The sequence below is a fragment of the Acidobacteriota bacterium genome, from assembly GCA_030697165.1.
Classification (GTDB): Bacteria; Acidobacteriota; Vicinamibacteria; order Vicinamibacterales; family UBA2999; genus 12-FULL-67-14b.
In genome coordinates this window covers 57672-115342 of the sequence record JAUYQQ010000021.1, presented here as the reverse complement: position 1 = coordinate 115342, position 57671 = coordinate 57672, and the positions used below count along the sequence as shown (strand labels likewise).

Annotated in this window: 45 protein-coding genes (2 of these 45 cut by a window edge); 22 read left to right on the top strand and 23 right to left on the bottom strand. The window is 65.8% G+C overall.

Annotated elements, in window-relative coordinates:
- Positions 1–263 carry the start of a response regulator gene (locus Q8T13_19310; GenBank protein ID MDP3719915.1) on the bottom strand. Its footprint begins 4861 nt before the window's first position, so 263 of the gene's 5124 nt are visible here — the first part of the coding sequence; its start codon is at positions 261–263; its stop codon lies beyond the left edge, outside the window.
- 317 nt (positions 264–580) lie between these two features.
- On the opposite strand from Q8T13_19310, the gene Q8T13_19305 reads away from it, so the two are divergent.
- Positions 581–1018 (top strand): BON domain-containing protein, encoded by a 438-nt coding sequence (locus tag Q8T13_19305; protein ID MDP3719914.1) that lies wholly within the window; start codon positions 581–583, stop codon positions 1016–1018.
- Positions 1019–1040: 22 nt separating this feature from the next.
- The gene (locus Q8T13_19300) at positions 1041–1247 is read left to right on the top strand and encodes a CsbD family protein (protein MDP3719913.1); all 207 of its coding nucleotides are present in this window, start codon (positions 1041–1043) and stop codon (positions 1245–1247) included.
- Positions 1248–1397: 150 nt separating this feature from the next.
- Here the strand turns inward: Q8T13_19300 and Q8T13_19295 are convergent, their stop codons facing one another.
- From Q8T13_19295 to Q8T13_19255, 9 genes are all read right to left on the bottom strand, one after another.
- Positions 1398–2978 carry a TldD/PmbA family protein gene (locus tag Q8T13_19295; GenBank protein ID MDP3719912.1) on the bottom strand — a complete coding sequence of 527 codons (1581 nt, stop codon included), beginning with the start codon at positions 2976–2978 and terminating at the stop codon, positions 1398–1400.
- Between the two features lie 76 nt (positions 2979–3054).
- Positions 3055–4410 carry a TldD/PmbA family protein gene (locus Q8T13_19290; protein MDP3719911.1) on the bottom strand — a complete coding sequence of 452 codons (1356 nt, stop codon included), beginning with the start codon at positions 4408–4410 and terminating at the stop codon, positions 3055–3057.
- A 59-nt stretch (positions 4411–4469) separates the two neighbouring features.
- Positions 4470–6107 carry a TldD/PmbA family protein gene (locus Q8T13_19285; protein ID MDP3719910.1) on the bottom strand — a complete coding sequence of 546 codons (1638 nt, stop codon included), beginning with the start codon at positions 6105–6107 and terminating at the stop codon, positions 4470–4472.
- A 10-nt stretch (positions 6108–6117) separates the two neighbouring features.
- Positions 6118–7845: a hypothetical protein gene (locus Q8T13_19280; GenBank protein ID MDP3719909.1), complete on the bottom strand. Its 1728-nt coding sequence runs from the start codon at positions 7843–7845 to the stop codon at positions 6118–6120.
- Positions 7842–9875: a hypothetical protein gene (locus tag Q8T13_19275; GenBank protein MDP3719908.1), complete on the bottom strand. Its 2034-nt coding sequence runs from the start codon at positions 9873–9875 to the stop codon at positions 7842–7844. Before Q8T13_19275 ends, Q8T13_19280 begins: the two co-directional genes overlap by 4 nt.
- The gene (locus Q8T13_19270) at positions 9868–11022 is read right to left on the bottom strand and encodes a BatA domain-containing protein (GenBank protein ID MDP3719907.1); all 1155 of its coding nucleotides are present in this window, start codon (positions 11020–11022) and stop codon (positions 9868–9870) included. The genes Q8T13_19275 and Q8T13_19270 overlap by 8 nt, the downstream gene beginning before the upstream one ends.
- A gap of 4 nt (positions 11023–11026) precedes the next feature.
- Positions 11027–11899, bottom strand: a complete 873-nt coding sequence (locus Q8T13_19265) for a DUF58 domain-containing protein (GenBank protein MDP3719906.1) — start codon at positions 11897–11899, stop codon at positions 11027–11029.
- Positions 11900–11951: 52 nt separating this feature from the next.
- Positions 11952–12935: a MoxR family ATPase gene (locus tag Q8T13_19260; protein MDP3719905.1), complete on the bottom strand. Its 984-nt coding sequence runs from the start codon at positions 12933–12935 to the stop codon at positions 11952–11954.
- Between the two features lie 51 nt (positions 12936–12986).
- Entirely contained in the window at positions 12987–15464 is a 2478-nt protein-coding gene (locus tag Q8T13_19255; GenBank protein MDP3719904.1) for an ABC transporter permease, read from the bottom strand.
- A gap of 74 nt (positions 15465–15538) precedes the next feature.
- On the opposite strand from Q8T13_19255, the gene Q8T13_19250 reads away from it, so the two are divergent.
- Positions 15539–16861, top strand: coding sequence for an MFS transporter (locus tag Q8T13_19250; protein MDP3719903.1), 1323 nt, complete (start codon positions 15539–15541; stop codon positions 16859–16861).
- On the opposite strand, the gene Q8T13_19245 is transcribed toward Q8T13_19250, so the two are convergent.
- Positions 16858–17058, bottom strand: a complete 201-nt coding sequence (locus tag Q8T13_19245; GenBank protein MDP3719902.1) for a hypothetical protein — start codon at positions 17056–17058, stop codon at positions 16858–16860. The genes Q8T13_19250 and Q8T13_19245 overlap by 4 nt on opposite strands.
- A gap of 168 nt (positions 17059–17226) precedes the next feature.
- Here Q8T13_19245 and Q8T13_19240 point away from each other — a divergent pair, with 168 nt between their 5' ends.
- The 4 genes from Q8T13_19240 (at position 17227) to Q8T13_19225 (ending at position 20781) form a co-directional block, all read left to right on the top strand.
- Complete coding sequence (locus Q8T13_19240) at positions 17227–17520, top strand: energy transducer TonB (GenBank protein ID MDP3719901.1); 294 nt, start codon at positions 17227–17229, stop codon at positions 17518–17520.
- A gap of 167 nt (positions 17521–17687) precedes the next feature.
- Positions 17688–18488, top strand: coding sequence for a hypothetical protein (locus Q8T13_19235; protein ID MDP3719900.1), 801 nt, complete (start codon positions 17688–17690; stop codon positions 18486–18488).
- A 13-nt stretch (positions 18489–18501) separates the two neighbouring features.
- Positions 18502–19809, top strand: a complete 1308-nt coding sequence (locus Q8T13_19230; GenBank protein ID MDP3719899.1) for a hypothetical protein — start codon at positions 18502–18504, stop codon at positions 19807–19809.
- Positions 19810–20115: 306 nt separating this feature from the next.
- Positions 20116–20781 (top strand): peroxiredoxin, encoded by a 666-nt coding sequence (locus tag Q8T13_19225; GenBank protein MDP3719898.1) that lies wholly within the window; start codon positions 20116–20118, stop codon positions 20779–20781.
- A 118-nt stretch (positions 20782–20899) separates the two neighbouring features.
- Here Q8T13_19225 and Q8T13_19220 read toward each other — a convergent pair whose 3' ends face one another.
- On the bottom strand, positions 20900–22408 hold the full coding sequence (locus Q8T13_19220; protein ID MDP3719897.1) for a fibronectin type III domain-containing protein: 1509 nt from the start codon (positions 22406–22408) through the stop codon (positions 20900–20902).
- A gap of 110 nt (positions 22409–22518) precedes the next feature.
- On the opposite strand from Q8T13_19220, the gene Q8T13_19215 reads away from it, so the two are divergent.
- Both Q8T13_19215 and Q8T13_19210 read left to right on the top strand, forming a co-directional pair.
- Positions 22519–23412 (top strand): dienelactone hydrolase family protein, encoded by an 894-nt coding sequence (locus Q8T13_19215; protein MDP3719896.1) that lies wholly within the window; start codon positions 22519–22521, stop codon positions 23410–23412.
- A gap of 99 nt (positions 23413–23511) precedes the next feature.
- A complete protein-coding gene (locus tag Q8T13_19210) occupies positions 23512–23982 on the top strand; it encodes a ferritin-like domain-containing protein (GenBank protein ID MDP3719895.1) in 471 nt (156 codons plus the stop codon).
- On the opposite strand, the gene Q8T13_19205 is transcribed toward Q8T13_19210, so the two are convergent.
- Positions 23983–24279 (bottom strand): hypothetical protein, encoded by a 297-nt coding sequence (locus tag Q8T13_19205; protein MDP3719894.1) that lies wholly within the window; start codon positions 24277–24279, stop codon positions 23983–23985.
- A gap of 176 nt (positions 24280–24455) precedes the next feature.
- Positions 24456–25166, bottom strand: coding sequence for a hypothetical protein (locus tag Q8T13_19200; protein MDP3719893.1), 711 nt, complete (start codon positions 25164–25166; stop codon positions 24456–24458).
- 141 nt (positions 25167–25307) lie between these two features.
- On the opposite strand from Q8T13_19200, the gene Q8T13_19195 reads away from it, so the two are divergent.
- Entirely contained in the window at positions 25308–27296 is a 1989-nt protein-coding gene (locus Q8T13_19195; protein ID MDP3719892.1) for a peptidase M49, read from the top strand.
- Between the two features lie 40 nt (positions 27297–27336).
- Here Q8T13_19195 and Q8T13_19190 read toward each other — a convergent pair whose 3' ends face one another.
- Positions 27337–27489, bottom strand: a complete 153-nt coding sequence (locus Q8T13_19190) for a hypothetical protein (GenBank protein MDP3719891.1) — start codon at positions 27487–27489, stop codon at positions 27337–27339.
- 123 nt (positions 27490–27612) lie between these two features.
- On the opposite strand from Q8T13_19190, the gene Q8T13_19185 reads away from it, so the two are divergent.
- Positions 27613–28521 carry a creatininase family protein gene (locus Q8T13_19185; protein MDP3719890.1) on the top strand — a complete coding sequence of 303 codons (909 nt, stop codon included), beginning with the start codon at positions 27613–27615 and terminating at the stop codon, positions 28519–28521.
- On the opposite strand, the gene Q8T13_19180 is transcribed toward Q8T13_19185, so the two are convergent.
- Entirely contained in the window at positions 28518–29618 is a 1101-nt protein-coding gene (locus Q8T13_19180) for a hypothetical protein (GenBank protein MDP3719889.1), read from the bottom strand. The genes Q8T13_19185 and Q8T13_19180 overlap by 4 nt on opposite strands.
- Positions 29619–29626: 8 nt before the next feature.
- Positions 29627–30433 (bottom strand): hypothetical protein, encoded by an 807-nt coding sequence (locus Q8T13_19175; GenBank protein ID MDP3719888.1) that lies wholly within the window; start codon positions 30431–30433, stop codon positions 29627–29629.
- 266 nt (positions 30434–30699) lie between these two features.
- Between Q8T13_19175 and Q8T13_19170 the strand changes: the two genes are divergently transcribed.
- A complete protein-coding gene (locus tag Q8T13_19170) occupies positions 30700–33195 on the top strand; it encodes a helicase-related protein (protein MDP3719887.1) in 2496 nt (831 codons plus the stop codon).
- Here Q8T13_19170 and Q8T13_19165 read toward each other — a convergent pair.
- Positions 33156–34760 (bottom strand): amidase family protein, encoded by a 1605-nt coding sequence (locus Q8T13_19165; protein ID MDP3719886.1) that lies wholly within the window; start codon positions 34758–34760, stop codon positions 33156–33158. The two genes, Q8T13_19170 and Q8T13_19165, sit on opposite strands and share 40 nt — an antisense overlap.
- 101 nt (positions 34761–34861) lie before the next feature.
- Between Q8T13_19165 and Q8T13_19160 the strand changes: the two genes are divergently transcribed.
- Entirely contained in the window at positions 34862–37012 is a 2151-nt protein-coding gene (locus tag Q8T13_19160; protein MDP3719885.1) for a M20/M25/M40 family metallo-hydrolase, read from the top strand.
- A gap of 1 nt (position 37013) precedes the next feature.
- Here Q8T13_19160 and Q8T13_19155 read toward each other — a convergent pair whose 3' ends face one another.
- Entirely contained in the window at positions 37014–37160 is a 147-nt protein-coding gene (locus tag Q8T13_19155; protein ID MDP3719884.1) for a DUF3309 domain-containing protein, read from the bottom strand.
- 121 nt (positions 37161–37281) lie between these two features.
- On the opposite strand from Q8T13_19155, the gene Q8T13_19150 reads away from it, so the two are divergent.
- The 4 genes from Q8T13_19150 to Q8T13_19135 all read left to right on the top strand — a co-directional run bounded on the left by Q8T13_19150 (position 37282) and on the right by Q8T13_19135 (position 42101).
- A complete protein-coding gene (locus Q8T13_19150) occupies positions 37282–39438 on the top strand; it encodes a sulfatase-like hydrolase/transferase (protein MDP3719883.1) in 2157 nt (718 codons plus the stop codon).
- Between the two features lie 71 nt (positions 39439–39509).
- Complete coding sequence (locus Q8T13_19145; GenBank protein MDP3719882.1) at positions 39510–39866, top strand: helix-turn-helix transcriptional regulator; 357 nt, start codon at positions 39510–39512, stop codon at positions 39864–39866.
- Positions 39863–41161 (top strand): HipA domain-containing protein, encoded by a 1299-nt coding sequence (locus Q8T13_19140; GenBank protein ID MDP3719881.1) that lies wholly within the window; start codon positions 39863–39865, stop codon positions 41159–41161. Before Q8T13_19145 ends, Q8T13_19140 begins: the two co-directional genes overlap by 4 nt.
- A gap of 55 nt (positions 41162–41216) precedes the next feature.
- Positions 41217–42101 (top strand): TIGR03000 domain-containing protein, encoded by an 885-nt coding sequence (locus Q8T13_19135; protein ID MDP3719880.1) that lies wholly within the window; start codon positions 41217–41219, stop codon positions 42099–42101.
- Positions 42102–42274: 173 nt separating this feature from the next.
- Here Q8T13_19135 and Q8T13_19130 read toward each other — a convergent pair whose 3' ends face one another.
- Complete coding sequence (locus tag Q8T13_19130) at positions 42275–43993, bottom strand: NAD-binding protein (GenBank protein MDP3719879.1); 1719 nt, start codon at positions 43991–43993, stop codon at positions 42275–42277.
- A 915-nt stretch (positions 43994–44908) separates the two neighbouring features.
- Between Q8T13_19130 and Q8T13_19125 the strand changes: the two genes are divergently transcribed.
- Complete coding sequence (locus Q8T13_19125) at positions 44909–45601, top strand: NAD(P)-binding domain-containing protein (GenBank protein ID MDP3719878.1); 693 nt, start codon at positions 44909–44911, stop codon at positions 45599–45601.
- Positions 45602–45683: 82 nt separating this feature from the next.
- Here Q8T13_19125 and Q8T13_19120 read toward each other — a convergent pair whose 3' ends face one another.
- The gene (locus tag Q8T13_19120) at positions 45684–46547 is read right to left on the bottom strand and encodes a hypothetical protein (protein ID MDP3719877.1); all 864 of its coding nucleotides are present in this window, start codon (positions 46545–46547) and stop codon (positions 45684–45686) included.
- A gap of 257 nt (positions 46548–46804) precedes the next feature.
- A complete protein-coding gene (locus tag Q8T13_19115) occupies positions 46805–47080 on the bottom strand; it encodes a GIY-YIG nuclease family protein (protein MDP3719876.1) in 276 nt (91 codons plus the stop codon).
- Between the two features lie 1073 nt (positions 47081–48153).
- Here Q8T13_19115 and Q8T13_19110 point away from each other — a divergent pair.
- Genes Q8T13_19110 through Q8T13_19100 form a run of 3 tightly spaced genes read left to right on the top strand, consistent with a single transcriptional unit; the run spans position 48154 to position 56224 of the window.
- Positions 48154–50808 carry a protein kinase gene (locus tag Q8T13_19110; GenBank protein MDP3719875.1) on the top strand — a complete coding sequence of 885 codons (2655 nt, stop codon included), beginning with the start codon at positions 48154–48156 and terminating at the stop codon, positions 50806–50808.
- The gene (locus tag Q8T13_19105) at positions 50805–53576 is read left to right on the top strand and encodes a protein kinase (protein ID MDP3719874.1); all 2772 of its coding nucleotides are present in this window, start codon (positions 50805–50807) and stop codon (positions 53574–53576) included. Before Q8T13_19110 ends, Q8T13_19105 begins: the two co-directional genes overlap by 4 nt.
- Positions 53573–56224, top strand: coding sequence for a protein kinase (locus Q8T13_19100; GenBank protein MDP3719873.1), 2652 nt, complete (start codon positions 53573–53575; stop codon positions 56222–56224). Before Q8T13_19105 ends, Q8T13_19100 begins: the two co-directional genes overlap by 4 nt.
- Before the next feature lie 666 nt (positions 56225–56890).
- On the opposite strand, the gene Q8T13_19095 is transcribed toward Q8T13_19100, so the two are convergent.
- A complete protein-coding gene (locus Q8T13_19095; protein ID MDP3719872.1) occupies positions 56891–57277 on the bottom strand; it encodes a ribonuclease HI family protein in 387 nt (128 codons plus the stop codon).
- Positions 57278–57596: 319 nt separating this feature from the next.
- On the opposite strand from Q8T13_19095, the gene istA reads away from it, so the two are divergent.
- Positions 57597–57671, top strand: partial view of an IS21 family transposase gene (gene istA / locus Q8T13_19090; protein MDP3719871.1) — the 5' portion only. Its footprint extends 1515 nt past the window's final position; the window shows 75 of its 1590 coding nt (coding positions 1–75); the start codon lies at positions 57597–57599; the stop codon falls past the right edge of the window.

The window sequence follows — 57671 nt, the reverse complement described above, 5'->3', positions numbered from 1 at the left end:
CTCCAGCTGCCTTCGGCATACGGCATCTGGGCGCGCTGCTTGACGTTGCCGGCCTTGCCGACGACGGTGCTGAGGCGCTCCAGTTCCTTGACCAGGCGCTCGTTGCGCTCAATCGTGCAGTTGAGCGCATCGCAGATCTTGCCGGCCAGGCCGGTGCGGTCTTCGGGCATCCGCACCGCGAAATCGCCGCGCTCGTAGTTCGACAGGACACTCAACAACCGCTTCTGGTCGAGGATGTCGGTGCCTGCGGCCGCTGCGCGCATCTTGCTTCCGGTCGTCTTCCGAGCCACGTGCATGAAATTGGTCCTTTGCTGGAAACTCAGCCGGTCGATGCAAAGAACACGCCTGCTCAGTTGGCGCCTTCGCTCGCCAGTGCTGCCGACTGTTGGCAGCGGATTACCCAAACAGTGCCCGAGCTGGGTCAGCTCACGGCCCCAATCCCCACTTGGATGCCCGATGACCAGGGTTGCTCCCGCTGGTTCCAATAGTTGGCCGAAATCGCGGGGTTTTGCCCCAGGACGGCTGGCACTGAACTTGATAGGTCAAACCGTGTCGGGCACGGAAGCCCACAGGAGGACCGATGAGCTTGAAGAACGGATATCTCGCAGTCGCACTTATAAGCGGCTTCGCTCTCGCAGGGTGCTCGAATACCGCCGCTGGCGTCGAGAAGGACGCTGAACGCAATGCTGACGCGGCTGCCGCCGCGACGGCCGACACCAGGGCAGGCGCCGCCGACGCTGCGCGCGATGCCTCGGCCGCAACGCGCGACGCGGCCGCAAACGCCGGCGGCGCCATCGCTGCTGCCATCGAAACCATCGACGTGAAGTCAGCGCTGATGGCCGACCGCACGGTCGACGCCAGCCACATCAACGTGGACACGTTCCATGAAACCAAGTCAGTTGTGCTGAAGGGGTCCGTCAAGACCGCGACGCAGCGCGACGAGGCAGCCCGCATCGCGGCCGCTGAAGCACCGGGCTATCGCGTCGACAACCAGCTCACGGTAGTGCCGAATCCCTAGCGGATCTTCAAGGAGACAAACGATGAACCAGGACATTCTCCAAGGCAAGTGGACCCAGCTCAAGGGCAAGGTCAAGGAGCAGTGGGGCGAGCTGACCGACGACGAAATCGACCAGCTCGACGGCAAGAAGGACCAGTTGGTCGGCCGCGTGCAGGAGCGTTACGGCATCGCCCGTGACCAGGCCGAGCGCGACGTCGACACCTGGCTGAACAACTCGTCCGCGGTCTAACTAGCTCCGGCTAAAGCCGGAGGCTACAGATGTGGTGTCCGCCTTCTTGACCCGCCGTAGCCTCGGCGTAGGCGGTTAGGCGGACCTCAACTTTGGGGGTAGAGCCGAAAGGGCGTGTCTTGAACACTGCCCTTCCGGCTCTTTTTTCGTCTACGAGAACGCGGCGCCAACCATGATGCGGCGAATGCGGCACCAGGGTGAGCCGTGCGACGGGTGATTGATCTGCACCGGCTGTCCCTTGGCGTCGCCGGTGGTCCCGAACATCTCCCACGATTCCTTCCCTGACGTCGCGTCGAGGTTCTGCCAGAAATCGGTGGTGATGGCGTTGTAGGTGACGTCGCTCAACATCCGCGTCTTCTTGCCGTTCTTGATCTCCCAGTACGCGTCGCCGCCGAACTGGCCGTTGTAGCGCTGCTGATCGATCGAGTAGCTGCCGCGGCCGTCGATCAGGATGCCGTCCTTGGTGTCGGCGATGATCTCTTCCGGCGTCGGCGATCCCGGCGGACCCGCATCGACATGCACGTTGGGCATGCGCAGGAACGGGTAGTTGCGCCACGAGGTCGCGAAGGTGCAGCCCTTCGAGGTGTTCTGGCCAATGTAGTGCGCCGTCTCGCGGTTGGTCTGCAGGTCCACCAGCTTGCCTTCGCGAATCAGCGGCCACGACTGCGACTTCACGCCGTCATCGTCATAGCCCACCGTGCACATGCCACCTTCGAGCGTGCGGTCGCAGGTCACGTTGAACAGCTTCGAGCCCATCATCAGCTTGCCGACATCCGACGCCTTCACAAAGCTCGTGCCGGCGTAGTTGGCCTCGTAGCCGACGACGCGGTCCAGTTCGGTGGGGTGCGCGACGATCTCGTGGATGGTGAGCATGGCGTGCGCCGGCGTCATGATCAGGTCCTTGAGGCCCACGCCCGCGGGCGGCGCGGTGCAGTGCTCCACCGCCTCGGCGGCAATGCGCTCGACGTTCTCGAGCATCTTCGCGTTCAGCACCACTTCGTAGCCGGCCGACTTCGGCGCCACCGAGAAGGTGCGCGACTTGGCCTTGCCGTCCTTGAGGGCGGTGACCGTGAAGCCCGGCGAGGTGCGGTAGATCTCCTGCTCGATGTAGGAACCCTCCGAGGTCGCGAGATACTTCCACTCGAAGTCGAACGCCATGTTCGACTGCACGCGGATCACGCCGGGCACCTTGAGCGCCGCCTCGTTGATCTTCATGAGGAACGCGATCTTGTCGTCGAGCGATACGTCCTCTGGCTTCTGCTCGACCTTGGCCGCCCAGTAATCCTGGTAGGCCTGGACCGGCGCCAGCTTGACCTCGAAACGCTTGCTGATCGCGCTCGCCTTGGCCACTTCCGTGGCCAGCGCGGTGATCTTCTTGATGTCGCCCTCGGTCACGAACGGGCTGCTGGCAAAGCCCCACACGCCGCTGTGGATGACACGCACGCCGAAGCCGGCGCTGGTCTCCATGCCGCCGGCGCCGAAGCCGAACGAGTCGGTGACAATACGGTCGCGAACGGCGACGCTGTCGTTGACGTTACGGGTGAAGCGGATGTCAGCGTAGCTGCAGCCGAGGCGCCTGGCCTCTGACAGCGCGATGTCCGACAGGCCCTTGAAGCGCGATTCCATGACGCGGCCCCGGGGCGACTGGGCGATCAGGTCGCCGACCAGGTCGCTGGCGTAGAGGGCGACGCCGGTGGCGCCGAGGGTTTTGACGAAATCTCTTCTCTTCATTTGCTGTCTCCAGGCAACCCTAAAGGGTTGCCTCCACAATCGTCGGTGGGGGCAACCCTTTAGGGTTGCCCGCGCTCTAGACCGCCGGGGAAATGGACGTCATGGTGAAATCTTCGAGCTTCATGGCCGGCACCAGCGCCGTGCCCGGGTTGTCGTAGGCCTCGCCGGTGTGCATGGGAATGGCCGGGCCGAGCGCCGAGATGTTGTTGAAGCTCACCGCCGGCGATTCGTTCCAGCGGAAGTTCTGCACCGGGGCGACGATTTCGCCGTTCTCGATCAGGAACAGGCCATCGCGCGTCATGCCGGTGTTGAGCAGCGTCATGTTGTCCACGCCGCGGATATACCAGAAGAACGACACCAGCAGGCCGCGCTTGGTGCTCTTGATCATCTCCTCGACACTGGTCGTGCCGCCTTCCATCACCAGGCTCATGCCCGGGGTGGTGGCGGTCGGCTCCTTCTTCTGGCGGTTGGCCCAGAAGCGGTCGTAGAACAGGTTCTTGACGACGCCCTTCTCGATCCAGGTCACGCTCTTGGCGGCGAGGCCGTCCTGACCGATCGGGCTCTGGCGCAGGACCGGGTTGCCGATCTCGCTGCGCAGCGTGAAGTTGTCGCCAAACACCTTCTCGCCCAGGCGCGTCTCGCCGCGCTGCTTGCCGCTCATGAAGCTGCGGCCCTCCTCAGCATTGCGCGCGTTGAGCGCTCCCAGGATCAGCGACAGGTAGCGAGCGGCCGGCCGCGATTCGAGAATCACGGTGTAGTTGCCGGGCTCAATCGCCCGCGGCTTGCGCGACCGCAGCGCCTTGTCGGCCGCCACGTTGGTCAGCATCTCGGCGTCGATGTTCTTGATGTCCTTGACCCCGGTCGTCCCGGCCCAGCCCGAGCCGGTTTGGTCCGGCGTGCGGCAGGTCAGGATGAAGCTGGCATCCGCATAGTGGAAGTACGTGAACAGGCCGGCGGAGTTGGCCGACGCGTCCACCCAGTCGAACTTGGGAATGTAGCCGGCGCCGAGCACGCCCTTCTTCTCGCAGATGTCGGTGCTGGCCTTGACCATCTTCGCGCGCTCGGCCGGACCAAACGCGATCGCCGACGGCGACGCCGCGTCCACCTCGATGTAGGTCTGGGGCGGCTTCACCAGCGGCATCAACTCGGGGTTGTCGGGCTTGCGCCGCGCCAGCGCCTGCACCGCGTCGATGGTCCGCGTCAGCGACTCGTCATCGAACTGGTGCGTCGTCGCGCTCGCCGACTTCTGCCCGTAGCGCACCGTGATCTGCACTTCCTGGTCGTGCTCGATCAGGTTGGCGGTGATGCTGGAGTTGGCAAACCGTGTCGCCGACCGCTCGCCGCCCGAAAACCGGACCTCGACGGCGTCGGCCTTGCACATGTTGAGCACCTTGTCGGTGATCTGCTTGATCTCGTCTCGTGAATAAGCCATTTCAATGATCCTTGCCGGGAGTCGGGAGTCGGGAGTCGGGAGTCGGGAGTCGGGAACCGTTACTTGAACGCCGTGCCGACCATGATCTTGCGCAACAGGATCGGCGAGGCGCCGTGGGACGGACGGTTCGACTGCACCGGCTGCCCTTTCGCGTCGCCGCCCATGCCGATGTGCTGCCACTCTTCGGGCGGGCCGACCGCATCGAGGTTGGCCCAGAAGTCCGTCGAGATCGCGTTGTAGGTAAAGTCGGTCACCATCCGCGTCTTCTTGCCGTTCTTGATCTCCCAGAAGCAGTTACCGCCGAACTGGCCGTTGTAGCGCTGCTGGTCGATGCTGAAGCTGCCCTGCCCGTCCACGAGCACGCCGTCCTGGATGCTGCCAATCATCTGGTCGAGCGTCGGCGACCCCTTGGGGCCCGGCTCCATCTGGATGTTCGGCATGCGCAGGAACGGGTAGTTGCGCCAGTGGTTGGCAAAGGTGCAGCCGCGCGAACTGGTTTCGCCGATGTAGTGCGCGGTCTCGCGGTTGGTCTGCAGGCCGACCAGAATGCCGTCGCGGATGATCGGCCAGTTCTGTGCCTCCACCCCGTCATCGTCGTAGCCCACCGTCGACGCGCCGCCCGGATGGGTGCGGTCGGCGGTGATGTTGAGGTGCTTCGACCCGTACTTCAGCTTGCCCAGGTCGCTGATCTTCACGAAGCTCGTGCCCGCGTAGTTGGCTTCGTAGCCGACAATGCGGTCGAGTTCGGTCGGGTGGGCAATGATCTCGTGGATGGTGAGCGCCGAGTGGTTCGGCATGAGGATCAGGTCTTTGAGGCCCGACCCCACCGGCTTGGCCATCGCGAATTCAACCGCCTCGGCGGCGACGCGCTCGGCATTGCCCTTCAGGTCGTTGTCGGTGACGAACTCCCACCCGCGCGTTTCGGTGCCGGGGTCGAAGGTGCGCGTCTTCACCACGCCGTCCTTGCGGGCGGTGGCGCTGATCGACGCGGCCGTGTAGTAGAACACCTGCTCGATGAACGAACCTTCGGAAGTGGCCAGGTACTTCCACTCGTAGTTGAAGTTCACCGCCGCGTCCGCCGAGATCACCTCGGGAGTCTTCTGCATCGTCCGGGTGACATCGACCAGCAACGCGACCTTGTCCTCCAGCGGAATGCTCCACGGATCGACCTTGATCGGCGTCTCCCAGAACGTGTCGTAGGCTTTCACCGGCGCCAGGCGCACGTCGAACTTTTTCGCCGTGGCGCTGGCCTTGGCGACTTCGGTCGCCAAGGCGACGATGCGCTTGATCTCTTCCGGGGTGACGTTGGGACTGCTCGAGAATCCCCACACACCCGAGTGAATCACGCGAACGCCGAACCCGTAGGTATCGACATCACCGAACTGGCCGAAGCCGACGCTGCCACCACTCTGGATGTCGCCGTTGCGCACGGCGACGCCGTTCGACCGGTTCAAGGTGAAGCGAATGTCGGCGTAGGTGCACCCGAGGCGCTTCGCCTCGCGCAGCGCATCTTCAGACCAGGTCCGATACTTCGGATTCTTGATGGCCGGAAAGGGTGTGGTGGTTTGCCGGGCGAACACCGACGGCCCGAGACTGAGGCCAATGGTGCCGAGCCCGAGTATCTTTGCGAAGTCTCGCCTCGAGGTAGCGTCCGGCAATGTGGTGTCCGGCTTTAGCCGAACCTTTTCTGACGGCATGACAAGAACTCTACCTCAGTCCGGAACGGCGCCGCAGCCACCACTCGAGACCGAGGCAGGCGACAAATGGAGACATCCACCAGGGTGAACGCATTGGATGAGATGGCGTTGGCGCCGCACCTGGTTGCAGCATTCCGGCCAGCGTCTCGGTCGCCGTCCCTGCGTCGCCGATTCCGCCGCCGCTGTGCGCCGCGATTCGCTCGAGTTCTCGCATCACTGCTGTCACGCTGCCCGTGGCGCCGGTCGTCACCGCGATACCGCGAGCGGCGACCGGTCCCTCTTCAACCTCGACCCGCAGTTCGCACGGCTCGCCGCCCTCCATGGGAACCGCTCCGTTGAACACCCCTGTCGCCCCGTGCGGCCATAACCGGATCGGCCCAGCCACGCCAGCGCCGCAAGCGGCCGACGCCGTCACGGTGCGGGGCCGCGCGCCCTCCATGAGACGGTGACGCACGGTGAACGGAACGTGGGCACCGGGCGCCGCGATCGGCTGCCGGACATCGATCTGCAGAGCCTCGCCGGCGGAGGCTGACTCGAGAACCAGCGATCGCCAGAAGCGATCGAACGCGCCGCCATCGGCATCCCGGTGCCGCCACGCATCCATCGCCCCCGACACCACCACCCGGCCGCGGCCGACGGGCGACACGACCATGACGGGCCGGTCCGCGATGGCGCCCAGCACCGTGTCGAACGGTGTGGCGCGAACGAGGCGCAGCGTTTCACTTGCCCGCAACCGGCCGACTGCCGATGGCGACGCCTCCAGGTGTTCCGTCCATTGGCCGCTCACCAGTCGCGCAGCGGCCCCCGCGATCTCGCGGTCTGGCACGAGGATCAGCGTGCCTCCCCGTTCGCGGACAAATCGCTCGAGCAGCGACACCTCGCCCGCGCCCAGGCCGTCGAGGCCGCCGGCCACCACGATTGGCACGGCGTCCAGCGTCGGCACCGTCAGCCGGGTGCCGGACGTGCCGGCCACCAGAAAGGGCGCCAGCCCGACTCGATGCTCCACCTCGAAACGGGGATCGTCCTCGAGGGCCCGCCGCACAAAGGCGCTGGCCCACGATGGCCGCGCCTCGAACACCAGCACCCGCGTCCGGTGCGAGTTGACGGTCACCCCGACGTTGATCGCGTTGTCGATCGCAGACGCCTCGCCATCAAACGGCAGCGCGGCCACCCGCAACGCGCGCGGGCCGTCGCCAAGCGGCCACCACGCGACCTCGATGGCGGCCTCGCCATCGGCGGTCCACTCGTGGACGGCCGAGCCCACCGTGGCGGCGCCATCAGTGATTCGGATCTCGGTTCGGCGCCCGGCCATGCCGGTGCCTGTGAGCGTTGCCAGGACAACCCCGGATGCCGCCGCACTCTGCGCGGGCGCGACCAGCGCCGACTGAATCGCCACGTTCGGGCCGGCGGGCGTGCCCACGCGAATCAGCGAGACCGGCCCCTCGAGGTCGTCGGGCCAGTCCGCGGCAACCGAACCATCGGCCAGGATCACGCACGACTCGCCCGGCGCGCAGGGCACGCGGCCATGGCTCGCGGCCCTCACGCTGATGTCGGCGCCCGGCAGCGCCGACCGGATGGCGGCCTCCTCGGCCTCGACATTGGCTGAGGCAAGGCGAGCCACCACGACCCGATGGGGCACGGGCCGTGAGACCGTCAGGACCGGGTCGGCAATCGCCGCGACCGCGATCGCCGCGGCCACCGTGCGCAACCCGAGACGAACGAGAGCGTCGCGACTCATCGGCTGCCCTTCCGGGAACGCGCCCTCTCTTCGGCCATCTCGTCGGCCAGCCGGCCGGCCAAGGGATCAATCTGCAGGTGAAGCTCACCCGCCGAACCCAACCCCTTGATGGCATGCGCCGTCACCGCCTGCATGGCGGCCCACAGGGCCTCGCGGCGCGTGCGTTCATCGGCGGCGGTGGCCAGCGCCACCGCCGCCTTCTGCAACGAGGCGTCCGCCGGATCGATGGCCGCGACCTTCGCCGCCAGCGCGGCGTCGGCACCCATCGCGACGTTGGAGGCGGCCGCCAGTGCGTGCATCAGCTCACGAGTACGCGCCAGGCCGGGTGGCGCCTCGACCCGGCCGCGGTCGCGCACCCACGGGCGGGCTTCAGTGCGGTTGCCGGTCAACCGGCGCGTCGTGTCAATGCGCGAGCGCTCGGGCAGGGTGCGCAGGAAATACCGGCGGCGATCGAAGGCCCGCTCCAGCGCCTTGAGGGCCTCGCGCTCGAGGGCCAACGCTGCCACCGCGCGCCCGGCATTCAGTTCCGTTTCGGCCCGCGACATGAAGTTGAGGGCGCGCACCATTTCGGCACGGCCCGAGTTCTCGAGCCGGCCCTCGGCAATCTCGTGCGAGTGCGCCGCCTCTTCCACTTCGTCCTGTACCTCGCCGCCGCTCAGAAACACCACCTCAGATCGCACCATCCGCTGCTCGATTGCCAGCATCTGGTTCTGCTCCAGCCAGTCTGGACCACGGTCGCCGGTGGGCTTGCCCTTCACTGACGCGATCAGCTGCTCGGTCTTGTAGATCACCATCTGCTGACTGATGGCGAACTTCTTCTCTTCGGCCGGCAACGCAAATCCAGAACCCACCGCACCGGCCAGGCGGCCCACCTCGATCAGGTACTGGTCCGACTGCACGGGAGTACCGTTGGGGTTGCGGTCGCGGGCGATCGCGCGATACACCAGCACGTCGCCATCGGTCAGGCTCAGGCCGTCAAGCACCCACTCGGCCCGGCCGCGCCAATGACGGCCATCGCTGCGGGTGATCGCCAGCGGCACCTCGCCCTCGGTAAAGGTCACCGACTCGCCGCCGCCCGACGCCTTCGTGAACCGCACCGACAACGAGGCCAGCCCCAGGTCGTCCTGCGCATCGACGCCGATGGTGATGCGGCCCTTGGTCCCGGACATCGCGAGGTCCATTCCGGGTTGCGGCATGCGCACGACTGGCGGCGCATCGGCGACAACAATCACCGACAAGAACTTCACGTCGCGGCCTTCCCCACCGGCCGGACGAATGGCGACAGCGGTCGACTGCTCCGCGACCCATTCGCCGCTGAACCCTTCGGCGGCGCGCGTCATCGTCAACGGCGGTTGGCCGGCGATCTCCGCAACCATCCCATCGGCGGCCGATGCCGCGACCAACTGAATGCGGCTGCCCGCCACCACGGTGATCTGCACCGGATCGGCCAGCGACTCCGCCGGGCGGCCGGAGTACGCCGGCGGTGTGATGTGGACGGCCATGCTGTCGATCCCCCGCGTGCTCGCCTGCACCGCGCCACCGATCGCGCCCGGCAAGCGCGGAACGGACTCGGGGCCGATGGTCAGCACGGCGAACGCGCCGGCGAGCACCGCCGACATGACGGCCATGGGCTGGCGGAGCGGGACCAGGTGCGTCGCGTCCACGAGCAAGAGCCGGGCCTCGGCCTGCCTCACGATCTCGGCGCGAATATCCGCGCGCACGGGTCGCGGACGGGCCTGCAACTCCGCCGCGGTCACAATCAGGTTGTCGAGCGAGGCTTCACGCTCGATCAGATCCGCCGCCCTTGCCGGCGTCGCGCCCCCGGCCCTGCGGGTCAACAGGAACGCCATGACGCTGCCGGCCACGACGGCCAACAGCCACCGTGGAGCCGTTGACAGGCCCACGAGCGTTACGATCATGCCGACCGCCCCCGCCGTGGCTGCGCCCGCCGTCACGCTCCAGACGACGTTGCGCACGCGCATGCGCAGGCGCACGCGTTCGACGCCGGCGAGGACGCGGGTGTCAGGCAACGCGGGCCTCCACATCACCCTCCACGGTGGCCTCGGCGGCCGCGGGCCGCGTGGCGGCGCGGCGAAGGACGTGCTCGAGCGCCAGTAACGCCAGTGCGAGCGCCCAGAACCATCGGCGGTCACCTTCGTCGGCCGGCCGCGCCTCTGCCGGTACTCCGCCGGGCGCGCGCGTCCACGCCTGCAGTTGCGCATCGTCAATTCGAACCGGCTCCAAGCGGTCGGACGGCGGCGCAGTGACCTGCTCAACGGCGGCGATCACCGCCGAAGCCGCGCTCGACGCCGGTTCGGGACGGCTCATGCGGATCAGCGTGGCGCCGTTTGCGACTCGCTGCACGGCGGCCTCGTCCGCACCTTCCCACGCCACGAGCACCCGCCGCTCCGGCTGCGACCAGCGCACACCGTCTTCCAGTGCAGCGCGGACGGCCGCGTCCGCCAGCGCGCGATCGGCCGGCGCGGCTTCGATCCGCAGCAGGTCGTCCGGTGCAGGGGTCGAGGGGCCGGCGGCCACGCGCGTCTCGTCGTCCGCAAGGTGCACCCGCCGCTGCTCGAGCACGAGCGCGCCGTCCTGTCGGCGCAAAATCGGCAGCACCACGTCGCGTTCGGTCACCGCGCTGGTGGTCGTCGCGAAGCGAATCCCCATGGACAGTGGGATGGCCTGCAAGCCGGCAGCGGTGAGTTGGCCGCGGCGGGCGGAACCGGTGAACAGCACTTCGTGGCTGGCAGGCGGCTGCTCGCCGAGCCACCGGACGGCATCGGCGATCGCATCATCGAGATTGGCCCGCGTGAAGGCTCGCGATACGAAGGCCTCGCCCGCTGCATCCTCCGCCGCCTCTGGGGGCGTCCCGGGCAGGACAATCACCGCCCGGGCAACCCGGTTGCGGTGGGCCGCCGAGCGTGCCTCGGTCTGCAGCACGGGCCCTGCGAGCGCAAGCACGGCAGCCACGATGATGGCCATGCGGCAGGCCAGGAGTGCGGCATCCTGCACCGTTCGCCGGCGAAACGCCGCCAGGGCCGAGGGCGACACGAAACGCAGCGACGGATAGGCCACCCGCCGGCCCTGTTGACGGACGAGCAAGTGGATCGCGATCGGCACGGCGACGAGCGCCGTGCCCAGCATGACCGCCGGCGCGAGCCAGGAAATGGACATGCGGCTACCCGCAGCCCCGCCGCCGCGTCAGGAAACGCCGCAGCGCCGGCTCGAGCGGCTCGCCGGTGACCAGCCGCAGGTACTCGATGCCGTCGCCAGTCACCGCATCGTGCACCGACGTCAGCCATTGCCGCACCGCCGCCACGTAGCCGTCGCGCACGGCCGACGGCTGCACCATCAGCGAACGACCGCTTTCGAGATCGACCAGCTCCGCCGCACCGCCGACATCAAGGGTCAACTCTTCGCGAGCCAGTGTGTGGATCACGACGACGTCGTGCCCCATGCGGGCCAGCCGGCGCACCTGCGGCAGCGCCTCCGCTTCTTCGTACAGATCCGACACGACGATCACGAGGCCGCGCCGCTTCATCACGGTGGCGGCCCTCCGCAGCGCATCCCCAAGGCTCGCCTCGCCGGTCGGCGCCAGCTGGCCGACCTGCGCCAGGAACACCCGGAGGTGATGGTGACCGCTACGTGGCGGCACCAGCCGCGCGCGATCGTCAACGGCGATTACGCCGGCGGCGTCGCCCTGGTCCAGGACCAGGGTGCCGAGGATGGCCGTGACCTGCCGGGCCAGATCGAACTTGCCGCCGAAGTTCATGGAACGGCTGACGTCGAGCACGAACAGCGCCGACAGGTTGGTGGTTTCGCGAAACTGGCGGGTGTAGAGCCGATCGGTCCGCGCGAACGCCTTCCAGTCCACGTACTTCAGATCATCACCGTGCCGGTAATGCCGGTACTGGCTGAACTCGGCGCTGAAGCCGTGGAACGGGCTGCGATGCAGTCCCTGCCGCAGTCCCTCGACCGTCGTGCGCGTGACCAGCTCCAGGTCGCGCAGCGACTGCAGTTCGGATGACGACACCACATGGTGACGCGACATATTTTTAGGTGCCTAAGGTGCCTAGGGTGCCGAGGGTGCCAGTGCCAAGGTGCTACCGGGCCGGCACGGCGTCCAGCAGGCGCGTGACGACGGTTTCAGCATCGATGCCGTCCGCCTCGGCCTGGAAGTTCACGAGCAGCCGATGGCGCAGCACCGGCGGCGCCACCGCGCGGATGTCCTCCAGCGACACGGCCGGGCGGCCCTGCAGCACCGCGCGGGCCTTGCCCGCGAGCAGCAGCGCCTGGCCGGCGCGTGGCCCGGCGCCCCAGCGCAGCCACTGTTTCACGAAATCGGGCACGTGGTCGTCGGCCGTGCCCGACGGCCGCGAGGCGCGCACGATCCGCGCGGCGTAATCGATCACGTTGTCGGCCGCCACGACCTCGCGCACCAGCAGGCGCGCGCGCTCGATCTGTTCGCCGGTCGCCACCGGCCGCGCCGACGGCTCATCGCCGCTCGTCGTCTGCGCCAGGATCTGTCGCTCGTCCACTGCCGTCGGGTAGTTGATCACGACGTTCAGCATGAAGCGATCGAGCTGCGCCTCTGGCAACGGGTAGGTGCCTTCTTGCTCGATGGGATTCTGCGTCGCCAGCACGAACAACGGGCGTTCGAGCGTATGACGCACACCACCAACGGTGACCTGGTATTCCTGCATGGCCTCGAGCAGGGCGGCCTGCGTCTTGGGCGGCGTGCGGTTGATCTCGTCGGCCAGAATGATATTGGCGAAGATCGGCCCGGGGATGAAACGGACGTTGCGCGCGCCGGTGGCGCGATCTTCTTCGATCACCTCGGTGCCGATGATGTCGGACGGCATCAGGTCGGGCGTGAACTGGATGCGGCTGAACTTCAGGTGCACGGCCTCGGCCAGCGTCTTGATCAGCAGCGTCTTCGCCAGCCCGGGCACACCACGAAGCAGTACATGTCCACCGGCGAGAAAGGCCGTGAGGATCTCGGCCACCACCTCGTCTTGCCCGACGATGACGCGGCGAAGCTCTTGTTGAAGCGAACTGACCAGGGCAGAGGTGTCCGAGAGGCTCATTGAGCCTAAATTCTATCCTTAGTCCCCAATTGGTCCGGCTAAAGCCGGACGCTACTCAGATAGCGCGATCATGGGGTCGGTCTTCGCGGCACGCCGCGCGGGGAGCAGGCAGGCAACAAGCGCCACCACGATCAGCACTCCCGCGACCATGGCCACGACGCGCGCGTCCATCGCGCCGATCTCGTAGAGCTGCGCTTGGATCGTTTGTCGCAGCAGGAATGCGCCTGCCAGTCCGAAGGCCGTCCCGAACGCGACGATCATCGCCCCCTCGCGCAGCACCAGCGTGAAGATGCTGCTGTTGGCCGCGCCGAGCGCCATGCGAATGCCGATCTCGCGGCGCCGCTGCGACACCTGGTAGGCCAGCACGCCGTAGATGCCAATGCCGGCGAGAAACAAGGCCACCACCGCGAAGCCCGTCGCCAGCACCGTCGGTGTGCGTCGATCGACCACCGCGGCCGACAACCGTTCCGCCATCGTCCGCACGGCGTAGAACGGCAACTCCGGATCAATCTGCGCGACCTCGCGGCGCACCGCGCCAATCACCAACTCGGGCGCCTGGTTGGTGCGAATGGCCAGCGTTATGGCACGCGACGGCTGTTGCCGCAACGGGTAGAAGTAATTGCCGGTGCGGCGAGTGCCGGCGGAATCAACCAGCCCGCGCACGCGCATAGGTGCGATCACGCCGACCACCGTCATCATGTCGGCCTCGGCTGGCTTGGCGAGGAGGTTCTCGGCGCTCGCCGGCTGGTACATCCGCCGGCCAACCGCATCGCCGTTCGGCCAGAAGCGGTTCGCCAGTTCCTCGTCGATCACCAGCACGCGCGGCCGCCCCTCGATGTCGTTGGCGTCGATCAGCCGTCCGCCAATCAGCTTCACGCCCATCGTCTCGAAGTAGCCGGCAGACACCGAGATCTGGCCCGGCGAGATCAGCGACTCGCCCGGCTGCATTTGATATCCCTCGGCCAGGATCACGCTGTCGCTATAGGAGCCGCCGAACGGAATGGTGTTGGTCGCACCGGTCGCCACCACGCCAGGCACCGCGCGAATACGCTCGAGCAGACGATCGGTCGTGGCCCGCACGCTGTCGTTAGTCGCATAACGCGCGGTGGGTAAGCTGATGGTGCCGGTCAGGACATGCTCGGCGCGGAAGCCCGGATCGATCCGCAACACGCGGTCGAAGCTGGCCAGCAGCACCCCCGCGCCAATCAACAGCATCAGCGCGAAGGCCACCTGGCTCGTCACCAGGACCCGCCGCATCAGGCGCGGACCGCGGCCCTGCGTGCCGCTGCGGCCTTCTTCCCGCACCACCTGGGCGATGTTGGCGCGGCGCATGGCGAGGATCGGGATCAGGCCGACCGCGACGCCAACTAGCGTGACGAGCAGCATGGTGAAACCGACGACGCGTGCGTCGATGTGGACGGCGGTGCCCGCCGGTAGCCGATCGAAGCCGAAGAACGGCGCGGCTTGCAGCGCCCACCAGCCCAGGCCCAGGCCAGCTGCGCCACCGGTCGCCGCCAGCAACAGGGATTCGGTCAGCGACTGCCGCGACAGGCGCGCGAAGCTGGCGCCAAGCGCGTGACGCGTCGCGAGTTCGCGGACGCGCGAGGTCGACCGCACCAGGGCGAGGTTGGCGACGTTGACGCAGCCGATCAGCAGCACGAAGATCGCGCCGCCCCACAACATCGACAGCGTCGCGCGCGTCTCGCCCACCAGGTTCGACTGGAAGTCCACGACCTCGGTGCTGAAGCGCGCGTTGGTCAGGATTTCCTTGAGCGCGGGAAAGCGCTCGAAGTTGGCCGCATTGATCGCATCGAGTTGGCTCTGGGCCTGCTCGATGGTGGCGCCGGCCTTCAGCCGGGCGAACTGCTGAAAGTTGTTGCTGTGCCGGGACTCGTCTGACTTCTCGGCCGCCGTGAACGCCGCCGGGCGATACAACTGGATGTCAGGATTCAGAAATCGGAACGCCGGATCCATCACGCCGACCACGCGGTGGAGTTCGCCGCCGAGCCGCAGGTCCTGTCCGATCGCATCATCCCGCCCGCCGAACACCCGCTGCCAGAAGCCGTGGCTCAGGATGACCACCTTCTCCTGGCCCAACTCGCCCTGTGCGTCGGTGAAGGCCTGACCACGCGCGGGCTGCACCTTGAGCACGCGGAAGAACGACGGCGTGACGGTCATGGCCTGGATGCGCTCGGCCTCGCCCAATCCGCTGCCGCTCACGGTCACGCCGGCCTGGCGGAACATGGCGATCTCTTCCGCCGCGGTCAGACCCGCCTTGCGGTCGAAGTAGTCGGGGACCCCGTTGTCGCCAATCTCGACACCCGCACCCGGATACTTGTTGAAGATGCGGACCAGGCGGTCGGGCTGATCAAACGGCAGGGGCTTCAGCAGCACCCCGTCGACAATGGCGAAGATGGCCACGTTGGCGGCCAGGCACAGTGCGAGCGTGGCCACGGTCGTCACCGCGAAGCTGCGATCCTTCCAGAGCACGCGGACGGCGACGCGAAGGTCCTGCAGCAGTCGTTCCATGGCTAGGTGAATTGACGGTGGCAGGAACTGCCAGGTTCCCGGGGGTTCCGGTGCCTGGCACCGAAACCCCGAAAATGATGCAGAATCTGCCACACGTGCCGGATCTCGAGTCAACCACGCTCGCCAAAGTCCGTTGGCGGCTCATCCCCTTTCTGTTCCTGCTCTACGTCATTGCGTATCTCGACCGCGTGAACGTCGGGTACGCCGCGCTCGACATGAACCGGGACCTCGGCTTCAGCGCCGCCGTATACGGCTTCGGGTCTGGCATCTTCTTCCTCAGTTACACGCTGCTCGAGGTGCCGAGCAACCTGATCCTGGCGCGGGTCGGCGCGCGCCGCTGGATCGCCCGCATCATGATCACGTGGGGCCTGGTGTCGATGGCGATGATGTTCGTCACCACGCCACTGTCTTTTTACGTGCTGCGCTTCGTTCTTGGCGCCGCCGAAGCCGGCTTCTTCCCTGGCCTGATCCTGTACCTCACGCACTGGTTCCCGGCGCGCGAACGCGCCCGCGCCGTGGCGTTGTTCATGACGGCCACCGCCATGGCCGGCGTGATCGGGGCGCCCATCTCCAGCGCCCTCCTGCAGCTCGACGGCCTCGGCGGCCTGCACGGGTGGCAGTGGCTGTTCATCATCGAGGGCCTGCCGGCGGTGTTGCTGGCACCGGTGGTCCTGCGCCGTCTCACCGAGCGGCCCGCGGACGCGACGTGGCTCAATGCCGACGAGCGCGAATGGCTCTCGAACGAGATGGCGAAGGAGCATGCGCAGACCGACCACGTGCACCTGACGCTGCGGGCCGCGGCGTCGAGCGGCCGGCTGTGGGCGCTCTCAGCCCTCTATTGCTGCATCGTGATGGCCTTCTACGGAATCAGCTTCTGGCTGCCGCAGATCGTGCAGGCGACGGGCGGGCTGAGCTCGGCTCGCGTGATCCTGCTGACGGCGATTCCCTATGTGGCCGCAACCATCGGCCTTGTCGTGATCGGATCGCGCTCGGACCGCAAGGTCGAGCGCCGGTGGCATGTGGCGGTACCGTGCCTGATCGGCGCCGGCGGATTCGTGCTCACCGTGCTGGCACCGCCAAGCGCCGCCATGTCGCTGGCCATGCTGTCGATTGCCGCGTTCGGCATTTGGGGCACGCTCGGCCCCTTCTGGGCCATGCCCACGGCCTTCCTGCGCGGCACGGCCGCCGCCGGAGGGATTGCGATCGTCAACTCGATCGGCAACATCGGCGGTTTTGCGGGACCGTTCGCCATCGGCTGGGTGCGCGACGCGACCGGCAGCTTCGAAGGGGGCCTGCTGGCGCTCGCCGGCGTGCTCGTCGTCGGCGCCGCGATTGCGATCAGCTTGCCTGCCACCGATTCACACCGATTAGCCACCGATGCCAATGCGGGCCGTTAATCCAGCGAGAACGGCAGCCAGCGGTCGTTCGCCACGGGACGCTCGCGCAGCCCTTCAGCCGGAATCAATGCCTGGAGTTCGCGCCAGTCGAGCAGCAACCACGACGGCACTTCCGCCCTCAGCCGTCGCAGGGCGACGACATCTTCCGCAGTGACCGGCAGGTCGCGATCGAGATTCAGTTCCTGTTCAGAGACCACGTGCCAGTTCCTCCCACCGCTCCAGCAGCCCGGCTTTCACGAAGGACTCCCTGACTTCATCCCGTTGGCGCCATCATAGCCCTCCTTAGGAATACAGGAGTTCATGAGAACAGGAGAGGGCCCTCCCCAACTCTTGATCTCCTGTTTTGTCCGGTATTCGGAATCTTCTTGACAGACGAATTCCCCGGCAGCGGCGTCTCCTTGCCGGTCGTGGTGAAGGAAGTGAAGCCTGTTTACCCGCGCGACGTTTTGCCCGAGAAGGTCCAGGGTTCTGTCTGGATGCGCTGCGTAGTGTTACCGGACGGCAAGGTTGGGGATATCGAAGTCACCCGTTCCCTCCATCCACGGCTGGATCGCGAGGCGGGCCGGGCGGCCACTCAATGGGAGTTCAAGCCCGGCGCGAAGGACGGCAAGCCGGTGGCGGTCGAGATCACCCTCGAGATGACGTTTACACTCAAGTAACTGGGTCCAGGCACGGGCACGGTCCGGCTAAAGCCGGACGCCACAGTTGCACCCTGATCCCTGATCCCTGATCCCTGATCCCTGATCCCCGATCCCTGACTTTCTGTTACTCTTGGGGCCATAGCAGGCCCTACGCCAGCAGGCGCCGGCTTCCCGAGGTAGTTTCCATGGCTCACCACGGCCAGCGTTTCCGCGGTCTTCTCGTGAGTGCGGGGGCCGCTCTTCTCCTGTTTTCGCCGCCGGCTCCGGCAGCGGCGCAGAACCCGCCTCCACCACCCTCCGGTAGTTTCCAGGCACCGTCGAGCCCCGATTTCCTGCTGGGCCGGCCGCGCGCCAGTGTCGGCGTGCGCGGCGGGTGGCTGTTTGCCAGTGCGGGGTCTGACATCTTCGATTTCGTCACCGAGCAGTTGACGCTCGAGAAATCGTCGTTCAACGCGCCGGGCTTCGGCGCGGAAATGGCGGTCAGTCTCACGGAGCGCCTGGATATCGTCGGCGGCTTCGACGTCGCCAGGTCGTCCACGCCGTCCGAGTACCGCGCCTTCATCGACAACCAGGGCCTGCCGATCCAGCAAACCACGTCGCTGCGCCAGTCGAACTTCTCCGGCTCGATCAAGTTCGCGGTCATCCCCCGCGGGCGCACCATCAGCCGCTACGCGTGGATCCCATCGACATTGGTTCCCTACATTGGCGCCGGTGGCGGCATGGCCAAGTACGAATTCACGCAGAACGGCGACTTTGTCGACTTCGTCGACTTCCGCGTCTTCGACGAGAGCTTCAAGTCGTCCGGCTGGACGCCGACCGCGCATGTCTTCGGCGGCACCGACATCCAGGTTTACAAGCGGATGTTCCTGTCGCTCGAAGGCCGCTACACGTGGGCGAACGCCACGCTCGACAACGACTTCATTGATTTCGATCCCATCGACTTGGGCGGATTCCGGTTCGGTGCCGGCTTCCACATCATGTTTTAGCGGAGACCCGACCATGAAAACGACATTGCTACTCGCGTTCTCACTGGCCGCCGGCGCGGCCTCTGCTCAAACACCGGCACCGACCACACCCGCCGCCACCGCGCAAGTGGACGCCCGCTTTGCGAACTGGCTGGGATGCTGGCGCCTCGAAGACGACCTGACCGGCACGGGCGCGCGGCTGTGCATCACGCCCGACAACCTGGGTGTGCGCCTGCAGACCATCGTCGGCAAAATCGGCGGCAGTGACGAAGCGATTCGAGCCGACGGCGTCACCCGCCCCATCACCGACCAGGAGTGCAAGGGCACCGAACACGCCGAGTGGTCGAGCGACGGCCAGCGGGTGTTTCGCCACACCGAGGTCACGTGTGGCAACGAGCCGCCACGCAAGGTGTCGAGCATTGCCTTCGTCATGGCCGGGCCCGCGTTCATCAACGTTCAGCTGGTCGACGGCGGTCCCAACCAGACCGTACGGGTTCAGCGCTATCGGCGCTCGTTCGATCAGACGCTGGCCGACGGCTCAGGCGTCCCCCAGTATCCGACCGGCACCGCGGCCCGCGCCACGACGGCTGACGACGGGATGTGGACGGTCGAGGACGTGATCGAGGCAGCCGGCAAGGTTCCGGGGCCGGCCGTGCAGGCGGCGGTGGCCGAGGCCAAGGGGCGCTTCATCATCAACAAGAAGTCGCTGGTGGCGCTCGCCGACGCGGGGGTGACGTCTACCACGATCGACCTGATGATTGGCCTCGCCTACCCGGATCGCTTCGTCGTTGAACGTCGCGGCGGGAGCGGCGGCAGCGCAGTGGGCATTTCCATGGGCGGCGGCTACTACGATCCCTTCATGGGGCCGTTGATGTTGGGCAACACGTATTCCGATTGTTACGGCTCCGGTTACGGCTACGGCTATCGCAGCTACTACTCCGCCTGCGGTTCCATGTATTCGTCGTTCTACGACCCCTACTTCCTGCGGTACTCCGGCTACAACAACTACGGCACCTACTACCCAGGCGGCTACTACCCCGGCGGCTTTGTCGGCGTCGATTCCGGAACGGGCGGCGTCGCCGAACGCGGTGACGGACGGGTGGTCAACGGTCGCGGCTACACGCAGGTGCGCCCGCGCGAAAGCGAACCCGCCCCTCGAACCAGCGGTGGTGGCAACGGCACGAGCGCCGGCTGGAGCGGCGCCAGTTCCGGCGGCGTCTCGTCGCAGGGCTACTCGGGCGGCTCCTCGAGCGGTTCATCGGGTTCGAGCGGTTCCTCGGGGTCGAGCGGCAGTTCGGGCGAACGCACCGCAGTGCCAAGGCCGCCCGGCGGCGAGCGCTGATGTGGTGATCTCGTGAGTTGGGGATTTGGGGATTTGGGATCCGGATTTGGGGATTTAGGGAGTTAGGGATTTAGGGACATTCGGTGCTCGGATCGATTTAAACGAGGTCGCCAGGCTGTTGATTCGAGCGGCCGGTCTGAGATTTAATTCTCTCGGGCCGGCCGTTGTCCGTTCCGTGCCCCAAACCGCCAAGTCCGCAAATCACCTAATCACCAGATCATTAGATCGCCAAATCGTTAAATCACTAAATTCGAATTCCAAATCCCCAAATCCCCAAATCGCAAGATCACCAGATCCGGAGCATTTATGACTGGCCCTCTGCCCATCGGCACCGATGCGCCCGACTTCGAAGCCCAAACCACCGACGGCCCGATCCGCTTTCACGAGTGGCTGGGCAATTCCTGGGGCGTGATCTTCTCGCACCCCAAGGACTTCACGCCGGTGTGTACGACCGAACTGGGATACATGGCGCGGATCAAGCCGGAGTTCGACAAACGCAACGTGAAGATCATCGGGCTAAGCATCGACCCGGTGGACCGCCATGCGGGCTGGGCCAAGGACATTGAGGAAACCCAGGGCACGGCCCCGAACTACCCCATGATCGGCGACACCGACCTGAAGGTGGCCAAGTTGTACGGCATGCTCCCGGCCGATGCCGGCGAATCGTGCGAAGGCCGCACCGCGGCCGACAACGCGACCGTCCGCAACGTCTACGTAATCGGCCCCGACAAGAAGGTCAAGCTGCTCATCTCCTACCCAATGAGCACCGGCCGCAACTTCGATGAAGTGCTGCGGGTGATCGATTCCATGCAGCTCTCCGCCAAGCACAAGGTCGCCACGCCCGTGAACTGGAAGGACGGCGAGGACGTGATCATCCTGGGCACGGTGACCGACGAAGACGCCAGGAAGCAGTATCCGCAGGGGTGGAAGGCGCCGAAGCCGTACCTGCGCATCGTCCCGCAGCCGAAGTAAAACGAGACGAAACCACGAAGCACACGAAGGCCACCACGAAGCACGCGAAGCAGTTTTGTTCTGGCTAAAGGCTTCTTCGTGTCCTCCCTTGCGATCTTCGTGTCCTTCGTGGTTGGCTTTAGGGATTCAGCAGGACGGCGGCGACGGCAATCGGCGCAATCGCCCCGTCCGTGATGGTGATGTACATCACCTGCAGGTTCGGGTCGCCGGTTGGCGTGAGGAAGTGGTAGTCGTCGATGTACCCTTCAGCCCGCGCATCCATCTGATCGCCGTTCGGCCACAGGAACACCACGTCGCGCGCGGACGTCTGGGCCTCCCAATCCTCGAAGTCGACCACGCTCGCCGAGCCCGAGACGCCGCCGTCGGCGTAGATCAGCTTCTTGGGGCCCAGGAACGGCAGGTTGCCCGAGGTCGCGCGTCCGTCGGTAATCGATGGGTCGCCGTAGTACAGGCGGTACCGAGCGCCACCGCTGTGGAACGGAAACGCCGCCTGGGCGCTCGTGAACAGCTTCGGGCAGCCGTTGTCGCGATACTGCACGACCCACTTCGTGCCGTCCCACACGGCGTAGCCGTGGTTCTGCTGGTAGTCGGAACAGCCGGTCACGCGGTCCGACGTGAACACCATGAACGACCCGACGGCCATGTCCCAATGCGGCGAGTCGAGCGTCGGCCAGGCGACCTTGAACTGGCGCGAGTGAGTGATGCGGCTGTTGCCGCCGGTGTCGCCGTCCACGGCAATGGCCACGGTCGGCTCGCACCCGCCGCCCGGTGAATAGTCGGCCGCAGTGCTGCAGGTGGACGCGGCGCCGGCGTTGAAGTCCAGGCCGTAGTAGCCGTCCTTGCTGTCAATCCACATCGCCCGCGTCCGGCCGTCGGCGCCCTGCGCTTCGAAGAACAGGCGGACGAACCCGCCCTTCTCGCGGGTCACCGGCACGCCCTGCCCTGTGGCCATGCCCGCGATCAAAGTGGTGTTTGTCGTCGGCGCAATCAAGCCGCTGCTGCCTGCGCGGCTCGTGAAGGTCAGGAACGAGTTGGCATTGGCGGCGTTCGCCTCGGCCGAGGCCACCCCAGCCGACAACTGCGCCTGCCGGGAGCCCGCGCTGTGCATGGGGCCGTAATAGAGCTGCACCCGGTTGGCCATGGCCCCGGCGTCAGGGCCAAACCGCGTCGCGCTCAGTCGCGCGTTGCCATCGCTCACGATCGTCGTCAGCCGGGCAACGGTGTTGCCGGTCCCCTGCATCTGCCAGTACTCGGTGTCGGTCTCGGCGCTCGCGCTCGCAGAAACAGACGAGCTCGAACACGCCTCGTTGGCGCACGCGCGAACGGTGACGACGTAGGTGGTCAACGCTTTTAGACCCGTCAGGGTGACGCCGGTGGCAGACGCTACGGCCGACGCGCGCACTTCAGTGCCCTGGGCGGTTTCGCGGCCCACGATCTCGAAGTGGTGCGTCGGGTCGCCAGCCCCGGGGATCCAGCTCACCGCGAGTTGCGACGAGGAGAAAATCTGGCGGCTGCCCACGGTGACGGCGCCGGTCTTGGCGACGCGGACATCGCCGGGCGCGGCCGCGGCGGGCACGGCGGTGGTCAACAAGGTGGCGACGAGCAGCGTAATGGTGGAATGGCGCATTGACGTCTTTGACCAGCTGAGCTGGGTAAAGGTTACGTCATGTGCCAATTTGTGTATGCTTTCCTGTCCACCGTAGCCTTGGCGAAGGCGGACCCCACCGGAGGATTTGAATGGAACGCAAGACGGCGAACGATTTCGACCAGGAACTGCTTCTCATCTTCGACCAGTACGTGCACGGCGCGATCGATCGCCGCGGCTTCCTGGATCGCGCGACCAAGTTTGCCGTGGGCGGCGTGACGGCCGGCATGCTGCTCGATTCGCTCAGCCCCAGGTTTGCCGAGGCGCAGCAAGTGCCCAAGGATGACAAGCGCCTCAAGACGGAATGGGTCGATGTCATGTCGCCCGAAGGCAACGGCAAGATCAAGTGCTATGTCTGCCGGCCTGCCAACGCCACCGGCAAGCTGCCCGCGATTGTCGTGGTGCACGAGAACCGCGGCCTGAACCCGCACATCGAAGACATCGCCCGCCGCATCGCACTCGACAACTTCATGGCGATCGCGCCGGATGCCCTGACGCCCCTTGGCGGCTATCCCGGCGACGAAGAGAAGGCGCGCGAGCTGTTCCCGAAGCTGGAGCAGCCCAAGGTGCGCGAAGACTTCGTGGCCGCCGCCCACTACATCCGCACCCGTCCTGACAGCACCGGCAAGGTGGGCGCGGTCGGCTTCTGTTACGGCGGCAGCGTCGTCGGCATGCTCGCGCACCGGCTCGGCGCCGACCTGGCGGCCAGCGTGCCCTTCTACGGCGGACAGCCCTCGGCGGAAGACACCGCCAAGATCAAGGCCGCCATCCTGGTGCACTACGCGGGCACCGACGAGCGCATCAACGCGGGCTGGCCGGCCTGGGAAGCGGCGCTCAAGGCCAACAACGTGCGCTACGAAGGCTACATTTACGCCGGCACCCAGCACGGGTTCAACAACGACACGACGCCCCGCTACGACGCGACCGCGGCCAAGCTCGCCTGGGACCGCACCATTGCGCACTTCAACAAGTACGTCCGCGGATGAGGCACGACCCTTGCTCTAACCTCCGATAACGCGCGAGTTGCGGCCGATTGGGGAACCGACCACCCACAATCGGTCGCCTCGTGCCTATCAGGAGGAACAATGGCGAAGAACGCTGGCGAGTCCGTCACCCGTGACCAGCTGATCCGGGGGCTTCAGGAAGACCTCTCTCGCGAGTACCAGGCCATTCTGGCCTACGTGGTGTACTCCCAGGCCATCAAAGGCGCGCAGTACATGGCCATTGCCCAGGAACTCGAGGTGCATGCCGCGGAGGAACTGGCGCACGCGATCACCATCGCCAAGCAGCTCGACTACCTGGGCGCGATGCCAAACGCCACGGCCCTGTCGGTCACGCTGAGCGATGATCCTACGACCATGCTCCGCGCCGATCTCGACAACGAGAACAAGACCATCCGCGCTTATCGGGAGCGGGTCCGCCAGTGCGAAGCGCTGGGCGAGTTTGCGGTCGGCGAGGAAATTCGCGAGATCCTGCGGCAGGAACAGGAACACCAGATGGACCTGGCCGCCGCGCTCGGTGAAGATGTCCCCGACGTGTCAAAAATGAAACGCTAACTACGCCGGCATCGACGAGAAGATCTTCAACCACGGGACGACCGCGCCAAACAGGTACAGCGCGGTCAGCCCGCCGAGCGCCTGGTAGACACCAGTCGCATAAAGCACGGCTCCACAACCAATCGCGAGGAGCTTTGCGCCGATCAACGTCGGACCCGGTCCCGTCAGGTGCATCCAGGTCTCGAGTATCGGGTTGCCTTCGGCAGAAGGCCCGAACAGGTCGACGGCTTGGTACGTGAGCCACCCGTCGGCCGCCTGCAGCGCGATGAACACTCCCAAGAGCAGTCTCGGCGTCATGCCCCGCAGGGAGCAAAGACGATGCCCGGCGCCGCGCGGCAAATTGTGAGGGAATCTGGCAAGAGTCTTCCGGGAGGAAGACTTAAGGTAGGGCGGGTAGGGCGGGTGCGGCAGGTCGGGCCCTACCAGCCCTACCCGCCCACCAGCCCTACCCGCCCCACCAGCCCTACCCGCCTTTACTGCTTGGTCATGGTGAGGCCGGTGACGGTGGCCTCGGTGTTGTGCGCGAAGCGAATGCCGTAGACGCCGTCGGTCGACTTCAGCTTGCCCGCGGCCACCACGTCGGCCTTGGGATAGCTGCCGACCACCGTGCCGTTGACCGCGCACTCGATCTTGTCGGCGGTCACGGTCATCGCGATGTCCTGCTTGACCGACGACCCCTTGCCGGCGGCCTTGTTGATGGCCGCGTTCGGCTCGGGCTTGCGCGCGCTCACCGCGAACGGGGCCGGGCCCATGCCGCGGACGATGAACGTGCCGCTGCCGTAGGCCGAGCAGTAGATGAAGCTCTGGTCAGCCGTGCCCATGGCGTTGCCCCCGATGACAATGCCGTAGGGGTGCGGGTGATCGTTCAGGCCCATGTAGTTCGACTCGGTAAAGGTCGCCTTCACGGTGTAGTTGCCGGTCGCCATGTTGGCGGGGTTCCAGTAGGTGGTGGCGGGACCGGTGCGCACTTCGAGCACGCCGTTCTTCTCGGCGAGCCGGGCGTTGTTCAGCACCTGGCCGGCCTTCTCTTCCTGGGCGTCGATCTTGCCCATCCAGCCCTTGGCGAAAATGCCGCCGTCCTTCACCGCCACCGCGGCATCCGGCTGGGCCGCGGGCGCCTGGGCGCGAACGACCGACGGGGTACACAGTGCAACTGCAAGCGCGAAACCGTAAACGAGACGCATGGTATGTCCTCTCACTGAAGAATCTTGGTTGTCCCCGGCACCCGACGGTGCCTGACCCGCCGAAGGCGGTGCCGAACGGACATCATACCCGGTTCTTATGGCTCCTAGGGACCTGCGGCATAGGTGCGTTACCCTACCGACATGACCCTGCGTCCCTTACTCGCACTGGCCGTGCTGGCGTTCGTTCCGGCGTGTTCGAATCCCGAGCCCGCTCCGGCCGCCACCTCGGCCGCCGCTACCTCGGCGGCGCCGGCCGACCGCAAGTACCTGCTCGAGCGCGTGGACGACGCGTCGGTGGTGCAGTTGTATGCCGACGGGTTCTCGGCGCTGCCCGTGAAGCAGAAGACGCTGATTTGGCACCTCTACCAGGCAGCCCTTGCCGGCCGCGACATCTTCATCGACCAGAAGCACAAGGACGCGCTCGAGATGCGCGGCATTCTCGAACGGATCGTCGCAAATCCCCAGGGCGTGGACGCGGCCACGCTCGCCGAGGTGCAGCGCTACACGAAGCTGTTCTGGATCAACAACGGCCCGTACAACAACCTGACCGCGCGCAAGTTCGTGCTGAAATGCACGCCCGACGCGTTTGCCGCTGCCGCGAAGGTCGCCGGCGCCGATGCCGCCGCGGTCGCGCGGCTACAGCCCATGTTCTTCGACCCCGCCGTCGATCCGATCGTCACCAACAAGACGCCGGGCGCGGGCAACGACATCCTGCTGTCGAGCGCCAACAACTTGTACTCCGGGGTCTCGGTGGCTGACCTCAAGGGCTTCGACGAGAAGTACGGCCTGAACTCGCGGCTGGTCAAGCAACACGGCACGCTCGTCGAGGAGGTCTACAAGATCGACGGCCGCTACGGAAAGTACATCACCGAGATCGTCACGCACCTGGAGGCCGCCAAGGCGTTTGCCGAGCCGCCGATGGTGAAGGCGCTCGATGCGCTGATTGCCTTCTATCGCACGGGTGACGTGAAGGACCGCGAGGCCTACGACATTGCGTGGGTGCAGGACAAGGACTCGCCGGTTGACACCATCAACGGCTTCATCGAGGTCTATCTCGACCCGCGCGGGGTCAAGGGCGCGTGGGAAGGCCTGGTGTTCTACGTGAACCCGGAGAAGACCGAACGCATCAAGAAGCTGGCGGCCAACGCGCAGTGGTTCGAAGACCGCATGCCGTGGGACGCCAAGTACCGCAAGGCCACCGTGCAGGGCATCGTCGCCAACGCGATCGACGTCGTGGTGGAGACCGGCGACTCGGGCCCGGTGACACCGGTGGGCATCAACCTGCCGAACGACCAGGCGATTCGCGAGAAGTTCGGCAGCAAGTCGGTGGCGCTGTCGAACGTGACCGACGCCTACGCCCGCTCAGCTCCCGGCAACATGCGCAGCGAGTTCACGTGGGACGCCGCCGAAGCCGAGCGCGCCGCGAAGTACGCCGAAGAGGCCGGCAGCCTGACCACCGACATGCACGAAGTGATCGGCCACGCCTCGGGCCAGCAGGCGCCGGGCAAGAGCAACCCGCAGGCGTTGATCAAGGAGGAGTTCTCGGCCCTCGAAGAAGGCCGCGCCGACCTGGTCGGGCTTTACTTCATCGCCGACCCCAAGCTGGTCGAGCTCGGCATCATCCCGGCCGCCGACCACGAAGGCATGGTGCGGGCCGAGTACGAGGCGTACACGCGTAACGCCATCGTGCAGTTGCGCCGCATGCGCGAGGGCACGCAGATCGAGGAAGACCACATGCGCAACCGCCAGATGATTGTGCGCTGGCTGATGGCCAACACCAAGGCCATCGAGGAGCGGACGCGCGACAGCAAGACTTACCTGGTGATGGTGGATGCGAAGGCGTTCCGCGACGGCGTCGGCCGGCTGCTGGCCGAGGTGCAACGGATCAAGTCGGAAGGCGATTACGCCGCGGCCAAGAAGCTGTTCGCCACCTACGGCGTGCACTTCGACCCGAAGCTGCGCGACCAGATCGTGGCCCGCGTGGACCAGCTGAACCTGCCGTCGTACTCAGGCTTTGTCATGCCCAAGCTGACACCGGTGCTGACCAATGGCCAGGTCACCGACGTCACAATCTCGTACCCGATGGACCTGACACAGCAGATGCTCGAGTATTCCGGGGTCAGGAAATAGGGCACTATTGCCAGAAGGCCGGCACTTTAGTGCCGGCGATCTACGTATCCGACGTCCGTCCCCGATGCTCGGCCAGCCACGATGCGCTGACCGAGCCGGCATCGATTTCTCGCTGCCGCGGCCGCTTGGCCAGCCTCAGCAGCGAAAGCGCCACCACCACCAGTCCGCCGGCCACACCAATTGCCCACCACATACGTTATCCCTCACGTCGAGTGTAGGCGAGTCTCGTGCGGATAGAGCTCAACGGTCGCACAGATATTGCGTGCCGTGCACTGCGTGGTCGCCGCTCAGCTGCCCCGGCGCTATACTCCTCGCCATGATGAAGACCGCCCTCACCGCCCTCGCCTCCCTCGCGCTCCTGTCGGCCCTGATCTCCGCGCAGGCGCCGCGGCGCGAGCCCGATCCACGTTCCATGGGCGGCGGCGATTGCCGCGACAACGCGTACAACTGCGCCGACGCGCCCAATCCCCTGCCGGCTCCGGACACGGTGTGGATCGAGGAAATGACGTGGATGGACGTGCGCGACGCGCTCAAGGCCGGTACGACGACGGCCATCATCGCCACCGGCGGCATGGAACCCAACGGTCCATGGCTGGTCACCGGCAAGCACAACTACGTGCTCAAGACGAACTGCGAAGCGATCGCCCGCAAGCTTGGCAACGCGCTATGCGCGCCGATTGTGGCATTCGTCCCTGAAGGCCGCATCGATCCGCCGAGCGGCCACATGCGCAGTGCCGGCACCATCAGCCTGCGCCAGGAAACGTTCGAAGCGCTGCTGACCGACATCGCGCACAGCCTCAAGATGCACGGCTTCAAGAACATCATCATGATTGGCGACAGCGGCGGCAACCAGAACGGCCAGAAGGCGGTGGCCGACAAGCTCACCGCACAGTTCGCCGGCGCTGCGTTTGTCGCCACCATCCCCGGCTACTACACCGCCCCGCCGGGCACCCCGAATGTGCTCCGCCAGCTTGGAGTCACCAAGGACGGCATGCCAGACGATGGGCTGCACGACAGCCCAGGCATCACGCTGAACATGATGCTGACCGATCCCGACTCGGTGCGCTGGGCCGCACGGGTCAAGGCCAACAAGGCCACCATCAACGGCGTGGATATCTCGGACCTGAACCGCTCGCGCGAATGGGCGCGCGCCATCGTCGAAGCCCGCGCCACGCGGACCGTCAATTTGATCAAGCAGGCGATCGCCGAGAAGAAGCCGAGCTAACGGCTTGGCGTAGACGCCGGGGGCGAGCTCTCGGGTAGGCCGCTCTCGATGCGGGTGCGCAGCGTCCGCAACACGGCGGCCGCATCACCCTTGAGCCGGCCGTTGATGATGCCGCGAACGACGCCGCCGAACATACCGTGCAGCACGTCGAGCTGGGCGCGATTGGTGTAGGTCATGTAGCCCTGGCCGGTCTCGGGATCGCGGCTCAGGGTAATGTGCGTCAGCATGCCGTTCATGTAGCGCGAAGCGAAGATCTGCTTGCCCGCCACCGCGACCTGCGGCCCAGCGCTCCCCGTCGCGGCGCGGGTGACGCCGACGTGCATCAGGGCGACGACCGCCTTGCCGGACGAGTAGTACTCCTTGGACCAGTAGTAGAACGACTCCACCTCGGGGCCGCGGGCCTCGTGAGGCCGTTCGAGCCACGACGCCAAGCGCTGATCCGACCGGCGGATGTACGGTGAATTGGCGCGGAGCGCTGCGAACACCTCGAGGGGCTGGACCGCGTTCCGGCTGAAGGCCGGGAGGGGCACGGCGGCGAGTCCCCCGGACCGGTACACCATGAGCCGATCCAACAGCAGCCGCCGGAACACCTCTTGGATCGCCCTATCGGACCCTCGGGCGGCCACGCGACTCAAGGTTTCGATCTCCGCTGTCGACAACTTCAGCGCGCAGTCTCCTGGTCGGCACTCGCGAATCGCATCCAGGTCCCGTTGGTCGAGCTGAAGCCCATCGAGGTCGGCGAGCGAGGGTGGCTCAGAGAAACGGCGGGATGCCGGCACCGCCTTGCTGCGCTTGAGTTCCGCAACGTGACGAATCCACGAGACGAACACGTCCGAGGTCGCGTCCAGTTCGGTGATGGTGAAGATGCCGAGTTGGCCGCTCTTCGAGGGCAGAGGCTTCACGACCACTTCGCCTCGGTCGAGACGCAACAGGTCGTTCCGCGATAGCGAGACGTCTGGCTCGAACCACGTGAACGGCACTGGACCGCCGACATGAGCTCCGGCCAACGCGCCAAGCGCGGCCATACCGAACACGACCACCAGCCACCACCGTTTGAGCGTGGGCGCCTCCCGGGCCGATTCTACGATCCCCGGCACGTGGTCGGCTAGGTCAGCTTCTTGGCCAGGCGTTCTCGTTCCAGGAGCGCCTTGTCGTACGCCGCCTGCGCGGCCGCCTGGTCCTTCAGCAGGCCCTTCGCGGTCTTCGTGGCCTCGTCCAGTTCGCGCGTAATCCGCTCGCGCGTGCGCTCGGCTCGCTCCACGGCGCGGCGGGCGCGGTCGAGCGCGGCCTGGGCCTCCCGCTCGGACGCCTCCGCAAACCGCAGGCGCTCGCGGGTCATCTCGCGCTCACGCTGCGCGACCTCGGTCGCGCGCTTCTCGGTCTCGGTGGGTCTGGGCTTTGACGGACCAGCCTTGGGTTCGAGCCGCGTCGGTTCGGGCCGCGGCTTCGCGGCAATGGTAAAGCCCTCGAGCGCCTCGAAGCCGGTCCGCTTGAGCGGCCTGGTGAGCCGCCCGGGAGGGTCGGCACTGGGCAGGATGTCGAGCGTTTCGCGCACCGCGTCCACGACGGCATCCGACGCCTTGCCGCCATCGCGCTCGACGATGGTCCGCGCGGTTTGCGTGGCCCGCTTCACGGCTGCCTTGTGCGTGGCTTCGGCGCCGCGCACGTCGGGCGACTTCCCCGCCAATTGATCGCGATAGGCCGCGCGCAGCTGCTGCGACGCCTCAATCAGCTCGTCGTAGATCGGCCGCTCGAGCCAGAACAGCTGGTTCACCGCCCACGCCGCCGCGTTGGGTTTCTCGAGCGCCTTGATCTCCGCAGCTCGCGGTCCGGCGCCCTTGGCCAGGGCGTTGCGAGCAGGAGTGAACTGGTCGAGCGGCAGCTGGTAGAGCTCGGCGATCGCGTCATCCACGATGCTCAATCGTACCGCACCCTGGCACCCTGGCACCCTGGCACCTTGGCACCCTGGCACCCTGGCACCTTGGCACCTTGGCACCTTGGCACCTTGGCACCATAGGCACCTTAGGCACCCTAGGCACCCTAGTTTGAGATACCGTCATAACTCTGGCTATTCACTCTTCGAAACCCGCCTGGGCTGTCGGCGCCTATCTCACCCACCGCTTCAATCCTGAGCTGGGGATTGGCCGTATTGCGGAGATTGACGGCCGCGCCATCGTCGTGGAGTTCCCGCGCTCGGGAACCACGTTGCGCCTGGCGGCGCAGACCGACGCGCTGGTGCCAGTGGACTTGAGCCCGGGACGGCCCGTCCGCATCACCGCCACGCACGAAGAGACCACCATCAAGGCACGGCTGGCTGACGGACGCCTGACGCTGGTGAACGGTCGCACCGAACCCGCGCACGCGCTGTGGCCGCTCGAACTCGAGGGCGCGCTGATCGAGAAGCTGGTCGTCGGCGATCTCGATGACGTGGACGACTTCATCACGCGGATGAACATCCTGCACCTGCTGGCCATTCGCGAGGCCGATGGCCTGGGATCGTTCCTCGGCGGACGGGTGCGCCTGTTCCCCCACCAGCTTCACGTCGCCGAGCGCGCCAGCGCCACCGATCCCGTGCGTTGGCTCCTGGCCGACGAAGTCGGCCTCGGCAAGACCATCGAAGCGTCGCTCATCCTCAACCGCCTGGTCCACGCCGGCACCACCTACGCCAAGGCTACGGTGGTCAAGAAGGTCGAACGCTGCATGGTCGTGGCGCCAGACACGCTGACGGTGCAGTGGCTGGGCGAACTGTGGCGGAAGTATCACCAGGTGTTCACGCTGCTCGACTCGGAGCGGCTGGGCGACGTGACCAGGGATTTCGGCGACGACTTCAATCCCTTCGAGTTGCACCCGCGCACCGTGATCTCGCTGGAGATGCTGATCGCGCGGCCCCACCTGACCGATCAGGCGGTGAAGGCCGGCATCGACTTGCTGGTCGTGGACGAAGCTCAGCGCCTGCGGCGTCCTCCCGGTCACCCCGGCGAGCCGGGCTGGCGCGCGATCGCGCCGATTGCCGCGCTCGGCCGACACGTCCTGCTGCTCAGTGCCACACCCCTCGAAGACGATGCGCATGGGTTCTTCAGGCTGCTGCAGATGCTGCGGCCCGCCGAGTTCCCCGAGGGGATGAGCTTCGAGGCCCGGCTGGCCGAGGGCACGCCACTGCCGCCCTGCACCAGCTCGACGCGGCGCGCCGACATTGGCGGCCTGCCGCCACGGGTCGGCATCCCGATCGACCTGATCAATCCCAAGAGCGCCAGGCATCGCGACGCGGTGGAGACAGCGGTGCGAAGCGCGCCGGCCGCGAATGCCGTGCTCCGGCGCGACAAGATCGACCGCGTGCGCCGCGCGCTGGCCTCGGGCGCCGCGCTCACTGCGGTCCTGGCCGCAGACGACCCGCTGCGCCAGCAGGCGCAGTCCATGGACGGGTTTGATGCCCGCGTCGAGTGGTTGGCCACCAACGCCCCGAAGTGGCGGGCCGCGAAGGAGAAGACGCTGGTCTTCGTGGCGGATCGCGAGACGCTCGAGATGCTGCGGGCGGCACTGAGCCATCGCGCGCAATTGGCCACCGGCATGTTTCACGAGGCGCTGACGCCGGCCAAGCGCGACACGGAAGTGGCGCGGTTTCGCGAGATTGACGGCCCCAGCCTGCTGGTCTCCACCGAGTGTGGCGGCGAGGGCCGCAACTTCGAGTTCTGCCGCCGGCTCGTGCTGTTCGACCTGCCGTGGAAGCCGTCGGTGGTCGAGCAGCGCATCGGCCGCCTCGATCGCATTGGCCGCCGCATCCCGGTGGAGGTCGTCTACTTTCGTCCGCCCGCCGGCATTGGCCACGACGTGGTGCGCCTGTTCGAAGGGATCGGCCTGTTCCGCGAACCGCTCGCCGGGCTCGACACGCAGTTGGCGCATGTCGAGGGCGCGCTGGAGGAGATCGCGCTCGACCCGGCGGCGTCGCTGTCGGACGCGCGTTTCGACGTGCTGATTGCCGAGACCCACGCGGCCCGCTCGCGCATTCGCGAGGCGGCCTATCAGCAGCTGCATCGCGAGCCCTACCGGGCCGCGATGGGACCCGCGATCCTGGCCCGCATCCCGAAGGAACTGGACGAGCTCAACCAGGAGGTCGTCGTCACGGCATCCATTGGCCTGGGATTCACCATCGCGCATCCCAAGGGCCACCGCGTCTTCTCGATCGAGATCGGCAACGGCGCGCTGGTGGACGGCTTGCCGGGCGTCCCCGGCGGCTCGGGCTACGTGGGCACGTTCGATCGCGACGAGGCCGTCGAGAACGAAGGCATCGATTTTTTCGCGTCGGGTCACCCCCTGGTCGAAGGCATCTTCGCCTTCTACGAGGAAAGCGCACTGGGCCGTGCGGTGCGGTTCGAGATGAACATTGGCGACGAGGCCGGCGAGGGCCTGGTGGCGATCTACAAGGACGGCCCCGCATTCGAGGTGGTGGCGCTCGACGCCGACGGCAACACGCGCCTCGACTGGGCCGAAGCCGTCCTGCAGCGGCCGATCAAGGCGCGGCCCATTGGCGGCAAGGCCGCCGAAAGCCACGACTGGCGCGGCATGGTGCGCCGGCTGGGTGCGCAGCTGGATCCGGCGCGCCGCCTGCACGCACTGGCCGCACTGGTCGTGCGGCCTTATTTGGACAAAGTCTCGCCGGGCAAGGCCGGCGCGTGAACGGGACGCCGCCGCGCACGCGTCGCCTGCTCGAAGCTGTAGCCCAACCCCAGCAATTTCCCCTCGCTGAAGGCGGGCCCCAGGAACGAGAGCCCCACCGGCAGGCCGTCGGCGGTGAACCCCGCGGGCACGATCAGGTCGGGAAATCCCGTCAGGTTGGCGATGTTGGTCGCTGACGCGGCGCCTCCCCCCGGGGGTTCGGGCGGCGCGGCGACCAGGTCGGGCCGTCGCGATGCGGTGGGATAGACGATCGCATCCAGGGACTGCGCGGCAAACGCGCCTTCGGTGATCTGACGGATCAGCGGCAGGCCGTGGTCGCGCACCGCGGTGTAGCGCGCATCGTCCATCGAGCCGCTCGCCAGCTCACGTGCGAACATCGACCAACGAGTGGCATTGGGACCGGCACCGTCGGGACGCGGCGACGTCATCAGCTGCGCGCGGTCAATGATCTGCTGCAGCGTCTTCGGATAGCTGGCGCCGAGCGTCTTGAGATACGCCGAAAGCTGCACGGGGAACTCCGGATACCTGATCGCGGTATAGAACTCACCTTTCACGTCGAGCAGCCACTTCGGGAATCGCACCTCGACCACGGTCGCGCCGGCCTTCTTCATGGCGGCGACCGCCGCGTCCATCAGCCAATCGACGTCGCCGTCGGCGCCCATGAAATCGCGCGCGATAGCGATGCGCGCTCCGTTCAGCGCATCGGCTTTCAAGTACTTCGTGTAGTCGGATTCGAATCGGCCCTCGCTTCGTTTCGTGGCCTCGTCGGCTGGGTCCACGCCGGTCATCACGCCAAGCGCCACCGCCACGTCGTGGACGCTGCGCGCCATGGGTCCGGCGGTATCGAAGCTGAGCGCCAGGGGGATGATGCCGTCGCGGCTCAGCAATCCCATGGTCGGCTTGATCGCCGCGATGCCGTTCGCGGTAGCCGGGCCACGGACCGACCCGCCCGTGTCGGTGCCCAGTCCAATGGTGGCGTAGCCGGCCGCGATGGCTACGCCGGTACCACCCGACGAGCCCGACGGCGAGCGCCGAGGATCGTGCGGGTTCAGGGGCGCCCCGATGATCGAACTGCGCGCGCCGCCCGAGGCGAACTCCGACATGTTCACCTTCGCCAAGATGATGGCGCCGGCATCGCGCAGCTTCTTCACCACGAACCCATCGTCCGGCGGAACGGACCCTTCGAGCAGCACCGAGCCGCCCGTGGTCGGCAGGTCGAACGTGTCGAAGTTGTCTTTGAGGACGATGGGGATGCCGTGGAGTGGCGAGCGCTTCCCTTTCGCCTTGCGCTCCGCGTCCAGGGCGCGTGCCGTGTCGAGCGCCTTCGGATTGAGTGTAATGACAGCGCGCAGCGCCGGCCCCTTGCGATCGTAAGTCTCGATGCGGGCGAGACTCAGTTGCACCAGCTTCTCGGAGGTGAGCGTGCCCTTGTCGAAGGCGGCGTTCAGGTCGGCGACGGTCGCCGAGTCAAGGTCAAGCGCCTGCGCGCCGGCAATCCGGGACAGGCCGGCAATCAAGACGGCGGTCAGGACCAGGCGAGCGGCAACGTGCGTGCGTGGCGTCATAGGTGTGGATGATCCTCTCAGGTTCCCGCCACCATACGCATTCAAAGCGCCAATCGCAAGGATGTGACCGCGACATGAGCACTCGGATACGATGGCGGACCATGACCAGCCACCTCCGCGGATCCCTCGTCATTGCCCTGCTCGTGCTTGCCGGCGCCGGGCCGTCGCGGCTCGCCGCGCAGTCGGGGGCGGGCCATCTCGACGCCATCGCGTCGTGGGTCGCCGTGGACACCGCGACCGGCTACGAGGGACGCACTTCTCCAGCGCTGGCCGCGGCGCTCGGCTGGAGCACCGACCAGTGGGGCAATGTGGTCATGACCGTGGGATCGGGCTCGCCGCATCACGTGGTGGCCTGCGCCCTCGACCGCCCGAGCTACGCCGTCACCCAGATTCGAGACGACGGCTACCTGCGGCTGCACCGCATTGGGCGCGGCTCGCGGCATCCGCTGTGGGACCAGCAGTTCGAAGCGCAGCAGGTTCGCGTGCTGACCGCCGCCGGCCCCGTCGCCGGCGTCATCGCCCGCTCGAACGGCCACTTTGCTCAGCAGCATCGGCTGGAGACGGCGGTGGTGACCGCCGACGACCTGTGGCTCGACGTGGGCGCCGAGTCGAAAGCGGAGGTCGAGGCCCTGGGCATTGCCCTGCTCGATCCGGTTGGCCGACATCTGCCGCCGTGGCCCATGGCTGGTGGCGTGGCGGGACCTGACGCGGGGCGCCGCACCGGTTGCGCCGCCGTGGCGACATTGGCTGCAGTGGCACGCGGCCGCACGGGTCCAGGCCGCACAACCTTCGTGCTAAGCGCGCAGGAGGCCACCGGATGGGTTGGTCTCTCGTCGCTTGTCGCGAGGGCCGACCGCGTGGACCAGATCACCATTCTGGCGCCGGGCGAAGAGGCGCGCGCCGAAAGCGCGCGGACTTCGGATTCGCTGTCGAACTTCGGTGGCGTCCTCCAGGCGGCAGGCCTCAAGACCGTGAAGTGGCTGGCGCCGGCGGTTGGCCAGGCGGGTTCGCACATGGAAGTGGTGCGCGAAACTGAGGCGCGGTGGCTGCTGGCGACCGCAGCAGCTGAGGCCGGCGTGGTCGTGTCAGCCGACACGGCCTGGGTCGCAGCCCCGGCCGCTGCGCCGCTAAGAACGAGCCATGCCGATCCCGCACTAGCCGAAGCCGCGACCGCCCTCACCGTCCTCGTTGAACGTTACGGCGTGTCCGGACACGAATGGCCGGTGCGCCGGGCCGTGCTCGAGGCCCTTCCGGCGTGGGCGCGCGAACGCGCGGTCGTTGACGACATTGGCGACATCACGGTCGAGGCCGGCCCGCCGGGCCCAGCCACGGTCTTCATGGCACACCTGGACGAAGTGGGCTACGTGATCGAGGCAATCGCCGCCGACGGCACGGTGTCGTTGACCGCGCAGGGCGGCGCGGTGGCATCCGCGTGGGAAGGGCAGACGGCGCTCGTGCACTTCGATCCACCGGGCGCGCCGAGCACCATGACTGGCAGCGGCAACGACCTCGATCCGCGGTGGAAGGCGCAGTCACTCACCGCGGCAGCGCCGCCGCCGCTGCGCGGCGTGTTTCGCATCCGCGAGAAGGCCGACCGCAAGGACCCAGGCCCGTTGCAGGCGTGGTTCGGCCTGGATGCAGCCGCCCTGGCCGCGAGTGGCGTGAAGGTTGGGATGCAGGTGACCAACTACAAAGAGGGCGCGCGGATGGGGCGCACGCGCTACGTGGCCCGTGCGCTCGATGATCGCGCCGGCACGACGGCGCTCGTTCGCGCCGTCAACCGGATCGATCCCACCCAGCTCAAGAGCCGCGTGATCTTTGCGTGGTCGGTGCACGAAGAAGGGGGATTGCGTGGCGCCAACGCCATGGCGCGCCGTTTCGGCAAGACGACCGCGCGCATCTATTCGCTCGATACGTTTGTCTCGTCCGATACGCCGCTGGAGTCGCCGCACTTTGCCCATGCCCCTCTTGGTAGGGGGCCGGTGCTTCGGGCGATAGAGAACTCCAGCGTGTCGCCGGAAAGCGAACGGGCGCGCGTCGTTCGCGCGGCCCAGTCCGCAGGCATCCCGCTGCAACTTGGCCTGACGCAGGGCGGCACCGACGGATCAGCCTTTACCTATTGGGGGGCGCCAAACCAAGGACTGTCGTGGCCAGGCCGCTACAGCCATTCGCCCGGCGAAGTGCTGGACTTGCGCGACCTCGACAACCTGGTTCGCCTGGTCGTCGCGGTCGCGTCCAGTGGTGATCGCTAGGTCAGAGCCGCTTGCCCGTGACCAGCATGATGATGAGGATCAGCAGGATGATGCCGCCCAGGCTGCCGCCGATGGCCGGCCCACCCAGGTAGAAGCCACCGCCGCCAAACACCAACAACAGAATAATCAACAGCACTATCAGGTTCATCGCGCTCTCCTTGTTGTTCAGCAGTGCATCTTCGATGCCAATAGCCGAGCCGCCAAGAAGCCGATGAGCTAGGGGGATGTGGACCTTGCAATTCCCAGAACAGCACCACAAAGTGAGACATATGGAAATTCGACGGCTGAAGTTGTTCCTCACCTGTCTCGCCGCGGCGATGCTCGCCGCGCAAACCCACCCGCAAACAGCCGAGCGCCAGGCGCCGGCTGGTCGACCCAACATCCTCTTCATCGTGATGGACGACGTCGGCATCGATCAGCTCAAGGCGTTCGGTTATGGCGACGACACGCTGCCACGCACGCCGACCATCGATCAGATTGGCCGCGCCGGCGTTCGCTTCGGTAACGCGTGGGCAATGCCCGCGTGTTCAACGAGCCGCGCTTCGTTCTTCACCGGCCGCTATCCGTTGCGCACGAATGTCCAGGGCGCGCTCGGTCCCGACGATCTCGCTAACTCGCAGCTGAATCCTCACGAAATGACAGTGCCGCGGCTGCTGAAAAAGGACTATCGAAGCGCGCTGTTCGGCAAGTTCCACGTGGGGCTGCAGGGCAACAATCCCTTCCGCGATGCCATGCCGCTGTCACTTGGCTGGCACCGCTACGAGGGCCCGCTCGACGAGAGCGGCGATCCCGGGTCGATCGACACCACGGCGGGCGGCGTCGCTGCCGCCGGCAAGTCCTACTCGTGCGGGTTCGTGCCGGCCGCGGCCGATGGCGGCGCTGACGCCGGCGCCTGCTACTCGGCGAGCAGCGGGTGCGAACAGATGACGACGACCGTGCCGGGCATTCCTCCCGGTCGCACCTGCCGCGACCGTGGTGGCATTTTCGATCCCGGCAGATCGTGCACGGCCCCGACACCGGCGTACGTCGACTTCGCCACGAAGAACGGGCACTACGTGTCGCCGTACACGATCAATTACGAGAGCGGCCGTGTTGAACGGCTGCCGTCGACCGATACGCGAGCCCGCACCTTCCGCGGCACGGTGGTCGTGAACGGCGCGATCGAGTGGATCAAGCGGCAGCCGAAGCAGTCGCCCTGGATGACGACGGTCAGCTTCTCGTCGGCGCACACGCCATTGATGCAGCCTCCCGCGGCCCTGCTGGCCTCCGGCGCCGCGGCCACGAGCGGACTCGACTGCGGCAACGTCAATCAGCAGCGCATCCTGATGAACCAGATGGTCGAGGCGATGGACACCGAGATCGGACGCCTGCTGATCGAGACGGGGATCGCGCGATCGGGCCCCAACGGCCAGCTGACGTATGACCCCGCCCAATCCGACACCATGATCGTCATCGTCGGCGACAACGGCTCGCTCGGCAGCACCGTCAAGCCTCCGTTCGACCCGCCTCGCGCCAAGGGCACGGCCTACCAGACAGGTGTCTGGGTGCCGCTGATCGCGGCCGGGCCGCTCGTGCGGCAGCCGGATCGCACCGTCGCCCACATGGTCAACGTCGTGGATCTGTTCCGATTGTTCGGCGAGATCGGCGGCGTGGACGTCCCGGGCACCGTGACGCATCCGCTCGATGCCGTGTCGATGCTGCCGTATCTCACCAATCCTGCCCAGGGCAGCCTGCGCACAACGAACTTCACCCAGGTGGGCGTCAACGTGCAGGCCAACGGCGCGATGAACGGGCCGTGTCAGATCTCCTCGACCTGTACGCAGATTCCCGTCACCAAGGGCGTGTGCGAGGACAATGGCGGCATCTGGTGGGGCGCCGGTGCGACCGATCCTTTGACCACCGGCATCCCGCAGGGCGGCCTGACCCATTGCTGCGACGTGAACGTGTGGCGCGCCTCGCGCGGCCAGCCCACCTACACGATCCAGCCGCTTACGTCGGTGGCCCTGCGCAACGAGCACTTCAAGCTCGTGAGCAACATGGGCCGGCCCTACGACGCGGCTTCCAATAGCTGCGTAGGCACAGCCACCTCCACCGAGTTCTACGCGATCGACGAGCGAGCGCCGCGACCGAAACTGGACACCGCGGACAGCAATCTCTTGAAGCAAGAGCTCACGCCGATCCAGCAGCAGAACTTCAATGCGCTCAATGCCGAGCTGCAGGCGGTGTTAGGGTCTGCGCGTCCGTCCTGCCCTGGCGATGGCAACATGGACGGCGTGGTTGACGATGCGGACCGGCGGCAGTGGCAGTACTACACCGCTGGCGCGAGCGGCGGGTCCAGCTGGTACGACTTCAACCTGGACGGCAAGACCGACGGTCTCGACCTGGCGATCATCCGGGAGAACCTCGGGAAGACCTGCGCGAAATAGATTTCACGTAATTCGCCATTTCTGACGACTATCGCCTATATTGTGGTATAGTTCGACGTATATGGCGAGTTATGAAGATATCTAGTGTCCTCTCAGACGAGGCCGTCCTTCGTGAGCTTGGCACCCGACTGGCCGCTCTCCGCCTCGCCCATAACCTGACCCAGGCCACGCTGGCGCAAGAGGCGGGCGTCTCCAAGCGCACGATTGAACGGCTGGAATCGGGCGAGGTGGCCACACGGCTATCGGCCCTGGTCCGCGTCTGCCGGGTGCTGGGCTTGGTCGACCGGCTCGATGCCCTGGTGCCGGTGGCCACGCCCGGGCCGGTGGAACAGTTGAAGCGGGCTGGCCGCGAACGCCGGCGCGCGTCGAAGCCGCGTCTGCCGGCCGCTGCCAAGACGCGCAAGTGGACCTGGGGAGATGAGGCGTGATTGCCGAGGTTCGGCTGTGGGGCCGCACGATTGGCGCCGCCGCGATGGACGACACGCGGGCCCACGCGACCTTTCAATACACCCCTGAGTTTGTGGAGAGCGGCATCCAGGTCGCCCCACTCGTGCTCCCGCTCAGCACGCGCCCGTACGAGTTCCCCGAACTCCCCCGCCGGACCTTTCACGGCCTGCCGGGCCTGCTCGCCGATTCGCTCCCCGATCGCTTCGGCAATGCGCTAATCGATGCCTGGCTGGCGACCACCGGCCGCACGCCCGACAGCTTCAGCCCAATCGAGCGGCTCTGCTACACCGGCAGCCGCGGCATGGGCGCGCTCGAGTTTGCGCCGGCATTGGGACCCAAGCCGCGGAAGGCCACGGCGATCGACATCGACGCCCTGGTGCGACTGGCCTCAGACATTCTCACGGAGCGTCGCAATCTCAAGGGCCAGCTCTCGGCGGCAAGTCGACGAAAGGCACTCGCCGACATTCTCAAGGTTGGCACGTCGGCGGGCGGGGCGCGCGCCAAGGCGGTGATTGCGTGGAATCGCAAGACCCACGAGGTGCGATCTGGCCAGGTCGCGGCAGGACCGGGGTTCAGCTACTGGTTGCTGAAGTTTGACGGCGTCTCTGGCAACAAGGACAAGGAGCTGGACGACCCGAAGGGTTATGGCGCGATCGAGTACGCGTACTCCCTGATGGCGCGCGCGGCGGGCATCACGATCAGAGAGTGCCGGTTGCTCGAGGAAAGTGGCCGGCGGCATTTCATGACGCGCCGCTTCGATCGTTTGCCTGACGGCGGCAAGCTGCACATGCAGTCGCTCGGCGCCCTCGCCCACTTCGACTACAACCAGCCCGGCGCCTACTCGTACGAACAGGCGCTGCTGGCGATCCGCCAACTCGATCTGCCGATGGCCGCACGCGAAGAACAATTCCGCCGCATGCTGTTCAACATCGTCGCCCGCAACCAGGACGACCACGTCAAGAACATCGCGTTCCTGATGGACCGTGAAGGGCGATGGAGCCTGGCACCGGCGTTCGACATCACCTATAGCTACAACCCGTCAGGCAACTGGACGGCGACGCACCAGATGACCGTGAATGGCAAGCGTGATGGTTTCGTGATGGCCGATGTGAGGGCCGTCGAGAAGGCCGCCGGCCTGAAGCGCGGCCGCGCCGAGGCGATCCATGAGGAGGTCCGCAGCGCGGTCGTGCGGTGGCGGGATTTTGCCGCCAAGGCCAAGGTGAAGGGCGAGGTCGCCACGAAGATCTCGCGAGCGCATCGCCTCGAACTCCGGTAGGCTCCGCTCCAACTGACGGACTGCGTTAAAATTCACGCGGGAGACCGACGCCTTGATGACCGTCCCGCTCGTCCTACTTCTCCTCGTCGCCACACCGTCCAACATCGCTGGGGCATTTCCGACTCCCGACTCCCGGTTCCCGACTCCCGGCGCCGACGCCGGCGCCGGGCCGCTTGCGCAGGCGCCGCCGGCCGCAGCCACCACCGCGGTGCTGACGATCACGCCGCCGACCTACGACACCCAGATCGAACTCGACGGCACACTGGTCGCCGGCACGGGCGCCACCCGGATCCTGGAGACGCCACCGCTGGCGGCTGGCCGCACCTATCAGTATCGGCTCGTTGCGAGGTGGGACCCGAATACCTACACCAAGATGACACGCACGAAGATCGTGACCCTCCGGGGCGGCGATCGCCTGAGCATCGATCTCACGGTTGACGATCCGGCCGATCGCGTGTCCGTGATCTATGTGCCGACGCCGGATTTCGTGGTGGCGGAAATGGTGAGGCTCGCCGGCATCACCGCCAACGATGTGACCTACGAGCCGGGGGTCGGCGATGCGCGCATTACCATTGCCGCCGTGAGGGCAGGCGCCCGCCGAGCGGTGGGCATCGATCTGGATCCCGAGCGCGTGGCCGAGTCACGTGAGAACGTCAAAGCCGCCGGCCTGACCGACAAGATCGACATTCGCCTCGGCGATGCCCTCGAGCAGCCGGACCTCGGACAGATGACGGTGGTGCTGCTGTACATGGGCGATCACTTCAACATGCTGATCCGTCCGTATCTCTGGAAGCAGCTACCCGTCGGCGCGCGCGTCGTCTCGCACCGGTTCCTGATGGGCGACGACTGGCCGCCGGACCGCACCGTGAGCGTGCCGGACGAGTACGGCCTGAGCTACGACGTGCACCTGTGGACGATCACCGCAGCGCATAAGCGGTAACGTCGCAGTCTTAGAGGGCCCGCACGGCAATCATCGGCTCGACCGACGCGGCCCGGCGGGCCGGCCAGCGACCGGCCGGCATCGAGCAAATCGCGCCAGAGCCCCGTGATCATGCCGCCGATTACATTACAAACTACTTTGCTAAGTAAAGCCAGGCCCGCAAGCCTGGCAGTTTAACCTGGCCCCGGCCGCGCGGCCCCATACGTCTCGGTGAACGCGCTGCGCTGCTCGAGGCTGCCCATCATCACAAGGACCGCGTCTCTGGGCAGCACGGTCTCCGAGTGCAACTCCGTGGTGAACTCGTCGCCGATCTGCAACGCCATCACGCACAGCCCCGTCAGCGAGCCAATCGCGCCGTCCTTCAGGGTCTTCCCCGCCAGCGCGTCCGGGACGGTTCGGGTAAAGAGGTCTACGCCTTCGCCAAGGATCACCAGTTCATGTCCGCGCAGGCGCGAGTAGATGGCCTCGGCGCCGAGCGACGCGTAGCTCAACACGAAGTCGGCGCCCGCACGGTGAATGGCTTCGACGTTGCGATCGTGGGTCACCCGGCTCACGATTCGCAGATCGGCCTTCAGCCGGCGGCAGTACACCGCCAGGTAGATGTTCATCGCATCGTCATTGGTCGTGAGCAGCACCGATGGCGCGTCGAGCAGCCCGGCCTTCGTGAGCATCTTGCGATCGGCCGCATCCCCCTCGGTAAGCTGATCGGCGACACCCTCGAGGTAAGCCAACGAGTGCCGGTCACGATCCATTACGTGCGTGCGGATGCCCTTGCGGTGCAGCACCTCGACGGCCGCCTGCCCGACACGCCCGGCGCCGATCACCAGGACCGGCCGATCCTGCTCGCCAGACGGCGGCAGGATCGCGTTGAGGCGGGCGATCTGCTCGGCGTCTCCGGCCACCACGATGACACTGCTCGCGGCGACGATCGTGCCCGGGTAAGCTGGTTTCAGGCGCCCGCGCTCCCACACCCCCACCACGCTCATGCCGGTGGTCTCGCGCAGGCGCGTGTCGCGCACGGTCTTGCCCTCGAACGGCGTGCCTCGGGCCGGCAGCTCCGCGACCTGGAGCGAGCGGTAGGTTCCGACGACGTGGGCCTCGATGCGGCCGGTATCGACCCGATTGGCGAGGTAGGCGCCCAACTGCTGCTTCAACGGCAGCACATAGGTCGCGCCGCTCAGCTCGAGCACGTCCACGGCATCGGGCTCTTCGACGATGGCGAGGATCGGCACCTGGGCCGAGACCTCGCGGGCCGTCAGGGTGATGTTGGTATTGGTGGTGTCTTCGCGGTTCACGACGAGCAGGCGCGCGTGCGCGAGCTGAACCTGCCGGTAGGTCTCGCTGCTGTCGATCTCGCCGGTCATCACGCTGATGCCATCGCCCGACAGCTGCGCCGCGATCGCCGGGTCTGGTTCGAGGACGACGTACGACTGACCGGCTGCGCGGAGGCGGCCGATCAGGCCGGCGGCGACGGCATCGTACTCGGTGATGACGACGTGATCGCGCGTCCCCTTCTCGACCTGGCGCGGCGCGCGCATCCGCATCCGCGCCTCGAGCCACGGGGCGTAGAAGAGACGGATGAAGAGGAACGGCAGCATCACCAGCAGGAACACGACGCCCGAAATGATGACGACGATGCTGAACAGGCGGCCGAGGTCGCTGTGGAAGATGATGTCGCCAAACCCGAGCGTGCTCATCGTCACGACGGTCCAGTAGAGCCCGGAGAGCCAGGAATGCGACTGGCCCTCGCGTTCCATGATCACGTGGAACAGCCCGGTGAAGAGCGCGACGAGGAGGAGGAGAAAGCCGACGTACTGCAGCAGTGCGCGCAGGTTCGTGCGGGTTTCGCGCTCGGTAAAGAAGAATGCGAGCTGGCTGGGCAGGTACTTCATGAGACCGCCCAGTCTACAATGCCGGCCCCCTGGCCGATTACGGGAGCCGGCGTCGAAGAGCAGCGACAGGGCTTGCCACCCGAAGCTCGAACTACAAGGACAGGGCTTGCCAACCGTAGCTCGAAGCACAGCTGCAGTCCACCGTCGCTCGCCCAGGTTTCCCCGGCGAGCTATGGTGGACACCCTTCGCCTGAACCAGAGCGAAGGTTGGAGGCGCCGCCCGGATTTGAATCGGGCGCAATACCCTAATTGCCTAGCGTTTCTTCACACTCCCAGTAATTCCTGCCTAATTCCTGTCTAACCGTGGCGCGTGTTTCGCTGTAACTCGAATACCTGCCCACCATCTAGTGAGCGAACGAACAACAAGACCTTATCGAAAGCGAAAGCGAACGAATGTCCCTTGATCGTCTCGGGATTCAGCAATACTTCACCGGGGCCAAGCCAGCCATCATTCACAATCAGCAACCACAACTCAGTCGCGTTGCGTCGATAGTCGGATACCCGACGCATTCGGTGAACCTATTCGTGAAGGGCGGCGTCGGCTTTCAACTGATGTCGATTCCATGCCCCACGACTAGATGCGTCTCGGACAACCACGGACCAATCCGTCCGGGCTTTGTCGAGTCAGGCACGCTGCACGCTGGAGTCGGCTACGACATTCGCCTTGGTCGGGGCATGGCCCTTACGCCCTCGCTCGATTACTCGTCTGTCGGCACGGGAGAGTTGACCTACGAGGGTTACGTGAACCGGAGCAGGCAGAACAAGATCGCTGCTACGATCGGCATCACATTTCCATAGCCGCTCCGTGATGTGACTACCGGGCAACATCCACCCGAACCTGAGGGCCCATTTCGATCTAAGAGATATGGCCGGCTGAGCAGCGCCGTTCCATAATTGAACGGGAGCGAGGCACTCATGAAAATCGGAATTATCGGCGCCGGGATGATCGGCGGAACCCTGGCCCGGAGACTGGCGCAGCTTGGCCACGACGTCGCGATCGCCAATTCGCGTGGGCCGGAGACGCTCACGGCGTTGGCCTCAGAGGTGGGCGCCCGGGTCGTCACCGCCGCCGAGGCGGCGAGGAGCGGTGAGATTGTCGTCGTGACGATCCCTCAGAAAGCCGTCAACGATCTGCCTGCACATCTCTTCGCCGACGTTCCACGCGAGGTCGTCGTCGTCGACACCGGCAACTACTACCCCGCACGGGATGGCAGCATTCCTGCCATCGAACAGGGGCAGCCGGAGAGCGCGTGGGTCGCGGACCGGATCGGCCGGCCCGTGATCAAGGCGTTCAACAACATCTTCTTCAAGAGCCTGCTCGAGAAGGGCACGCCGCGAGGCAGCGAGGGTCGTGTGGCGATCCCAGTCGCTGGTGACGCGGCCGATGCGAAGGCAAAGGTCATGCAGTTGATCGACGAGCTGGGGTTCGACGCCGTCGATGCCGGGGGGCTGGACGAATCGTGGCGGCAGCAGCCAGGCACGCCGTGCTACACGGGTGACTTCACGACACCCGAACTGAAGCGTGCTCTCGCATCGGCCGAGCGCAGTCGCGTGCCCGAGTATCGCAAGGCCGCGGACGAAGCGGCACGTGCGTACTGGGGAGGCTGAGGGTGGACACCCTTCGCCCGCGGTCCACGTCCAGCTGTGGACGATCACCGAAGCCCACAAGCGTGCGAAGTGACCGCCGCAGCTAACCTGGCGGCTTTCGCAGCATCTCGTCGGTCGAGACCTTGAACCGCCGCACGTTGCTGTACAGCGCGGTGGCGCGAACCTCCTCGCCTGGGCTCGTATGGCGCTCGGTCATCTTCGCGGGAAGGCGCAGCCCCGACCGCTCGTCCTTCGCAAACTCGACCACGAACCTTCCATCGGTCGACATATCCGACAATGTGAACTCGGTCTTGACGATCGCCCCGGTGGCCGCATGCGCCCACACCCGCCCCGTGGCCGGCACGTTCGAACCACGGCGGGAGGTCACGAAGGTCGGGCGGCCGATCTCGCGGAAACGGATCACGACCGTCTCTGTGCCTTCTACCGGATTCGACGGGCGCGGGGCATCGAATCTCATGCCCGACGCCGACGCCGCCTGTAGATACACGAGCGCCGAGTCGGGCAGGTTGACGGTGCGGTGGACGCGGCCCAGGTTGTAGCGCGCGCTCTCGTCCGCCAGCCGCCGCGCCTGCGCCATGGCGTTGGCATCGGGGGACTGCAGCAGGCCCAGGAGGCGATCCTCGCGATCGCGGATGCGTCGGCTATCCACCTCGAACACATCACGGAATGCGACCCAGCCGATGGTGCCCGGCACCGTGATCATCAGGATGTCGGACCGCAGCACGCGCTCGTCGGCCCGAAGCTCGCGCGCGGTCGACGCCGGCCGGCTCAGGACCTGCACGTAGTGTTCCTCAGCGACGATGGATGGGAGTTCGCGCTGGAACTTTTCGACGTACGCGTGGATGCGCGACAGTACACCTGCGCCCTCGGGTTGAGCGGCGGTAAGGGGCATGAACACCCCCGCGCAACAGGCAGTGAAGACCGCGAGCTGTCGTGGCAGCCGCACGTCGATAGTATACGGGGAGCGCCTGGGCCAGGGCTTGCCAACCGCAGCTCGAACTACATGGACAGGACTTGCCGCCCGAAGCTCGAACGGTGCCGTGCGGCCCACCGCCGCTGGCCTGAATTCTGAGCCAGCTATGGTGGGCACCCTTCGCATGCTACAGAGCGAAGGGTGTCCTCCCTGTCCATCGAAACCGGGCGCATCGCGACGAAGCCGAAGATCAAGATGCTCAAGGAGGCTCCGCGGCCCCGAATCCTGATCTAAGCGTTGGATGACCTCGCTTCTCGCAGGTGGCGAGCAGCAAAGGCACCCCCTGAGCCCGACTTGAGATAGCGCTCGAACGCCACGGCGCGCGGTTCGTCGGCGAACTCGACCAGCACATCGAGTTTCCAGGGGCGGCCGCTCGAGGTGTGGCGGCAACTGCCCTCGTTGTGATCGGCGAGACGCAGGTGCATGTCAGAGGTCAGGCCCGTGTAGTATCGCGCCGGGTTACTCTCGCTTCGAAGGATGTAGACGAATCGCTTGGAGGCGGCCATGAGAGGGCGTGGATGCAACGGCAGCGCCATGCCCGACGCGATGATTTCCTGGGTGATTTCGGGTTCTTGGTTGGCTGGACGTGAAGTTGCTACCCGTTGCCGGCCCAGCGCCGAGGGAACAGGCGTCTGACTGGTGCGCGAAGGGTGGCTCGCCAACCGTAGCTCAGGTTCGAGCCGTGCCGTCCACCTTCGCTCGGCTGAATTCCCACCGAGCTACGGTGGACAACCTCCGCGTGAACCTGAGCGGAGGTTGGAGGCGCCGCCCGGATTTGAACCGGGGATGGAGGTTTTGCAGACCTCATCAGGGTGCTTTTGCCGTGCCGTGGAATCAACGACTTAGCCGAATTGCTAGGCAATACCGAGCTTTCGCCTATACGGAGAATGCGCCAAATACGCTCAATGCTGTCGCGAGTGGGACAAAAATGGGACAGTGACCGGCCCAAACCATTTGAGCGCTCGAAGCCAACTTCGGATCGTGCGAGAGGGCGCATTTGGGACACTTTCATTACGCCGGTCTACCCTATCGTCGCGACGGAACTCGCGAGCCTTGACCGCGAGATCGAGCGGCTGACCGAGGCGGTCGCGACAGGGGGCCAAATGCCACCCTCCTCTCGGCCCTGAAACAGCGCCAATCGCGGCGGGATGAGCGGCGGGATGAGCTGCAAGCGAGTCGCTCGCGGCTCGCGCAGCCTCGATCGTTCGATCGGCGGGCGGCTGAGAGACGTGCGCGGGAGAGCTTGGCAGACTGGCGCGCATTGCTCACTAGGAACGCGCAGAACGGGCGGGAGCTGCTTCGGCGGGTGTTGGACGGCCCGATTCGGTTCACGCCCGAGAACGGCGCTAATCGGTTTGAAGGCAAGGCAGCAATCGGGAGATTGCTTGGCGGCGCTGAAAACAACCACGTTGCATGGCGTCCCCGACGGGATTCGACGAGGAGTCTCGAATGGTTGCAGGGTGGATTTTACACCCCCAACCTGCGTTTTGAGCCCGACGAGCTACTTGTGGAGGGGGCCTCGATCCTGTGCGCCGAGTAATAGGCCCCAATGGTCCGGCTACCGCCTATAATCACGCGGTTGACCCCCGGCACCCGGCTCGGCCCCTACGAAGTCCTGTCCCTCCTGGGCGCCGGCGGCATGGGCCAGGTGTATCGGGCCAAGGACTCGACGCTGAAGCGCGAGGTCGCCCTCAAGGTCTTGCCGGCCGACGTGGCGAAGGATCGCGAGCGGCTGGCGCGATTCCAGCGCGAAGCCGAAGTCCTCGCCTCCCTCAACCATCCCCACATCGCCCAGATCTACGGTCTCGAACATGTTGGAGACACGTTCGCACTGGTCATGGAACTGGTCGAAGGCGAAGACCTCTCGCAACGAATTGCGCGCGGCCCGATCCCGCTGGACGAGGCGCTCCCAATCGCCCAGCAGATCGCAGAAGCCCTCGAAACCGCACACGACCACGGCATCATTCACCGCGACCTCAAGCCGGCCAACATCAAGGTGCGGCCCGATGGCGCTGTGAAGGTGCTCGACTTCGGACTCGCGAAGGCCGTCGACCCCAGCGCCGGATCATCGGCCACTGCGATGAACTCGCCGACCTTGTCGATTCATGCCACCGAAGCCGGCATCATCCTCGGCACCGCCGCCTATATGTCGCCGGAGCAGGCCCGCGGCAAAGCGGTCGATAGGCGGACGGACATCTGGGCGTTCGGCGCGGTGCTGTTCGAGATGCTCACGGGCAAACGCGCCTTCCCCGGCGACGATGCGACCGACACGATCGTGGCGGTGGTGAGTAAGGAGCCGGAATGGAGTGCGTTGCCGGCGGCGGTGCCGGCAGGTATTCAGCGATTGCTTCGACGAGCACTCAACAAGGACTCGAAACGCCGCCTCGATTCTGTCGGCGGCGCGCGCATTGAGATCGACGAAGCTCTAATCTCGCCATCGGCGATGGACAGTGCCTTCATTCAACCCGCAATGATTGAGCGTGCGCTGCTGCCGCGAGTGCTGCCCTGGATGGTGGCCAGCGCGCTCGCGGCCGGATTGGTGCTGGTCCTGGCGTTCTGGGTGCCGCGACAGACCGCGGTCCTCCCGGTCAGTCGCGCGGTGATCACTCCGCCCGAGGGAGTGGCAGGATTCGACAGAGCCAAGCCGGTGCTGTCACCCGATGGCACGCAGCTCGTGTTCGCGGCCGCGGGACAGCTCTACCTGCGTTCGCTGGCTCGCTTTGACGCCGAGCCAATTCCGGGCACGGCTGGCGCGGGAGGGCCGTTCTTCTCGCCCGATGGCCACTGGCTGGGATTCTTCGCGAACCAGAAGCTACAAAAGGTGTCCCTTGAGGGCGGCACGCCCATGGAGCTGTTCAGGACCATTGGTGGACCCAACAGCGCGACCTGGGGCGCGGATGGTGCGATCGTGTTTTCGCCTGGAGGCGGTACTCGTGGGTTGCTGAGGCTCCCGGATTCTGGTGGCGATTCGCAGGTGATCGCTAATCCGAAGGGCATCGAGGAAACGGCCTATCGGTCGCCGCAGGTGCTGCCCAACGGCGAAGGCGTCGTGTTCACAACCATGCTCGCGTCGGGTTCGGCAATCGTCGCTCGGTTGAAGTCTGGGGAGCAACGCGTCCTCATCCCAGGGGGCGCCGACGCCCGGGTTCTCCCGAGCGGGCATCTGCTCTACATGAATGCCGGACGCCTGATGGCCATCGCGTTTGATCAGCGGCGGGTGGAAATTGCCGGGACGCCAAAATCAGTACTTGAAGGTCTGACCTACGGAGCGAGCGGTGAAGGGCTATACAACGTGTCCACAACCGGCACGCTCGTTTATATCAAGGGCGGTCTCATCGAGACACGACGGCGGTTCGTGTGGGTGGACCGAGCGGGACACACTGAGCCCCTGGCAACACCGACGCGCAACTACAGCCAGTTCAGCCTCTCGCCGGACGGGCAATCGGTTGTGGTGATGCTTCCCAAAGGTACTCGGGACGATATCGAGACGTATGACATCAAGCGCAACAGTTTTACGCGACTCACGTTTGACGCGGACAACAGATTTCCCTTCTGGGCGCCGGACGGGCTGCGTGTCACCTATCAATCCCGCCGGAGTGGGTCGGTGAACGTCTTTCAGAAGCGCGCGGATGGGAACGGCGGTGAAGAGCAGGTGCCGCAGAGTGCGAGCGGCGTGCCAACCGCGTGGTCCGCTGACGGCAAGGCGTTGCTGTCGTTTCGGAACACCCCTGCCGGCGATAGAGAGCTGTGGGTCTCCCCAATCGGCGAACTTAGCAAGGAGCGATTCGTCCTGCGAACGCGGTCGGCGATTGAGAGCGCACGGGTCTCGCACAACGGGCGCTGGATCGCGTACCTCTCGAACGAGTCAGGTCGTCTTGAAGTGTATGTACAACCGTTCGATGGGGGCGGGAGTAAATGGCAGATCTCGACTGAGGGCGGCATGGAACCACTCTGGTCGGGCCGCGACGACGAGTTGTTCTACCGCAACGGCGCTAAGATGATGGCCGTGAACGTTAGGACGGCGCTGGCCTTCAGTGCCGACACGCCAAGGGTCTTGTTTGACAAACCGTTTTTCGGCCCAACCATTCCGACCGGCACGTCTGGTGTGAGCCCGGACGGCCAGCGCTTTCTGATGCTAGAGCCCGTTGAGGCCCAGAAGCCGGTGACCGAGATCCACATCGTACTGAACTGGGCGGAGGAGCTGAAACGGCTCCTGCCGACGCCGAAGCAATGAGCCTCACTTCCGGCCAGCGACTCGGCGCCTACGAAATCCTCTCCCCCCTCGGCGCAGGCGGTATGGGAGAGGTCTACCGCGCGCGCGATACAAAGTTGAATCGCGATGTGGCAATCAAGGTATTGCTGCCGGCAGTCGCTAGCGATCCCGATCGTCTCGCGAGGTTCAGCCGCGAAGCCCAGGTGCTGGCATCGCTCAATCACCCCAACATCGCGCACATCCATGGACTCGAAGAATCCGGGGGCGTCACGGCGTTGGTTCTCGAGCTGGTTGAGGGCGAGGACCTCGCGCAGCGCATCGCGCGTGGACCGATCCCGCTCGACGAGGCTTTGCCGATCGCCCGCCAGATCGCCGAAGCGCTAGAGGCCGCGCACGACCACGGCATCATTCATCGCGATCTGAAACCGGCCAACCTCAAGGTCCGTCCCGACGGCACGGTCAAGGTGTTGGACTTCGGTCTCGCGAAGGCCGTCGATCCTACGGCCGGATCATCCGCCACCGCGATGAACTCGCCGACGCTCTCGATTCATGCGACGCAGGCGGGAATCATCCTCGGCACCGCGGCGTACATGTCGCCCGAACAGGCGCGCGCCAAGAGCGTCGACAAGCGAACGGACATCTGGGCACTTGGATGCGTGTTGTTCGAGATGCTAACCGGCCAACGTGCGTTCCCGGGCGACGACGCCACCGACACGATCGTCGCGGTCGTGAGCAAAGAACCGGACTGGAACGCGCTACCGCCAGGCGTCTCGCCCTCCATCCGCCGATTGCTGCGGAAGAGCCTTGAAAAGGATCCGAAGCGGCGGCTTGACTCCGCCGCCGGCGTTCGCATCGACATCGATGATGCCCTGGCCGGGCCATCGGTGGCTGATGGTGCTGCCGTGCAACATCGCGTGGCGCAGCGGCCGACCTGGTCCCGCGCACTGCCGTGGGCAATCGCCGGAGCGCTCGCGTTGGCGTTGGTGGTGGTCTGGGCGCCGTGGCGCCAAACAACGACGATTGCGCCTTCAGCGTTGGTGCGACTCAGCGCCGAGTTGGGGGCGGATGCCTCCCTGTCGTTCCGTTCCGGAGACGCGACGGCCCTTTCTCCAGACGGCACCTTGATCGCCTTTGTCGCCGAGAAGGATGGGGACGGGACGACACTGCTTTACGTCAGGCGACTCGACCAACTGCAGGCGACCGCGCTCTCTGGGACCGATGATGCCATGAGCCCGTTCTTCTCGCCCGACGGTGAGTGGCTCGGGTTCTTCGCGGGCGGTAAGCTGAAGAAGGTCGCCGTCTCTGGCGGCACTGCCATCACTCTGTGCGACGCGCCCGGCGGTCGCGGCGGTGGGTGGGGCGAGGACGGCACCATCGTGTTTGCGCCCACCTCGAATCCCGGCGCACCGCTGATGCGTGTGCCATCAGCCGGCGGCCCGCCCGAGCCGATGGCCACCCTAGCTGACGGCGAGGTTTCGCAACGCTGGCCACAGGTGCTGCCTGGTGGCAGAGGCGTGCTCTTCACAAGCAGCAGCGTGAATACGGCCTATAACGACGCGAGCATTGTGGTGCAGTCGTCGAGCGGTGCGCGTTCTATCGTCCAGCGCGGGGGCTACCACGGCCGATACGTCGCCAGTGGGCCTGGCACGCCGAAGCGTAGCGAGCGCGAAGAGGGCCACCTGGTCTACCTTCGCGATGGGACGCTGTTTGCCGCGCCGTTTGATGTGACGCGGCTGGCCGTGACCGGGCCTTCGGTGCCCGTGCTCGAAGGCGTCACGTCAAATATTGGTACTGGTGGCGCCCAGTTCGCGGTGTCCGATAGCGGTGCGTTGGTGTTCCTGCCCGGGCAGACGAACTCCGGCGGCGGGCCGATCACCTGGATGGATCGGGCCGGAAAGACAACCCCGCTGCGTGCGGCGCATGCGGCCTGGTTCGATCTGCTCTTCTCACCGGATGGGCGCAGGCTGGCCATGCAGTTGGTAGACGGCACATCGACAGACATTTGGATCTACGAGTGGGCCCGAGACAGCCTGACGCGACTCACCTTTGGCGCCACCTACGCAGGCAAGCCGGTCTGGACGCCCGATGGTGGACGCATCGTGTATAACGCACCCCGCCCGGACCAGACAGCCTCGAACTTGGTGTGGCAACGCGCCGATGGCACCGGCGACGCTCAGAGGCTCACTGAGGGCGACAACCATCAGCGGCCCGCATCCTGGCATCCAAGTGGCAAGTTTCTGGCGTTCGAGGAGCGGAACCAAGCGGGCTTCGACTTGATGATTCTACCGATGGCGGGAGACGAGGCGGCAGGATGGAAGCCCGGCACGCCCACTGTCTTCCTGAACAGTCCGGCTCAGGAACGGGAGCCGATGTTTTCTCCAGACGGCCGCTGGCTCGCCTACATTTCGGAGGAATCCGGACGCAGTGAGCTGTACGCGCGACCGTTTCCCGGTCCGGGCGGCAAATGGCAGATCTCGACGAGCGGCGCGATGCATCCCACCTGGTCACGCACCAAGCCCGAGCTATTCTATGGGACACCGCTTGGCCAGATCATGGTGGTGCCTTATGCCGTGGAGGGCGACTCGCTCCGCGCCGAGAAGCCGCGTCTCTGGTCAGACGGACGTTACTTCGTCCGCGGCCAAAACCGCATGTTTGACTTGCACCCCGACGGCATGCGGTTCGCGCTTGCGCCGAGCGCGCTGGACTCAGGGGTGAAGCACGACAAGCTCACGTTCCTCTTCAACTTCTTTGACCATTTGCGACAGATCGCGCCGGTGACGAAGCCATGAGCCTGGCGACGGGAACGAAGCTCGGACCTTACGAGATCTTGGCCCCACTCGGCGCCGGCGGGATGGGCGAGGTGTACCGTGCGCGCGACACGAAGTTGAATCGTGACGTCGCGATCAAAGTGTTGCTTCCGGCGGTCGCCAACGATCCCGACCGCCTCGCGCGCTTCAGTCGCGAAGCGCAGGTGCTGGCGTCGCTCAACCACCCGAACATCGCGCACATCCATGGACTCCAAGAATCCGGGGGCGTCACAGCGTTGGTTCTCGAGCTGGTCGAGGGCGAGGACCTCGCTCAGCGCATCGCGCGTGGACCGATCCCGCTCGACGATTCATTGCCGATCGCACGGCAGATTGCGGAGGCACTCGAAGCCGCGCATGACCACGGCATCATCCATCGCGATCTGAAGCCGGCGAATATCAAGGTCCGCGCTGATGGCACTGTGAAGGTACTCGACTTCGGTTTGGCAAAGGCGATTGATCCAACGGCTGGATCGAGCGCAACCGCGATGAATTCGCCGACGCTGTCGATTCACGCGACGCAGGCCGGAATCATCCTCGGCACGGCGGCCTATATGTCGCCCGAGCAGGCGCGCGGACTGCCGGTAGATGCGCGCAGCGATATCTTTTCCTTCGGCTGCGTGCTGTTCGAGATGCTCACAGGCCGGCGCGCGTTTGCCGGTGACACCATCTCCGACATCCTGGCGTCGGTATTGAAGAGCGAGCCGGACCTGACGCTGCTGCCGGCGGATCTCGATCCGCGGCTCCGCCTGCTGTTGCAGCGGGCGTTGGTCAAGCCCGTTAAGCAACGCTGGCAGGCTATCGGCGACGTACGCTACGAGATCGAGCAGGTGACCGCCACTCCGACGCAATTCGCAGTGCCTCGCCGCGGCAACGAGCGTCTCGGTTGGATGCTCGCCGTGGTCGCGGTCCTCATTGCCGCGATTCTCGGCCTAGCCTGGCTCGACGCCCGGGCGACACCGAGCGCCACACCGACCCTGCAACTGTCGGTCGACCTACCCGAAGGCGCGGAACTCGCCTTTGCCTCCGGGGCCGCATTAGCTATCTCGCCGGATGGTACACGGGTCGCATACAGCGCCGTCGATGCATCGGGCGACGAAGCATTGTGGGTTCGTTCGCTCGGTGCCGCAACTTCCAAGCGCATCGAAGGAACATCAGGCGGAGCCCAGATGTTCTGGTCACCTGACAGCGAGTCGCTTGCTTACTTCTCAGCGGGCAAGCTCTTTAGGATCAACGTGAACGAGGGCGGTCCACGCGTGCTGGCCGACGCGCCAAACCAACGCGGTGGCACGTGGAGCCAACAGGACGTGATCCTCTTTGTGCCACAGTCCCCTGGCCCACTGATGCGCATGGCTGCGACGGGCGGCACGCCGACGCCGCTCCAACACACTGGAAACATGTCACCGTATTGGCCGGTGTTTCTGCCAGACGGCAATCGCTTTCTGTTCACCACTCAGCCCGGCGAGGATCATCAGCGCCGGAATGTCGCACAGGTTGGCTGGCTCGATTCCGAGCGCATTCAGTCGCTGCCCGGCATCGGCTCGAGAGCCCTTTACAGCCGCTCCGGACATCTCCTATTTGTCGAGCAGGGCTCGCTGATGTCCCAGGGTTTCGACCTCGCGTCGCTGGCACTGACTGGAAGCCCCGCGCGTATTGTCGATCGGGTATCCCACAGCGTGAGTACGGGAAATGCGACCTTCACTGTTTCAGATTCCGGCACGCTCGCCTACCGCGCAGGCGCCGAAATGAATTTGAAACAGTTGACGTGGTTCGATCGGACTGGCCAGCCGGTCGGCGCCATTGGCGCACCCGACGTAATCCTCAACTTCGAGATGACACGTGACCAGACGCGCATCGCGTTGGACCGCAGCGACCCGCGGACGGGCAAGCGCGAGGTGTGGGTGGTGGACGATCTGGCCAGCGGGATCGCAAGCCGGCTTACCGCCGACGAGGGTAACGCGATGTCTCCCGTCTGGTCGCCCGATGCCAAGTTCATGCTTTACAGGTCCCCTCGTAAGGAAGGCCGCGGCATGCGCCTGGTAGACGCTGCAGACGGCACCGCCGAACAGCACCTAAAAGAGCATTATCTAGGTAGTCCCGACGACTGGTCGAGCGACGGCCGCTACGTGATCCAAGGAGCAATCAACGACATCACAAATTTCGACATTGGTCTGCTGCCGATGACTGGCGAGACGCCGCGATCGTGGTTCCTGCAGACACCGGCGAACGAAGGACAGGCGAAGATTTCGCCGAACGGACGATGGATCGCGTATACGTCGGACGAGAGCGGCCGGCAGGAAATCTACGTGCAGTCATTCCCCGTGCCGGGGAACAAGCGGCGCATCTCGAACAACGGCGGATCATGGGCACGGTGGCGCAGAGACGGGGCGGAACTAATCTATGTTGCGCCGGGAGGTTTGGTGACGACGGTGGCCGTCAGCAGCGGAGAGCGTTTCACGGCTGGCGCGCCGACGACGTTGTTTCGAAGCCGCAATGGAATCGGCGGGGCTATTGGCCTCGTCGACCCGTTCGAAGTGTCGCTGGACGGACAGCGGTTTCTGATGCTGGTTCGTCCTCCCGCGCCTACGTCGATCCCGCTGATTCTCAACTGGCCGGCACTGCTGAAACCGTAGGCGCCGGCAATCGATAAGGGCCGTTCTCGGGTCAGACGCGGGCGGCTGACGTTCATGCCGCGCGCGCGAGGCATCGGGAAGATCGGCCGAAGCCTATATGCTGTATGACCTACCGGCACATCGCGGCCGAACTTGCGAAGCACGCAGCCTAGCTCCTCACGGGATGATGCGCAAGTGAGACTCTCCCGAACGTGTCCCCTTCCGGGCAGTGAAGTCTTGATATATCGGCCGCGCGTGACGACGAAGACCCAGGCGGTTCGGAGACGTGAGGCCTCAGAGATTGCCCATGCCCCTACCCCCGCGGACCAAGAGCGAACCAGAAGAGGCATTAAGGCCTATTAGAGCGACGTTCTAGGCGAGTCGCCCCTAGCAGACCCTTGCCGCCGTCCAATCAACCACGCGCAGCGCAGTGGCTTCCTATAATCTGTCGTTCACCGTGGTCTTGAGTAGCCACGCACCGCGCCGGGCGCGCACGATAGCGAGCGCGGCGCGGCGAGCCAAGCGCTGACCTGATCCGATTCGGCACGATGTAAACGAGAATCGCCTTCTCGGCCACTCTTGGTGCTCTCCGTCGCAACGAAGAGGGCTTCCCTGACTTGCAGGTCCGACACCGGGGCACGGCTCGATTGCAAATTGGGCATTTTATTTGCAAGGGATACCTGACGCCTATGCCGCCAACGCATCGGCCCGCGTGTTCTGCTCGCGAGGCACCCATCGCACGGTGACCCGCGCGCCGCGTGCCCTGATGATATCCCCAAGACCGCGCGCGATGTCAGCGAGAGGCTTCAAGTCCGCGTGTTTCACTCGGTATTGACCGTTGAACTGCTTGACTACTAGTCGCGAATCCATCCGCAGCTCGATATCTGTATCAGGCTGCGTCGCGGCGAAAGTCAACGCAGCAATTGCCCCCCGCCACTCGGCTTTGTTGTTGGTGCCGTAGCCGATGCCATGCGACACGGAGTAACACTCGCGCCCGTCGCGGTGCGCGACTACACCGAACCGCCCCTGGCCTGGATTCGGCTTGCAGCCGCCGTCAGCGTGAATAATTAACACTTAGATACACCCTCTCCATATCCCTGCTTTTAGAGCAGGCGATGAACAAGAATCATTCGTCTTGATACGCATGGCTGCTTGTTAGTCGGCCATCACGGACGCTGCTTCTCTCCTCCGCGCGGGTTATTCGCGGAGATCCCTATTGAGGAAGCACTTTCAGCGGGCAGGACCACGTTGCAGGTCGGCAGAGCGTGGATTTTGGTGACTAACCCTCGGTGGACACCCAAATCCGGCCATTGATCGACACCTCAAAACCGGCCATTAACTGACGGCGGCCGAGACGTTGACGAGGGCGGCGGACCTATGGTCCCTCGCCCGGATGAGTAACGTCTTGGACGAAGAGAAGCAGCAACAGATTCTGGCGCTGGGTCGCCTGGGCTGGTCCCTCCGACGC

Bases quoted from the DNA above. Each gene is read 5' to 3' on its own strand.
- Q8T13_19305 (MDP3719914.1), top strand. From the start codon at position 581: ATGAGCTTGAAGAACGGATATCTCGCAGTCGCACTTATAAGCGGCTTC.
- Q8T13_19300 (MDP3719913.1), top strand. From the start codon at position 1,041: ATGAACCAGGACATTCTCCAAGGCAAGTGGACCCAGCTCAAGGGCAAG.
- Q8T13_19295 (MDP3719912.1), bottom strand. From the start codon at position 2,978: ATGAAGAGAAGAGATTTCGTCAAAACCCTCGGCGCCACCGGCGTCGCC.
- Q8T13_19290 (MDP3719911.1), bottom strand. From the start codon at position 4,410: ATGGCTTATTCACGAGACGAGATCAAGCAGATCACCGACAAGGTGCTC.
- Q8T13_19285 (MDP3719910.1), bottom strand. From the start codon at position 6,107: ATGCCGTCAGAAAAGGTTCGGCTAAAGCCGGACACCACATTGCCGGAC.
- Q8T13_19280 (MDP3719909.1), bottom strand. From the start codon at position 7,845: ATGAGTCGCGACGCTCTCGTTCGTCTCGGGTTGCGCACGGTGGCCGCG.
- Q8T13_19270 (MDP3719907.1), bottom strand. From the start codon at position 11,022: ATGTCCATTTCCTGGCTCGCGCCGGCGGTCATGCTGGGCACGGCGCTC.
- Q8T13_19265 (MDP3719906.1), bottom strand. From the start codon at position 11,899: ATGTCGCGTCACCATGTGGTGTCGTCATCCGAACTGCAGTCGCTGCGC.
- Q8T13_19260 (MDP3719905.1), bottom strand. From the start codon at position 12,935: ATGAGCCTCTCGGACACCTCTGCCCTGGTCAGTTCGCTTCAACAAGAG.
- Q8T13_19255 (MDP3719904.1), bottom strand. From the start codon at position 15,464: ATGGAACGACTGCTGCAGGACCTTCGCGTCGCCGTCCGCGTGCTCTGG.
- Q8T13_19250 (MDP3719903.1), top strand. From the start codon at position 15,539: ATGATGCAGAATCTGCCACACGTGCCGGATCTCGAGTCAACCACGCTC.
- Q8T13_19235 (MDP3719900.1), top strand. From the start codon at position 17,688: ATGGCTCACCACGGCCAGCGTTTCCGCGGTCTTCTCGTGAGTGCGGGG.
- Q8T13_19230 (MDP3719899.1), top strand. From the start codon at position 18,502: ATGAAAACGACATTGCTACTCGCGTTCTCACTGGCCGCCGGCGCGGCC.
- Q8T13_19225 (MDP3719898.1), top strand. From the start codon at position 20,116: ATGACTGGCCCTCTGCCCATCGGCACCGATGCGCCCGACTTCGAAGCC.
- Q8T13_19220 (MDP3719897.1), bottom strand. From the start codon at position 22,408: ATGCGCCATTCCACCATTACGCTGCTCGTCGCCACCTTGTTGACCACC.
- Q8T13_19215 (MDP3719896.1), top strand. From the start codon at position 22,519: ATGGAACGCAAGACGGCGAACGATTTCGACCAGGAACTGCTTCTCATC.
- Q8T13_19210 (MDP3719895.1), top strand. From the start codon at position 23,512: ATGGCGAAGAACGCTGGCGAGTCCGTCACCCGTGACCAGCTGATCCGG.
- Q8T13_19205 (MDP3719894.1), bottom strand. From the start codon at position 24,279: ATGACGCCGAGACTGCTCTTGGGAGTGTTCATCGCGCTGCAGGCGGCC.
- Q8T13_19200 (MDP3719893.1), bottom strand. From the start codon at position 25,166: ATGCGTCTCGTTTACGGTTTCGCGCTTGCAGTTGCACTGTGTACCCCG.
- Q8T13_19195 (MDP3719892.1), top strand. From the start codon at position 25,308: ATGACCCTGCGTCCCTTACTCGCACTGGCCGTGCTGGCGTTCGTTCCG.
- Q8T13_19190 (MDP3719891.1), bottom strand. From the start codon at position 27,489: ATGTGGTGGGCAATTGGTGTGGCCGGCGGACTGGTGGTGGTGGCGCTT.
- Q8T13_19185 (MDP3719890.1), top strand. From the start codon at position 27,613: ATGATGAAGACCGCCCTCACCGCCCTCGCCTCCCTCGCGCTCCTGTCG.
- Q8T13_19165 (MDP3719886.1), bottom strand. From the start codon at position 34,760: ATGACGCCACGCACGCACGTTGCCGCTCGCCTGGTCCTGACCGCCGTC.
- Q8T13_19160 (MDP3719885.1), top strand. From the start codon at position 34,862: ATGACCAGCCACCTCCGCGGATCCCTCGTCATTGCCCTGCTCGTGCTT.
- Q8T13_19155 (MDP3719884.1), bottom strand. From the start codon at position 37,160: ATGAACCTGATAGTGCTGTTGATTATTCTGTTGTTGGTGTTTGGCGGC.
- Q8T13_19150 (MDP3719883.1), top strand. From the start codon at position 37,282: ATGGAAATTCGACGGCTGAAGTTGTTCCTCACCTGTCTCGCCGCGGCG.
- Q8T13_19145 (MDP3719882.1), top strand. From the start codon at position 39,510: ATGAAGATATCTAGTGTCCTCTCAGACGAGGCCGTCCTTCGTGAGCTT.
- Q8T13_19135 (MDP3719880.1), top strand. From the start codon at position 41,217: ATGACCGTCCCGCTCGTCCTACTTCTCCTCGTCGCCACACCGTCCAAC.
- Q8T13_19130 (MDP3719879.1), bottom strand. From the start codon at position 43,993: ATGAAGTACCTGCCCAGCCAGCTCGCATTCTTCTTTACCGAGCGCGAA.
- Q8T13_19125 (MDP3719878.1), top strand. From the start codon at position 44,909: ATGAAAATCGGAATTATCGGCGCCGGGATGATCGGCGGAACCCTGGCC.
- Q8T13_19115 (MDP3719876.1), bottom strand. From the start codon at position 47,080: ATGGCCGCCTCCAAGCGATTCGTCTACATCCTTCGAAGCGAGAGTAAC.
- Q8T13_19105 (MDP3719874.1), top strand. From the start codon at position 50,805: ATGAGCCTCACTTCCGGCCAGCGACTCGGCGCCTACGAAATCCTCTCC.
- Q8T13_19100 (MDP3719873.1), top strand. From the start codon at position 53,573: ATGAGCCTGGCGACGGGAACGAAGCTCGGACCTTACGAGATCTTGGCC.